Source organism: Sphingorhabdus sp. (assembly GCF_046154385.1).
Classification (GTDB): Bacteria; Pseudomonadota; Alphaproteobacteria; order Sphingomonadales; family Sphingomonadaceae; genus Sphingorhabdus_B.
Map to the genome: position 1 here is coordinate 1 of NZ_JBJXFW010000046.1, position 55,648 is coordinate 55,648.

The 55,648-nt window shown below is 54.5% G+C and carries 58 protein-coding genes and 1 tRNA gene; 15 read left to right on the forward strand and 44 right to left on the reverse strand.

The window, feature by feature from the left end; all coding sequences use genetic code 11:
• Positions 1–306: 306 nt before the first annotated feature.
• The 7 genes from ACKVOS_RS09590 to ACKVOS_RS09620 all read right to left on the reverse strand — a co-directional run bounded on the left by ACKVOS_RS09590 (position 307) and on the right by ACKVOS_RS09620 (position 3,954).
• A complete protein-coding gene (locus ACKVOS_RS09590) occupies positions 307–642 on the reverse strand; it encodes a hypothetical protein (RefSeq protein ID WP_409211790.1) in 336 nt (111 codons plus the stop codon).
• 163 nt (positions 643–805) lie between these two features.
• Positions 806–1,000, reverse strand: a complete 195-nt coding sequence (locus tag ACKVOS_RS09595) for a hypothetical protein (protein WP_409211791.1) — start codon at positions 998–1,000, stop codon at positions 806–808.
• A 640-nt stretch (positions 1,001–1,640) separates the two neighbouring features.
• Entirely contained in the window at positions 1,641–2,012 is a 372-nt protein-coding gene (locus tag ACKVOS_RS09600; protein ID WP_409211792.1) for a hypothetical protein, read from the reverse strand.
• 282 nt (positions 2,013–2,294) lie between these two features.
• Positions 2,295–2,371 (reverse strand) — tRNA-Arg (locus ACKVOS_RS09605).
• Positions 2,372–2,406: 35 nt separating this feature from the next.
• Positions 2,407–2,895: a DUF1178 family protein gene (locus tag ACKVOS_RS09610; RefSeq protein WP_409211793.1), complete on the reverse strand. Its 489-nt coding sequence runs from the start codon at positions 2,893–2,895 to the stop codon at positions 2,407–2,409.
• Positions 2,895–3,164, reverse strand: coding sequence for a glutaredoxin 3 (gene grxC, locus ACKVOS_RS09615; RefSeq protein WP_409211794.1), 270 nt, complete (start codon positions 3,162–3,164; stop codon positions 2,895–2,897). The genes ACKVOS_RS09610 and grxC overlap by 1 nt, the downstream gene beginning before the upstream one ends.
• Before the next feature lie 31 nt (positions 3,165–3,195).
• Positions 3,196–3,954, reverse strand: coding sequence for a ComF family protein (locus tag ACKVOS_RS09620; RefSeq protein ID WP_409211795.1), 759 nt, complete (start codon positions 3,952–3,954; stop codon positions 3,196–3,198).
• Between the two features lie 51 nt (positions 3,955–4,005).
• Here ACKVOS_RS09620 and ACKVOS_RS09625 point away from each other — a divergent pair, with 51 nt between their 5' ends.
• Complete coding sequence (locus ACKVOS_RS09625; RefSeq protein WP_409211796.1) at positions 4,006–4,863, forward strand: class I SAM-dependent methyltransferase; 858 nt, start codon at positions 4,006–4,008, stop codon at positions 4,861–4,863.
• Here the strand turns inward: ACKVOS_RS09625 and ACKVOS_RS09630 are convergent.
• Positions 4,860–5,252, reverse strand: coding sequence for a (deoxy)nucleoside triphosphate pyrophosphohydrolase (locus ACKVOS_RS09630; RefSeq protein ID WP_409211797.1), 393 nt, complete (start codon positions 5,250–5,252; stop codon positions 4,860–4,862). The two genes, ACKVOS_RS09625 and ACKVOS_RS09630, sit on opposite strands and share 4 nt — an antisense overlap.
• Positions 5,253–5,354: 102 nt before the next feature.
• On the opposite strand from ACKVOS_RS09630, the gene ACKVOS_RS09635 reads away from it, so the two are divergent.
• Together ACKVOS_RS09635 and ACKVOS_RS09640 are read left to right on the forward strand one after the other, a co-directional pair.
• Complete coding sequence (locus tag ACKVOS_RS09635) at positions 5,355–5,528, forward strand: Flp family type IVb pilin (protein WP_158899786.1); 174 nt, start codon at positions 5,355–5,357, stop codon at positions 5,526–5,528.
• A gap of 113 nt (positions 5,529–5,641) precedes the next feature.
• Entirely contained in the window at positions 5,642–5,800 is a 159-nt protein-coding gene (locus ACKVOS_RS09640) for a Flp family type IVb pilin (protein ID WP_143774979.1), read from the forward strand.
• Positions 5,801–5,881: 81 nt separating this feature from the next.
• Here the strand turns inward: ACKVOS_RS09640 and ACKVOS_RS09645 are convergent, their stop codons facing one another.
• The 4 genes from ACKVOS_RS09645 to ACKVOS_RS09660 form a co-directional block, all read right to left on the reverse strand.
• Positions 5,882–7,378: a M48 family metalloprotease gene (locus tag ACKVOS_RS09645; RefSeq protein ID WP_409211798.1), complete on the reverse strand. Its 1,497-nt coding sequence runs from the start codon at positions 7,376–7,378 to the stop codon at positions 5,882–5,884.
• A 90-nt stretch (positions 7,379–7,468) separates the two neighbouring features.
• Complete coding sequence (locus ACKVOS_RS09650) at positions 7,469–8,413, reverse strand: acetyl-CoA carboxylase carboxyltransferase subunit alpha (RefSeq protein WP_409211799.1); 945 nt, start codon at positions 8,411–8,413, stop codon at positions 7,469–7,471.
• Complete coding sequence (locus ACKVOS_RS09655) at positions 8,410–9,336, reverse strand: tyrosine recombinase (protein WP_409211800.1); 927 nt, start codon at positions 9,334–9,336, stop codon at positions 8,410–8,412. The genes ACKVOS_RS09650 and ACKVOS_RS09655 overlap by 4 nt, the downstream gene beginning before the upstream one ends.
• Positions 9,337–9,347: 11 nt before the next feature.
• A complete protein-coding gene (locus ACKVOS_RS09660; protein WP_409211801.1) occupies positions 9,348–10,967 on the reverse strand; it encodes a hypothetical protein in 1,620 nt (539 codons plus the stop codon).
• A gap of 357 nt (positions 10,968–11,324) precedes the next feature.
• Here ACKVOS_RS09660 and ACKVOS_RS09665 point away from each other — a divergent pair, with 357 nt between their 5' ends.
• Both ACKVOS_RS09665 and aroB read left to right on the forward strand, forming a co-directional pair.
• Positions 11,325–11,849 carry a shikimate kinase gene (locus ACKVOS_RS09665; RefSeq protein WP_409211843.1) on the forward strand — a complete coding sequence of 175 codons (525 nt, stop codon included), beginning with the start codon at positions 11,325–11,327 and terminating at the stop codon, positions 11,847–11,849.
• Positions 11,846–12,964, forward strand: coding sequence for a 3-dehydroquinate synthase (gene aroB / locus ACKVOS_RS09670; RefSeq protein WP_409211802.1), 1,119 nt, complete (start codon positions 11,846–11,848; stop codon positions 12,962–12,964). Before ACKVOS_RS09665 ends, aroB begins: the two co-directional genes overlap by 4 nt.
• On the opposite strand, the gene ACKVOS_RS09675 is transcribed toward aroB, so the two are convergent.
• From ACKVOS_RS09675 to radA, 4 genes are all read right to left on the reverse strand, one after another.
• Positions 12,961–14,742, reverse strand: coding sequence for a cation:proton antiporter (locus tag ACKVOS_RS09675; RefSeq protein WP_409211803.1), 1,782 nt, complete (start codon positions 14,740–14,742; stop codon positions 12,961–12,963). The two genes, aroB and ACKVOS_RS09675, sit on opposite strands and share 4 nt — an antisense overlap.
• Positions 14,742–15,176 (reverse strand): iron-sulfur cluster assembly scaffold protein, encoded by a 435-nt coding sequence (locus ACKVOS_RS09680; protein WP_409211804.1) that lies wholly within the window; start codon positions 15,174–15,176, stop codon positions 14,742–14,744. Before ACKVOS_RS09680 ends, ACKVOS_RS09675 begins: the two co-directional genes overlap by 1 nt.
• Positions 15,173–15,691 (reverse strand): CvpA family protein, encoded by a 519-nt coding sequence (locus tag ACKVOS_RS09685; RefSeq protein WP_409211805.1) that lies wholly within the window; start codon positions 15,689–15,691, stop codon positions 15,173–15,175. The genes ACKVOS_RS09680 and ACKVOS_RS09685 overlap by 4 nt, the downstream gene beginning before the upstream one ends.
• A 120-nt stretch (positions 15,692–15,811) precedes the next feature.
• On the reverse strand, positions 15,812–17,176 hold the full coding sequence (gene radA, locus ACKVOS_RS09690) for a DNA repair protein RadA (protein WP_409211806.1): 1,365 nt from the start codon (positions 17,174–17,176) through the stop codon (positions 15,812–15,814).
• Positions 17,177–17,269: 93 nt separating this feature from the next.
• Between radA and ACKVOS_RS09695 the strand changes: the two genes are divergently transcribed.
• Positions 17,270–19,627: a patatin-like protein gene (locus ACKVOS_RS09695; RefSeq protein ID WP_409211844.1), complete on the forward strand. Its 2,358-nt coding sequence runs from the start codon at positions 17,270–17,272 to the stop codon at positions 19,625–19,627.
• Between the two features lie 31 nt (positions 19,628–19,658).
• On the opposite strand, the gene ACKVOS_RS09700 is transcribed toward ACKVOS_RS09695, so the two are convergent.
• The 3 genes from ACKVOS_RS09700 to dnaK all read right to left on the reverse strand — a co-directional run bounded on the left by ACKVOS_RS09700 (position 19,659) and on the right by dnaK (position 23,733).
• Positions 19,659–20,549, reverse strand: a complete 891-nt coding sequence (locus ACKVOS_RS09700) for an MBL fold metallo-hydrolase (protein WP_409211807.1) — start codon at positions 20,547–20,549, stop codon at positions 19,659–19,661.
• An 87-nt stretch (positions 20,550–20,636) separates the two neighbouring features.
• Positions 20,637–21,755, reverse strand: coding sequence for a molecular chaperone DnaJ (gene dnaJ, locus ACKVOS_RS09705; protein ID WP_409211808.1), 1,119 nt, complete (start codon positions 21,753–21,755; stop codon positions 20,637–20,639).
• Between the two features lie 67 nt (positions 21,756–21,822).
• A complete protein-coding gene (gene dnaK, locus ACKVOS_RS09710; protein WP_409211809.1) occupies positions 21,823–23,733 on the reverse strand; it encodes a molecular chaperone DnaK in 1,911 nt (636 codons plus the stop codon).
• Positions 23,734–23,948: 215 nt separating this feature from the next.
• Here dnaK and ACKVOS_RS09715 point away from each other — a divergent pair, with 215 nt between their 5' ends.
• Complete coding sequence (locus ACKVOS_RS09715) at positions 23,949–24,419, forward strand: copper chaperone PCu(A)C (RefSeq protein WP_409211810.1); 471 nt, start codon at positions 23,949–23,951, stop codon at positions 24,417–24,419.
• A 4-nt stretch (positions 24,420–24,423) separates the two neighbouring features.
• On the forward strand, positions 24,424–24,888 hold the full coding sequence (locus ACKVOS_RS09720; protein ID WP_409211811.1) for a vgr related protein: 465 nt from the start codon (positions 24,424–24,426) through the stop codon (positions 24,886–24,888).
• Here ACKVOS_RS09720 and ACKVOS_RS09725 read toward each other — a convergent pair.
• From ACKVOS_RS09725 to rph, 5 genes are all read right to left on the reverse strand, one after another.
• The gene (locus ACKVOS_RS09725; RefSeq protein WP_409211812.1) at positions 24,877–26,274 is read right to left on the reverse strand and encodes an MATE family efflux transporter; all 1,398 of its coding nucleotides are present in this window, start codon (positions 26,272–26,274) and stop codon (positions 24,877–24,879) included. The two genes, ACKVOS_RS09720 and ACKVOS_RS09725, sit on opposite strands and share 12 nt — an antisense overlap.
• 74 nt (positions 26,275–26,348) lie before the next feature.
• Positions 26,349–27,242, reverse strand: coding sequence for a tyrosine recombinase XerC (locus ACKVOS_RS09730; RefSeq protein ID WP_409211813.1), 894 nt, complete (start codon positions 27,240–27,242; stop codon positions 26,349–26,351).
• Positions 27,243–27,256: 14 nt separating this feature from the next.
• Positions 27,257–28,459, reverse strand: a complete 1,203-nt coding sequence (gene hemW, locus ACKVOS_RS09735) for a radical SAM family heme chaperone HemW (RefSeq protein ID WP_409211845.1) — start codon at positions 28,457–28,459, stop codon at positions 27,257–27,259.
• 43 nt (positions 28,460–28,502) lie between these two features.
• A complete protein-coding gene (rdgB, locus tag ACKVOS_RS09740; protein ID WP_409211814.1) occupies positions 28,503–29,126 on the reverse strand; it encodes an RdgB/HAM1 family non-canonical purine NTP pyrophosphatase in 624 nt (207 codons plus the stop codon).
• Entirely contained in the window at positions 29,123–29,836 is a 714-nt protein-coding gene (gene rph / locus ACKVOS_RS09745) for a ribonuclease PH (protein WP_409211815.1), read from the reverse strand. The genes rdgB and rph overlap by 4 nt, the downstream gene beginning before the upstream one ends.
• An 81-nt stretch (positions 29,837–29,917) precedes the next feature.
• Here rph and hrcA point away from each other — a divergent pair, with 81 nt between their 5' ends.
• A complete protein-coding gene (gene hrcA / locus ACKVOS_RS09750; protein WP_409211816.1) occupies positions 29,918–30,961 on the forward strand; it encodes a heat-inducible transcriptional repressor HrcA in 1,044 nt (347 codons plus the stop codon).
• Positions 30,962–31,075: 114 nt separating this feature from the next.
• Complete coding sequence (gene grpE, locus ACKVOS_RS09755; RefSeq protein WP_409211817.1) at positions 31,076–31,654, forward strand: nucleotide exchange factor GrpE; 579 nt, start codon at positions 31,076–31,078, stop codon at positions 31,652–31,654.
• Between the two features lie 70 nt (positions 31,655–31,724).
• Here grpE and ACKVOS_RS09760 read toward each other — a convergent pair whose 3' ends face one another.
• From ACKVOS_RS09760 to rsmI, 4 genes are read right to left on the reverse strand one after another with little or no spacing between them, the layout of a single operon-like run.
• Positions 31,725–32,321 (reverse strand): DedA family protein, encoded by a 597-nt coding sequence (locus tag ACKVOS_RS09760; RefSeq protein WP_409211818.1) that lies wholly within the window; start codon positions 32,319–32,321, stop codon positions 31,725–31,727.
• Positions 32,322–32,328: 7 nt separating this feature from the next.
• Positions 32,329–33,282, reverse strand: a complete 954-nt coding sequence (gshB, locus tag ACKVOS_RS09765; RefSeq protein WP_409211819.1) for a glutathione synthase — start codon at positions 33,280–33,282, stop codon at positions 32,329–32,331.
• Between the two features lie 10 nt (positions 33,283–33,292).
• The gene (locus tag ACKVOS_RS09770; RefSeq protein ID WP_409211820.1) at positions 33,293–33,643 is read right to left on the reverse strand and encodes a YraN family protein; all 351 of its coding nucleotides are present in this window, start codon (positions 33,641–33,643) and stop codon (positions 33,293–33,295) included.
• Positions 33,640–34,473, reverse strand: a complete 834-nt coding sequence (gene rsmI / locus ACKVOS_RS09775; RefSeq protein WP_409211821.1) for a 16S rRNA (cytidine(1402)-2'-O)-methyltransferase — start codon at positions 34,471–34,473, stop codon at positions 33,640–33,642. Before rsmI ends, ACKVOS_RS09770 begins: the two co-directional genes overlap by 4 nt.
• Positions 34,474–34,503: 30 nt before the next feature.
• Between rsmI and ACKVOS_RS09780 the strand changes: the two genes are divergently transcribed.
• Positions 34,504–35,673, forward strand: a complete 1,170-nt coding sequence (locus ACKVOS_RS09780) for a penicillin-binding protein activator (RefSeq protein WP_409211822.1) — start codon at positions 34,504–34,506, stop codon at positions 35,671–35,673.
• A 47-nt stretch (positions 35,674–35,720) separates the two neighbouring features.
• Here ACKVOS_RS09780 and def read toward each other — a convergent pair whose 3' ends face one another.
• Positions 35,721–36,275 carry a peptide deformylase gene (gene def, locus ACKVOS_RS09785; protein WP_409211823.1) on the reverse strand — a complete coding sequence of 185 codons (555 nt, stop codon included), beginning with the start codon at positions 36,273–36,275 and terminating at the stop codon, positions 35,721–35,723.
• 31 nt (positions 36,276–36,306) lie between these two features.
• Complete coding sequence (gene recR, locus ACKVOS_RS09790; protein ID WP_409211824.1) at positions 36,307–36,903, reverse strand: recombination mediator RecR; 597 nt, start codon at positions 36,901–36,903, stop codon at positions 36,307–36,309.
• A gap of 42 nt (positions 36,904–36,945) precedes the next feature.
• On the opposite strand from recR, the gene fmt reads away from it, so the two are divergent.
• Together fmt and truA are read left to right on the forward strand one after the other, a co-directional pair.
• Positions 36,946–37,854, forward strand: a complete 909-nt coding sequence (gene fmt / locus ACKVOS_RS09795; RefSeq protein WP_409211825.1) for a methionyl-tRNA formyltransferase — start codon at positions 36,946–36,948, stop codon at positions 37,852–37,854.
• The gene (truA, locus tag ACKVOS_RS09800; protein ID WP_409211826.1) at positions 37,851–38,603 is read left to right on the forward strand and encodes a tRNA pseudouridine(38-40) synthase TruA; all 753 of its coding nucleotides are present in this window, start codon (positions 37,851–37,853) and stop codon (positions 38,601–38,603) included. The genes fmt and truA overlap by 4 nt, the downstream gene beginning before the upstream one ends.
• A 464-nt stretch (positions 38,604–39,067) precedes the next feature.
• Here the strand turns inward: truA and ACKVOS_RS09805 are convergent, their stop codons facing one another.
• The 13 genes from ACKVOS_RS09805 to ACKVOS_RS09865 form a co-directional block, all read right to left on the reverse strand.
• The gene (locus ACKVOS_RS09805; RefSeq protein ID WP_409211827.1) at positions 39,068–40,960 is read right to left on the reverse strand and encodes an XrtA/PEP-CTERM system amidotransferase; all 1,893 of its coding nucleotides are present in this window, start codon (positions 40,958–40,960) and stop codon (positions 39,068–39,070) included.
• 11 nt (positions 40,961–40,971) lie between these two features.
• Positions 40,972–42,468 carry an exosortase A gene (gene xrtA / locus ACKVOS_RS09810; protein WP_409211828.1) on the reverse strand — a complete coding sequence of 499 codons (1,497 nt, stop codon included), beginning with the start codon at positions 42,466–42,468 and terminating at the stop codon, positions 40,972–40,974.
• A gap of 29 nt (positions 42,469–42,497) precedes the next feature.
• On the reverse strand, positions 42,498–43,709 hold the full coding sequence (locus tag ACKVOS_RS09815; RefSeq protein WP_409211846.1) for a TIGR03087 family PEP-CTERM/XrtA system glycosyltransferase: 1,212 nt from the start codon (positions 43,707–43,709) through the stop codon (positions 42,498–42,500).
• A complete protein-coding gene (locus tag ACKVOS_RS09820; RefSeq protein ID WP_409211829.1) occupies positions 43,706–44,776 on the reverse strand; it encodes a FemAB family XrtA/PEP-CTERM system-associated protein in 1,071 nt (356 codons plus the stop codon). The genes ACKVOS_RS09815 and ACKVOS_RS09820 overlap by 4 nt, the downstream gene beginning before the upstream one ends.
• Complete coding sequence (locus tag ACKVOS_RS09825; protein WP_409211830.1) at positions 44,773–45,621, reverse strand: XrtA system polysaccharide deacetylase; 849 nt, start codon at positions 45,619–45,621, stop codon at positions 44,773–44,775. The genes ACKVOS_RS09820 and ACKVOS_RS09825 overlap by 4 nt, the downstream gene beginning before the upstream one ends.
• 40 nt (positions 45,622–45,661) lie before the next feature.
• The gene (locus tag ACKVOS_RS09830) at positions 45,662–46,813 is read right to left on the reverse strand and encodes an XrtA/PEP-CTERM system-associated ATPase (protein WP_409211831.1); all 1,152 of its coding nucleotides are present in this window, start codon (positions 46,811–46,813) and stop codon (positions 45,662–45,664) included.
• Between the two features lie 10 nt (positions 46,814–46,823).
• A complete protein-coding gene (locus tag ACKVOS_RS09835; RefSeq protein WP_409211832.1) occupies positions 46,824–48,533 on the reverse strand; it encodes a hypothetical protein in 1,710 nt (569 codons plus the stop codon).
• Entirely contained in the window at positions 48,533–49,468 is a 936-nt protein-coding gene (locus tag ACKVOS_RS09840; protein ID WP_409211833.1) for an AAA family ATPase, read from the reverse strand. The genes ACKVOS_RS09835 and ACKVOS_RS09840 overlap by 1 nt, the downstream gene beginning before the upstream one ends.
• Positions 49,469–49,481: 13 nt before the next feature.
• Positions 49,482–50,981 (reverse strand): XrtA system polysaccharide chain length determinant, encoded by a 1,500-nt coding sequence (locus tag ACKVOS_RS09845; protein WP_409211834.1) that lies wholly within the window; start codon positions 50,979–50,981, stop codon positions 49,482–49,484.
• Between the two features lie 3 nt (positions 50,982–50,984).
• A complete protein-coding gene (locus ACKVOS_RS09850) occupies positions 50,985–51,599 on the reverse strand; it encodes an XrtA/PEP-CTERM system exopolysaccharide export protein (protein WP_409211847.1) in 615 nt (204 codons plus the stop codon).
• A 206-nt stretch (positions 51,600–51,805) separates the two neighbouring features.
• Positions 51,806–52,555, reverse strand: coding sequence for an isocitrate lyase/phosphoenolpyruvate mutase family protein (locus ACKVOS_RS09855; protein ID WP_409211835.1), 750 nt, complete (start codon positions 52,553–52,555; stop codon positions 51,806–51,808).
• Entirely contained in the window at positions 52,552–53,589 is a 1,038-nt protein-coding gene (gene ada / locus ACKVOS_RS09860; RefSeq protein WP_409211836.1) for a bifunctional DNA-binding transcriptional regulator/O6-methylguanine-DNA methyltransferase Ada, read from the reverse strand. Before ada ends, ACKVOS_RS09855 begins: the two co-directional genes overlap by 4 nt.
• Before the next feature lie 54 nt (positions 53,590–53,643).
• The gene (locus tag ACKVOS_RS09865) at positions 53,644–54,111 is read right to left on the reverse strand and encodes a DUF1203 domain-containing protein (protein ID WP_409211837.1); all 468 of its coding nucleotides are present in this window, start codon (positions 54,109–54,111) and stop codon (positions 53,644–53,646) included.
• 117 nt (positions 54,112–54,228) lie between these two features.
• Between ACKVOS_RS09865 and ACKVOS_RS09870 the strand changes: the two genes are divergently transcribed.
• Both ACKVOS_RS09870 and ACKVOS_RS09875 read left to right on the forward strand, forming a co-directional pair.
• Positions 54,229–54,495 (forward strand): type II toxin-antitoxin system Phd/YefM family antitoxin, encoded by a 267-nt coding sequence (locus ACKVOS_RS09870; protein WP_409211838.1) that lies wholly within the window; start codon positions 54,229–54,231, stop codon positions 54,493–54,495.
• Positions 54,482–54,769, forward strand: coding sequence for a type II toxin-antitoxin system RelE family toxin (locus ACKVOS_RS09875; RefSeq protein ID WP_409211839.1), 288 nt, complete (start codon positions 54,482–54,484; stop codon positions 54,767–54,769). Before ACKVOS_RS09870 ends, ACKVOS_RS09875 begins: the two co-directional genes overlap by 14 nt.
• A 15-nt stretch (positions 54,770–54,784) precedes the next feature.
• Here ACKVOS_RS09875 and ACKVOS_RS09880 read toward each other — a convergent pair whose 3' ends face one another.
• Positions 54,785–55,453: a dienelactone hydrolase family protein gene (locus ACKVOS_RS09880; protein WP_409211840.1), complete on the reverse strand. Its 669-nt coding sequence runs from the start codon at positions 55,451–55,453 to the stop codon at positions 54,785–54,787.
• Positions 55,454–55,648: the final 195 nt, after the last annotated feature.

Here is a 55,648-nt window from a genome sequence, read left to right on the forward strand (position 1 = left end):
CACGCTGTGCAAATATCCGGTTCGGTTTCATTGTGATTTGCGTCAGTTTGACGTCGTTGAGGCATCTCGGAAACGGTTACACAGTTGCTTTGCAACAAGGGCGCAGAAATTTGCGGGTCCTACCCCAGACATATAAAAATGTAGAGCGAGGGCGACGCGCATTTTTGGCATCTGCCACCAAATTTGAGCAATGTGATTGTTTGAGGTTCGCATAACGCGCTTTGCGCTTAGATTATGAACGAAGGGCAAGAATTGATGGCCTAAACCTGTCGTCCAAACAACCGGAAAGTTGTGGGAAGTGGACGCTTATCGGTGCGAGCGGAAGAGGCGGCGTTGATATTCATTTATCGCACTCTCGTCCCAATCGACCTCCCGCAGCGTGAGCGGGATAAACTCCTTCCGATCATCCCACTGCTCAAAGAGCGTGCCATGAACGCCTTGAGCGTCCCTCTTCAGGATGGGCCGACTCCACAGCCTGTCGAGTATCAGCGCGGCTTGATGCTCGCCAACCCTTTGGATAAAGACTTCGAAAAATCCAATGTCCCGTCCTTCTGGGAAGATGACCTCGAAGTCCTCGTCTGAAACTTGGAAAATGCTGAAGGTGGCATTTAGGGCGGGATCGATCATCTGGATGTTCTTCATTGGCCCAGCTTAGTGTCAAAACCGATGTCCGCAATGTTGTCGTTCACTGCCCATCCGCTATGGCAGATTTGTTGTGGATTACTGACAGTCTGGTTTGGGGATGCAATCTTCTTGTTCTGCCGTATATTCAAATCTGAGAACGAACTGGAAGAATGATGAGCAGTCAATTTCGTGCTTTGAACGCCGCCCTGCGAGCGATAGTTTCCGCCGTTGGCTTGACGGCGCTCGTAGGCTGCGGTTCACTCGATTCTTCGGACAGGACACGGTCAATAGAAACAGGCCCAAGACTTGAAGAAGTGATTTCAAGCAATTCGACCGATATGAGCTGCAGCTGCCTGAACGACGGTAGCTGTGCCATGCTTTCCGACGCGGTGCATGGTCGCTTTGAGGGGCGAACTTTGCTTTGTCGGCAAAACAATAATGACACTTCTTTCGAATGCGTTCTAGACGAACGCTTTATTACTATCTTGGAAGACAAGGAGTCAGCCGGTCCCTGGACTTCTGTAACCAGAAGACTGGTTCGGTCTCCAAAGGGCGGCTGGTGCGTGATGTAATGCGAACCGAGTTGTCCGCTTTGGATTGACTAGAGCTAACCTCTCTATGTCCGCAATGTTGTGAGAACCGGACATTTAACGAGGCCCCGGAAGTAGCCCTACCGTAGGCATATGATTACGGTGGAGGAGATGTCAGTGCTTTTGGGCATTAAGTAGGCCTCGGTAGAGTAGGCAATTTGTTATTATTCAACCAATCCCATACATGTTGATCTTGGGAGCCTCCCATGGACGATGGGAATACTTCACTCAAAAAAAACGGCATGTGATTGAAGAGTTCGCGAAAGGACGGCGCCAGCACGGTTAACTCACTTTCAGATTTGAAAATACACGTGCCGGTGAACGGAAAATACCATTGAGCCACAAAGCGGTTATTTCGCACTATTGCTTGAATTTGAACAGACGTGATGCTTGGTTCAAATGGGTTATGAGAGAGTACGAAAGTTTTCATGCCGCATCTCCCGTCGAAGATTGTGGGTTATCAATAAGAACTGGCCTCGAGGGGATTTCGATTTCATAAGACCCGGATTCTGATTTCTCTCCAATTCTTCCTACTATCTGACGCTCTATAAGATAACGTTCTGATTGCAATCGATCTGGATCACTCTTCATCCAAAATTCGTATGCCCTGATGCCGTAAAAAATAGGCAAACACGCCATCCCAAAAAACAGGTAGCTGATGGGTTCAGCAGAATAAGCGGCGGCAACTATGGAGAACGGTGTTGTTAGACCACAAATCCAAAGCATCGGATTCATGGCACTTTTCGTCGCCACTTGTCTGGTTGTATCTGATACTTCTTTCAATGAAGGCCACTGCATCGTTCTATCCCATCATCCCCGCCAATTTCTCGAAAAGTTTCATTAACAGCTCTCTGCCGCAATCTCCGAACGTCCGCAATGTTGTCGAGTCCGGACTGTCCGCTTTTGGCACCATCAATTTGTTGACGGCAACAGTTGAGGAAGCATGTTGTAATATCAAATGGCTGAAGTGTTAGCGATATTACACCTGCCAAGAAACGCAACATCGTGCTTACACAGTGCTTACATGGCGACCTGCGGCATGCCACGCTATAAATATGACGGATTAAGTAGTTGAAATAATGGTGCACCCAACTGGATTCGAACCAGTGGCCCCCAGATTAGGAATCTGATGCTCTATCCTGCTGAGCTATGGGTGCGCCGTTGCTGTCCATAGCTGCGTGTGATTAGCGGGTCAATTTTTTGCCGTGGGGGGAATCACCGGAAACGGGAGCGGCGCAACCGCAATACCTTCTTCGGCCAGGGACACCGCTTCATCAAAACTTGTTTCGCCGTGGATCAAGCGATCCGTTTCCTCGCCGTAATGGATGGCGCGCGCCGTTTCCGCAAATTCACCACCGACCCATTGCGATTCTTTCAACATCTCGCTTTGCGCCGTCGCCAGTTTTTGCATCATTTCAGCCATCTTCGGTGGCAACGTCGGCGCATTCATGACTTCGCCGGTTGCCGCCTCCACTGGCGCAGAAACAATTTTTGCGGCCGGTTGCACCTGATTGCCTTTGCGACCGACATTCGGGACGGATAATGCTTTATGCACGATGGCATCGTTACACATCGGGCACGCTATCAAGCCGCCTGAACGCTGCGCTTCAAAGTCGGCGGATGAAGCAAACCAGCCTTCAAAGCTGTGACCGCCGCTGCAACTCAAATCAAAAGCGATCATCAGTCGCCCGTTTCGGACAGCATACTGCTGAGTTTTCCTTCGGATTCCAAGGCGCGCAATTCATCGCTACCGCCAATAGCGACATTATTGATGAAAATCTGGGGCACCGTGCGCGCGCCTGGGGCACGCGCCAGCATCTCTTCGCGCGTTGCACCGCCCATCGTCACATCATATTCTTGATAGGCAGCGCCCTTGGTATCGAGCAAATGCTTTGCCCGAACGCAAAAAGGGCATCCGAATTTGGTGTAGATTTCAATTGTAGCTGTCATGAATATGAAATGGTGCACCATCCATCCCGAGTCAAGTGGGGAGCGTATCGGTAATTGTCTCCGACACTGTCTCACCCCGCACCACACGGGCCCAACAGAATAATTGCACCCACGATGCACCCGATTTTTTCAACGCCTTGATACACCCGTTGCTCGTGGCCCCGGTGGTTAGCACATCATCGACAAGCAAAATGCGCGCGCCGGCAATTTGCGGCATGTGTTTGGGGTTTGCTATGAACGCCGAACCAACCACCTTACGCCGTTCTTTGGAGGACAAGCCACGCATACTGGGCGTCCGCCTGGTGCGCTTTAACAGATCGGCGCAATATTCCATATCCCCCAGCCTCGCCAATTCCCGACCGATCAACGCAGATTGATTAAAGCTGCGGGACCACAGCCGTGTCCAGTGCAAGGGAACGGGCGTTACGATAATATCGCTGCGTTCATGGGGCAGATGGCGAACCAAATGCCGCGCGATCAATTTGGCCAGGCCAATCTTTCCGCCATATTTCAAGCGAAGGGCAATTTGGCGCGAAGTCGTGTCGTAAGCAACTGCTGCTCTTATGCCATCATGCTGCGGTGGGGTAGATAAACAATCCGCACATAATACCCCTTGCGCCTGTTCATATTCAAACGGCGAAGCGCAACCTGTACACCAGGGCGGATTCAAAAACCGGATTTTTGGCCAACACATCGCACAAAAATTGTTACCGTCCGACGAAATATCGCCACAAGCAGGACAGCGTTCGGGTAACGCAAAATCCAAAATTGTTTCGGCTATTTTCGTCATCAACAGCATCGCCCCCTTGTCGGATAACTCTGCAATCTCCACAAGGTACAAATGCAGGAAGAGTTTGAACCACCGGAAATTTTCGACCGCAATCGCAGGCAAGCCAAGCGCGAACGGGCCGCCCGAAAATCGGGCACTGCATTTTTGTGGACATATATCGCGCAAGAAATTGAAGAACGACTTTCTCTTGTTTCCCGCGAGTTTTCCCACGCCTTATTCATTGGGCCCATGGCGTATCATGCCGAAAAAATTCTTGGCAATCGCACTTCGGAGACTAAATTTTCGACGGTCGAAAAATCATCCGGGCTGGAAGCGACCTCCGCTCAAGAAGACAGATTGCCATTTGATCCGCATAGTTTCGACCTGATTATTGCAGCAGGTACATTGGACAGCGTGAATGATTTGCCCGGCGCATTGGTCCAGATCCGCCACATTCTGAAACCGGACGGACTATTTTTGGGGCATATGTTCGGGGCAGGTTCACTTGCATCCTTAAAGTCGGTGATGCTGGCGGCGGAAGGGCCGGTGAACGCACCGCACATCCATCCGCAAATTGATCTCCGCAGTGCAGCGGACCTTTTGTCCCGTGCCAGATTTACCTTGCCAGTGGCCGATGCCGATACCCTACGGATAGCTTACGCACATTGGCGTACCCTTGTCGACGATTTGCGTAATGCCGGAATAGGCAATGCGTTATGCGGACAGCGACGTTATCTGGGCAAAAGCTTTCTTGAAAATCTCGATCGTGAATGGACAGCGCGGGCAGATCACACTGGCCGTGTCGAAGAAGCATTCGTGCATTTGTTTTTAAGCGGTTGGTCACCATCGGATAATCAACCCAAGCCGGCACGACGGGGCAGCGCAGATGTGTCATTGGCATCGGTCTTGCGGCCCGCGGCAAAAATCTAACCGTATTTCTGTAAAAATTCGACCAATGGAACGTCCGCGGGCGGCATAGGCAATGCATCCATGTCCACCGGAAGCAGCCATTTCAGCTCCGGGCTGTCCAGCGCAGCCGGTTCACCCCTCCATTGCGTACAGCGAAAAAGAAGCAAAACCATGTTGCGGTCGCCATTTCGGGCACTCGCAAATGTCAGCGGGACTAGATTAAACGGGTCTACATCAACCCCCAATTCTTCTTTCAATTCCCTCACCAATGCTGATTCGGGTGATTCGCCCGGTTCAACCTTGCCACCGGGGAACTCCCACAGCCCCCCCATTTGACGCCCTTCGGGTCGCTTTTGCAGCAATATTTCACCCACTTCGTTGGTTAACGCGGCAGCAACCACGAATAGCATTGTCGGATTTTTTTCCATCTTCTCATCACTTTGCAAGTTTTTGTTAACTCTTGTGTGGGAAATCACAGGTGCTCGCAACCAGGGAAAGAAGTGGGGCCAAATATGTTGGATCTAATTCGTCGTATCACGCGATGCGAACAGGGGGCGACGGCTGTGGAGTATGGTTTGATTGTTTCACTGATTGTTATCGCAATCGTGGCATCGCTTGGTGAATTCGGTGAAGGTTCCACAAGTATGTGGAACAGCGTGTCGAATAAAATAATTAATGCAAGCTAAGTGGCGTTAACGATTTGGTATAGATTTAGGAATAATCAGGCCAAAGTCGGATATTTTTATAAGTAACGAAAATATCCACTCGGGTGAATTGAACAAGCAACAGGAGACCTAAAATGAAAGTTATCAAGAAACTCTTCAAGAACGAAGACGGCGCGACTGCAATTGAATACGGCCTGATCGCCGCTCTTATCGCAGTTGCAGCAATCACTGCAATGGGCAGCCTCGGCAACAACCTGTCGAACACCTTTACTGAAGTCAGCAACAGCCTCTAATAGAAGCTTAGCTGATCGGGTATCTAATACCTGACAGAATTAAATGGCGGTAACTTCGGTTACCGCCCTTTTTATTTGACTTTAATAAGTTACAATCTTCACTTTTTGACCCAGTGTCACATTTTGGTTGGCACTGAAGCCATTGAGCGCACGGAACCTTTCGGTCTGCAAAGATGTATAGGCCATGCGCGATGCAAGTGACGAAACGCTATCTCCTTTTGCCACCGTTACCACACGCAATTTCCGTGGCTTGATCGCCGCAACCTGACTGTCGTTCAGCCGGGCCAAGCTGTTGAACATCCCGTTGAACGGGTTGCTGTTGGCTGCTGTGATAGTGATGAAATGATAGGCAATGCCACCACCCCATTCATACGCAAAAACTGTTACCTCTCGGGCTCCCTGCTGCGTATTGACGACGGTCGATGAATAAAAGGCGGATATTCCATTCACGGTCGTTTGTCGGATATCACCAACGGGAATCGCCATATTTTGTCCGGCCACCGATTTGAACGCAGCCGCGACATAAGCTTGTCGATCGCCATTGAATGCGCCCTGCCGAAATATCGCTTTGCCACTATTGCCGTTGATTGAAACGGCATCGGTACCATTTTGAATGCCGAATCCGGTCGGCGCGCTGAACTTCATCCGAATATCCGGGTGTAAAAATTCCTGCCCCTCTACAACACCTTGTGAAGGGTCGTCACCGTAAAGCATCCCGTTTATTGCCGTAAGATGCGAATCCGGCCTGCGCGTCGAATTTGCGGGAAAAGCCTTGGCACCTGCGGCGGCCCGCACCACGCGCTTCGCCGGATCAGGGTGGGTGCTGGCCCATTCGGGCACGGCATTTTCGCCCATTCCGGACACCCGGGCATCAACCGCAGTTTGCATGGCTAATGAATTCAGCATCGCGGACAGGGCCGTCGGGTCATATCCCGCTTTGCTTAAGTAGCGAATACCGAGATCATCCGCCTCTTCTTCTTGACGGCGTGAGTAGCGCAAGCTCAACAATTGAGCTGCAGCGCCCGAATATTGCTTCAATCCGCCGCCAATAACACCCAGCAGCCCCCCATTATCGCCAAGCACTGATCCCAGAATCGCACCACCGACGCCAAAGATATTGGCAATATTGGTGCTCTTTTGGCGTTTCTGGCTATGCCGAGCCGCGGTGTGACCAACTTCATGGCCCAGAACACCGGCCATTTCCGCCTCGCTATTACATAGCGCGACAAGCTGGCGGGTAATGTAGACATATCCACCAGGAATTGCGAAGGCGTTGTTCACAGGCGAGTTCAGCAGAGTCACCGTAAAATCGCTCTCGGCATTTCCAAGGCCCGACTGTACCGCAATCGATTTACCGACACGAACAACATAGGCGGTTTGCGGGCTTTGTATTGCACCGCCAAATTCCTTCATGATCTCAGGATGATATTTCGCCCCGTCCGATTTTTCCTGCGCGGAAAATGGTTTTGGAACTGAAGCCGACTGTTTCTTTTGCGCGGCCACTGGCACGGCCGTGTTTAACGCAGCAAAAGATAGTGTTGCCCCGCCTAAAACAAGTAATTTTTTGCTAATACGCATGCGCGCTCTCCTCGGATTATCCCGGTTCGCATACCATAATTCCTTCTTGGCACGCGTAAAATCTACAATCGCGGCGCCATGCTTTCGATGCTATGCCCCCATTGAGAGGAACTTATTCCGACGCTGCTGCAGCAATTCTTTACGGCCAAATCCTCCGAGAGCGTCGATTTCTTCGCCAATGGCTGCGCCCAACGACGCGGCGGCGAGTGCGTGATCGCGGTGTGCGCCGCCCATTGGCTCTTTGACAATGCGGTCGATCACACCCAGTGACTTCAAATCTTCGGCTGTAACTTTCATCGCCTGGGCCGCATCGGCCGCCTTGTCTCCCGTGCGCCACAAAATCGAAGCACATCCTTCTGGAGAAATGACGGAGTATACAGCGTGTTCGAACATTAAAATGCGGTCGGCCGCTGCCAAAGCAACAGCGCCGCCGGAACCACCCTCGCCCACTATACACGCGATCATCGGCACGCCCAGTTGCAGACATTTTTCTGTCGACCGGGCGATGGCTTCTGCCTGCCCGCGCTCTTCGGCTTGAATACCGGGAAAGGCACCGGACGTATCGACCAGGCTGACGACAGGTAAACCAAAACGGTCAGCCAATTCCATCAGGCGGATGGCTTTTCGATAACCTTCGGGTTTTCCCATCCCAAAATTGTGATGCAGGCGGCTTTGCGTATCATCACCCTTTTCATGACCAATCACCATGATTTTCCGGTCATTAAGCCGCGCCAGACCGCCCAATATTGCCTGATCGTCGGCAAATGCGCGATCACCGGCCAATGGAATGAAGTCTTCAAACATTGTCGCCATGAAATGTTTGAAATGCGGGCGCTCCGGATGCCTCGCAACTTGCGTTTTCTGCCAGGCTGTCAACTTGCTGTAGGTATCCTTTAGTTGCTTGTCGGCCTTGTCGCGCAGTTTGCCAATTTCCGCATCCACATCAACTTCGCTCTCATCTGCAGCCTCCTGCAATTCGATAATGCGGGCTTCCAATGCAGCGATCGGTTTTTCAAAATCCAGATAAACAGTCATAGCAGCGGGTTAGAACCTGAAGGCTTGCGGGTCAACGTGCGGTTTGCCAGCGGATGCCGCTTGTTCACAAGTTCCACGAGGCGACTGGCATCAACATGGGTATAAATTTGTGTAGTCGCGATATCGGCGTGCCCCAACATCGCCTGCAGCGCACGCAAATTGGCACCGCCTGCCAACAAATGCGTGGCAAATGCATGGCGCAGGACATGGGGACTAAGCTTTTCGGGGTCCAGTCCGGACTTTACCGCCAATTTTTTGATGATCTGATATAATCGGATCCTGCTGATATGACCCCCGCGCGACGGGAACAGAAATCGCGCCTCTTTTGGAACAAAATCGAGCCATTTGCCAACCGCATGGCGCGCTTTATCCGAAATCGGAACAAGCCGTTCCTTGTCACCTTTTCCGGTCAAGATAATGAAAGGGCGATCACCGACAATCGCGGATCTTGGCAATGATACCAATTCAGTCGCGCGCAAGCCTGATCCATATAGCAGCTCCACCAGCGCCGAAAGCCGGAACGCCGATGCGGAAGGCCGCGCAACAAGAAGATCGGCTTCCACGGATTGAAACAAAAGGTCGACTTGATCCTCATCCAGAATTTTCGGCAGCCCCCTTGCCCTTGCCGGTTTGGGAAGTCCGGATGATGGGTTATCTCCGCGCATACCTTCGTCGTGCAAGAAAGCGAAAAAGCGCCGTAACGCAGAGACTTTACGCGCAACCGAACTGCTCGCAAGCGTGTGCCATTGATCCGCCAAATGCGTCAGCGTTTCTCCATCCGCGTCGGCAAGCTTGCCACCTGTTAATTGCGATGCGGAAACCAGATCGCTTTGGTAGGCCAGAATAGTATTCCGAGCGACCCCTCGCTCTGCGGCCATCATTTCAAGAAAACGGTCAATCAAGCTTAGGTCGGTTGTGGTCATGCCTACGCGTTTTAGCTGAATGTAACGGCTTCTGCCGCTATCATGCGTGCTTCTGCCTCAAGGCCGACTTGCCGAAGAGACCGCACAATATAATATAAATGGTTTGCCGGTACGACCGACCAGCTGGGTGCCTGCAGTCCGGTGATCGCCAATAACGCGACGGTGCCTTGTTCTCCCCTTTGTGCCGCCGATCCAATTGCGCGGGTCCATTTCGTTTCGCGGGCAACATTTACGTTCAACTCGCCTTCAAAATCGGACCGTGTGTCAGTGTCAATCCGGCCAAGCCCGGCCAGGCCTGCCAAAAGCAAAGCAGATCTTTGCCCTTTGTCGCTGTCATCATTTCCATAAAAATCATCCAGCGGACCATATTCCACAGGCGGGATGTTACCCGGAGCACCCAAAGCGATCAACGCCCATCCAAGCGAACCGCTGTCGACAATGTTCGCCCATGCCGCGGCATTACGATCGAGACCGGCGGTCAACATAGATGCTATCAGGCCATCCGCTGACGCTGAATGCGCGGTATCAGGCGCGATCAATGCCGCCGCGCGCGCGGTCATAATCAGCTTGCCATGATAGTCGGCACCTTGTGTCGCACCGCTCCAAATAGTCGACATCGCCGTCACACGCGCAGCGTCACCTGTTGCAATATAGGCTTGCTGCAACGCTTCGGCGTTGTTTCGCACATTGTCGGGTGCTTCGGTATCGTCAAGCACCTGACCGAATAAATCAACGATATCCCGATTGGAATACACGCCCAGCGCTGCTGCTTTCGAAGCATATTTTGCCCGGATCGCGGCAGGATACATGGGAAGCTGGACTTGCCAGCCGGCCAGTTGCCGACCGCTTTTTTCGAACAGTTTTTCAGGCGGCTCCATACCCGTTGCCGCCGAAAGGCCAAACCGCCACGGATTCATGCCTTCGACATCATCCCATTCGATCTTGACCGACCGCCTGCCATTCACGCCAGCACCGACGGCTTTTTCAGCAAGTCGGTAATCAACACCTCTTACCCAACCCTGATACCGCCCCTGATTGATAAAGGCGGTCGCGCTTCCTTGTTCACCTGCGAGCGACGCGCAGATCGCACGCGTCATTTTCCAGCGTCCGTCGTTGACCAGGCTGACACCGCTTTCCACCAAAGGACACAGTCCCGACAGATCACCGTTTGCCAAAAGGACTTGCAACGCCACCTCGTGCATTCTTTTGGTGTAATTCCCGGCGTCAACTTCCTGCACCAACTGCCGTGCAACAACAGAATCGCCCATTCGCAGTAAAAGCCAGGCCCGTTCGGCGGTCCAATCCGCTCCATTTATGCCCGCGGGCGTATTTGTGCGACTGGCCAGCAAACGCCGGCCCAATATGGTTCCCCACCGTGATGCCAATGGCCCCGTCGTCCGGTTCACGACCTGCTTCAGTAAATTCCCGTCGGTTGTTCCAAACGCGTCGGCGGCAAAACCGCCAGACGCAGCGGAAATAATACCAACGGCCGACAGCGAGCGCCGTGCAGCGGGTGGAACATCATAGCGAATAATCAGCTCTTCTTCGCTTTCCTCTTCTTCCTCTTCTTCGGCCTTTTCTTCGGTATCCGTTGTTGCAGCGGCATCAGTCGTTTGATCACCTGTCGTCACCGGACGAGAGGCAGGAGGCGCTCCGGTTTGGGCAGGGCCCGTCGTCGAGGGTCTATTGCTCGCCGGCGGAGGAGGCGGAACGCCGAAACCTTCGGGTAGTAAAGACTCGGGTCCTTGTTGCCCCAAGGCGGGCAGAGCGAATACCAGCGCCAAAACGCTTGCTGATATCAATATTCTTTTTGGTGTAGAATTGGTCAATTGGGCAGATCCGCTTTTGTTTCCGGCACATACACCGGGATCTCGATATTTTGCTACTTCAAATATGCTATGGCAAATAGCTTTCCGGCAGAGCCTAGCCGATATATAGGACCGGTCGCAATGGGCACAAATCATCATTTGGACAACCAACCGCCCGATATGGCGGAACAGCCGTCGCTGAGCCGATCTATCGTACTTGTCGGAATGATGGGTGTCGGGAAAACGAGCATCGGGAAACGTCTGGCTGCTCGGCTGGGTTGCGACTTCGTCGATGCGGACGAAGAAATCGAACACGCCGCCGGCATGCCAATTCCCGAAATATTCGCGAAGTTCGGTGAGCCCTATTTCCGTGATGGTGAACGCCGCGTCGTCGCCAGATTGATTGAAGGCAAAGCCAAAGTCATCGCAACGGGCGGCGGTGCTTTTATCAATGATAGCACGCGCGCCTTGATATTGGCGCATGCCGTGTCGATTTGGCTTGATGCGGACATCACAATTCTGGCGGAACGGGTGGCGCGCAGAAACAACAGGCCGCTTTTGAAAGGCAAGAACCCGGTCGAAGTTCTCACCGAACTTGGCAAGGTTCGCAACCCGTTATATGCGGAAGCCAATATTCATATTCGCAGCGACGCATCCCCCCATGCCCGTACCGTCGAAAATATCCTGAAAGCAATTTCCCAATGAGCGTTGTTACCGTCGATTTGGCAGATCATCCCTATGACATCCATATCGAAGCAGGATTACTGGCAAATATCGCCACTTATTTAGCGCGATATGCGCGTTCGGGACGATTTCTGGTAATTAGCGATGAAAATGTGGCGCATCATATTTGGCCAGGCATTAGAACACGGTTTTCGCAATCGGATATTTCCGCTGAATTATTCATCCTACCGGCGGGCGAAAGTGGAAAAAGTTGGGCAGAGCTTGAAAAACTGACCGATTGGCTGCTGGAGCATCACGTCGAACGCAGCGACCATATCATCGCGCTGGGCGGTGGCGTCGTTGGAGATATCACTGGCTTTGCCGCACATATTGTAAAGCGAGGCTGTTCGTTCATCCAGATTCCAACGACCTTGCTGGCGCAGGTAGATAGCAGCGTCGGTGGAAAGACCGCGATCAACAGTAAGTCAGGCAAAAATCTTGTTGGGGCGTTTCACCAGCCATCAATCGTGCTGATCGACCCTGATGTGCTGGAAAGCTTGCCACGACGTCAGCTGGCCGCAGGCTTTGCCGAAGTGGTCAAATATGGCCTGATTGATGATCCGGATTTTTTTGACTGGTGTGAAACCAATCTTGACGCCTTTTTCGCCGGTGATGCATCGGCCCGCCATTATGCCATCGAGCATTCCGTTGCGGCCAAGGCGCGCAATGTCGCGGCTGATGAAAAAGAGCTCAGCGGAACACGGGCGCTGCTTAATCTTGGCCACACATTCGGTCATGCGTTGGAGGCGGATACCGGTTTTTCGGACAGGCTGTTCCACGGCGAAGCGGTTGCGGCGGGTATGGTATTGGCATTTCGCTATTCATCGCAAATCGGGCTATGCGATGAAGGCGATGCGAACCGAGCAGCAAATTTGCTGCACAAAGCCGGATTGCCGGTGACACTGGCAGATGCCGGGATATCCGCCGACGGCAAAGCACTCGTCGATTATATGATGCACGACAAGAAAATGGCGGGCGGAAAATTGCCGTTTCTGTTGGCACGCGGCATCGGAAAGACTTTTCTGTCTAAAGACGTTGATTTGGCAGATGTCGCAGCATTTCTGGATGCCCAGCATTCCGCCGAGTTCGCGGTCTAATCAAACAGGAAATCGTCGGAGTCGTCGCCGCCAAAGCTGTGTCTTTGACCTGCGTGCATATCCCCGCTTTCGAATTGCGCCGTCAGCCGGTTCCGGTCACGCGCACGAAATTCACGGACAATCGTCTGGATCTGTGGTTTGGCAAGCCCAAGCGCCTTTAGCCCCTCAACCGCCAATTTAACCGATGATTCAAAAACTTCACGCACAATGCTAATGTCCGAATCTTGCATCAACTTTAAGGCTTGCCGCCGGTCATAGGCGCGCGCAAATATCTTTGCTTTCGGAAATGCCTGCCGGACAGGAGTCAATGTTTCGGCGTCCAGTTCGCGGTCGTTTATACAGAAGAAAATGGCACAGCTTTTGTCAGCCCCAGCTCTTTGCAAAAGGTCGATGCGGGTACCATCCCCGTAAAACACTTTCCGCCCAAATTCGCCGCTCAGGTCTATTGTTTCAGGATTTATATCAATAAGTGTTACGCTGCGCCCGGCAGCGATCATGATTTGCGACACTTGCTGGCCAAATCTGCCGTGCCCCACAACGATAACATTTGCCTGCTCCGCCAATTCAGGATCATCAAGCTGTGTCTCGCTTGTGTGTTTGCGGGACGCGAGTTTACCCGCCAATATTATCAAAAACGGCGTTGATGCCATCGACAGAGTGACGACGGCGCCAAACAGACTCGCCGCAGCCGGTTCAATCAACAAGGCCCCTTGCGCGGCGGCGAATAACACAAAGCCGAATTCACCGCCCTGACTCAAAAGCAGGGCCGCGATAATCGACGCACTGCTGCTGAGCCCGAAAAAACGCGCGAGTAGAAATATCACGCCGGTCTTTACGCAGATCAGTGCGACCGCAAGGCCCAATACCACCAAAGGCTGCGCTGTAATGACATCAAGATCGAGCAACATGCCAACGGCCAGAAAAAACAGCCCGAGCAAGATGGAGCGGAACGGATCGATATCTGCCTCCAACTCGTGCCGATAGGGGGATTCGGCAAGCATGACACCGGCGACAAAAGCGCCCAATGCCGCCGAAACACCGATCATTTGCATCACAGCAGAACTGGCGCATACGGTGAAAAGTCCCGTGACGATAAACAATTCCCGTTCCGAAATTTTTCCGACCAGTTTCAGCAGCGGGGAAAGCAAGAAACGGCCAGCCAGAACAAGGCCGATGATTGCAAGCAAAGCGTAAATGACCAGCAACCATCCACCAACTGCGCCTTCTTGCGCGGGCGCGCGAGATAATGCGGCGACGATTGTCAACAACGGGACAATCGACAAATCCTGAAATAACAGGATCGAAAAGCTTTTTTCACCGTAATCGGTTTTCAGTCGGCCCCGGGATTGCAACAGCGGCAGGACTTGCGCGGTTGATGAAAGTGCCAACGGCAGGCCGAGAACTAACGCCGCTTCCCAACTAAAGTTGGGCATTACCAATTGGATAACGCCAAACATCGCCAAACCGCACAAGATCACTTGCAGCGGCCCAAAGAGCAAAATATCGCGGCGCATTAACCACAGCCGCCGCGGAGATAATTCCAGGCCGACGAGAAAAAGTAGCAAAATTATACCAATTTCCGAATAAGCGAGAATGGTTTCTGCTTCTCCGATCAATCCCAAACCATCTGGACCGATTGCAATACCTGCAACAAGATAACCAAGAACAGCACCTAAACCGAGACGACGGAAAATTAACACTGAAACAAGAGCAGCACCCAACAGCACAACCCCGCCCAGCATGACATCGGCCACCAGATTATGTGCGCTATCCTCCATCAGCTTATGGGTATGATTTTATCAGCAGCGGCCAGCAACGCATCATATGGCAACAAAATAGCGGCATGGCGTGACGGATAATTGCGCGCCGGGGTCAGGACAACAAGGTCGTGCCAATTCTGCGGCATATCCCCATTTTTCTTAAGCGCCATTTCGATTTTATCGCGCATATCCGAAATGACTGCCAGATCGGCGCCGACAGCGTTTGAACGCAAGATTGCTGCTGACGCCTGTCCGAGCGCACACGCATTGGCGCGTATTGCAATTTCGGCGATTGCGCCATCATCCGCCAAATTGAGGTCCGCTTCTATACGGCTGCCGCAGACAGGGGATCGGCATTCCGCTGTTCCGTCCGGATTCTGAAGGCGATCGCCCGCCTCCAATGCTGTGGCAAGTCGCAAAATATCCCGGCTATAAAGGGTCGAATCCATCATTCCACGGTGTCAGATTCAAGAGTGGCGCGCTGTTCGCGCACGAATTCCGACATTGCATTTCCGCTGGCGTTCAACAGCGGATAGGTCCGTGATTTGACCATCCAGTCGGGGCGAGGTTCCTCCAAACCAAATAATGTTTCGTAACCCATTGCCAGCAACAGGAATGCAAGCGTGGCCAAAATTAGTCCTTTTATCATTCCAAAACCAAAACCCAGCACCCGGTCAATTGGACCAAGCAAGGATTTTCTGGATTTTTTCCCGATTGATTTGGAAATCCATTTACCAAGCGCGTATGTCACAATGACAATCGCAAGAAATGCCAAAACCGCGGCGCCGGCATCGGTGCCGATTGGCTCGCTTAACGCCGCGGAAGCGGGGGCGTGAAACACCCGCACTGCAGCGATAATCAATAGCCACGCGATCAGGGACAAAGCTTCTTGCACAAAGCCGCGCAAAAACCCGAATACAGCGCCACTGCCAATTAAAAACAGGACAATAACATCGAGTGCAGTCATAAGGCAGTTGCTAAGGGCGCAAGGTCATAAAGACAAGGGAGAGATTGAAAATCAAACTTATCGAAACACGTAAAATTCTGATAAAAAGCGTTTTTTTGGTCAAAAATTCGTAACCTTGAATCAACCGCGCTCGAGCATATAGCTGACCAGATTAGCAAGAGTTCGGAACTCCTGGGTGGAAATTCCCGCCTGCCCTTTCACCGACGGTGGCACCATCGCGCGTCCAAATCCGAGCTTTGCGGATTCCTTCAACCGCAATGCGCCATGCGCCACCGGACGGATTTCGCCCGAAAGCGCAACCTCACCAAATAACACCGCGTCCGATGGCAATGGCCGCTCGGACAGCGCAGACACCAAAGCCGCCGCCACCGCAAGATCGGCCGCCGGGTCGGAAATCCGGTAGCCGCCCGCAATGTTCAGATACACTTCGGCGGTCGAAAAGCTGAGGCCGCAGCGCGCTTCCAACACGGCCAATATCATGGCGAGCCGTCCGCTATCCCATCCTACAACCGCGCGCCGCGGTGTAGCACCACTTGAAAGCCGCACAACCAGCGCCTGAATTTCCACCAGAACAGGCCGTGTTCCTTCAAGGGCCGGAAATACAGTGGCACCCGTCACTTGCTCGGCCCTATCGGTCAGGAACAACGCACTCGGGTTACCAACTTCGGCAAGGCCTTCTTCCTGCATGGCGAACACCCCGATTTCATCGGTGCCGCCAAAGCGGTTTTTGGAAGCGCGCAAAATCCGGTACTGGTGGCTTCGCTCGCCTTCGAACGCCAGCACGGTATCCACCATATGTTCCAGCACGCGGGGGCCGGCAATACTACCGTCCTTGGTGACATGCCCGACCAACATCAATGCTGACCCGCGTTCCTTTGCAAAGCGGATCAGTTCCTGTGCCGATGCCCGCACCTGACTGACTGTCCCTGGCGCGCCTTCAATCAGGTCGCTGTGCATGGTCTGGATGGAATCGATCACCAGCAAAGCAGGGGGCGCGCCCTTGCCTAGCGTCGTCAAGATATCACGCACCGAAGTTGCCGCAGCCAACTGCACTGGCGCATCGCCAAGCCCAAGCCGACGCGCGCGCAACCGCACCTGATCGACCGCTTCTTCGCCGGAAATATAGGCAACGGATAGCCCCCGCCGCGCGAGATTGGCAGCGGCCTGCAACAGCAAAGTCGATTTCCCAATCCCTGGATCACCCCCCAACAACGTTGCCGATCCGGGCACGAGTCCCCCGCCTAATGCCCGGTCAAATTCCGCAATTCCGGTCGATGCCCGCTCAGGCAGCTTGATATCACTGTCAAGGCCAGACAGTTCGACCGAACGTCCACCTGACCGCAAATGATGCTTCATTTCGAAAACGGTGGCACCTGCTTCTTCGGCGAGCGTATTCCACTCCCCGCAATCATCACATTGCCCCTGCCAACGGTTCGCCTCGGACCCGCAGGCCTGACACACATATCTGCGTTTCGCTTTTGCCATATCGGGTTAATAACAGAACATATCATGAACTCAAGTAACAAACTGGTCGCTTCTTGGCTTGCGCGATATAATAAGCAGTGTCACATCATTCCAATGCGGGAAAAGGAACTCAGACTGGCGCTTATCTGCTACGGCGGTGTAAGTCTGGCGATCTATATGCACGGTGTGACCCGAGAAATCTGGCACCTGATCCGCGCCAGCCGCGCCTATCATGACGGTGATGAGACACCGGGCGGAAGCGAAGCTGTTTATTTCGACCTGTTGGCAAAAATTGAAGCCGTTACTGGCACAAAATTGCGGGTGTTCACCGACATCATCGCAGGTTCAAGTGCAGGAGGAATCAACGGCGTATTCCTTTCGCAAGCCATCGTAACCGGCCAGTCACTTGCGCCGCTTACCGATCTCTGGCTTGAAAAGGCCGATGTCGAAATTTTGCTCGACCCAGATGCACGACCGCTCTCCCGCTTTTCAAAATTCTGGGCGATACCGATTGCGTGGATGATATTGCGGCGCAAGGGCGGTGCCATCGACCGCATGGTCGCCGATGAAGCCAAGGACGAAGTCGCCACCAAATTATCGCGATTTGTCAGGGCAAGATGGTTTGCCCCGCCCTTTGGAGGGCAGGTCTTTTCCGGACTGCTGCTAGATGCATTTGATGCGATGGCCAAGGGTATGACGGGCAAGGCATTATTGCCGCAACATCAGCCACTTGACCTGTTTGTGACTGTTACTGACTTTGCCGGTCATGACCAGATTCTTATGTTGAATAGTCCCTCGATGGTCGTTGAATCAGAACATCGCATCACCATCAGTTTTTCAACGCGTGGGCGCGGCGGAATGGATATCGCAGCCATTCCCGAACTGGTTTTCGCAGCACGCGCCACCGCCAGCTTTCCCGGCGCTTTTCCTCCATTTTCGGCCCATGAGCTTGATGCCCAAATCAAGGCACGGGGCATCAAATGGGACAGTCGCGACATGTTTTTGCAGCGCATTTTGCCGCAACAATTTGCCGCAGGTGTTGCGGCTGATACCATGTTGATTGACGGTTCCGTTCTCGCCAATGCTCCGTTCAACCAAGCGATTGAAGCCTTGCGTAATCGGCCCGCACGGCGCGAAGTTGACCGGCGCTTTGTCTATATCGATCCCAAGCCTGGTCGCCCCAGCTTCCGGTTTGGAAAACGGGGTGGAACCAATGCGGAAGGCGGCACCCGCATGAAACCGCCCGGCTTTTTCTCAACCATATTTGGTGCCACTTCCAACATTCCACGCGAACAACCGATCCGCGACAGTCTTGAAAAACTGGAAGGCCGAACCGAGCGCGTGGAACGTATGCGGCAGATAACCGAAAGTTTGCGGTTTGAAGTTGAAGGCACGATTGAAAAGCTGCTCGGCAAAACATGGTTTCTGTCACAACCGACGCCGGAGCGGCTTAACAAATGGCGCTCCACCGCCAACGAAAAAGGCGCACAAGCGGCTGGTTACAGTTACCCTGCTTATGGTCATTTGAAAATGGCAGGCGTCGTCGACGATATTATAGCGATTGCACGCCGAAGCTATCCGGAAGGCGATGCCCTGCATTTCAGGAATTTGCGCAGCGCAATCTGGAGTGAAATTCGCGCACGCGGCCTGGACGCGATGGCCCATTACAAAGGCGTTGGCGCGACCAAAGAATCTATCCAGTTTTTCAAAGAACATGATATCCGGTTCCGCATCCGTCGCTTGCGCTTCCTCGCCCGCCGATTGGCCCATGAAATCGAGGCAGACTATGGCCGGGAAGATGTCGGCACAAAGTCGATGCATGATAATATTTATGCATGCTTGTCCCTGTTTTTAGAGCGTGAAACCTCTCAATTTTTAGGTGCCGGCTTTGGGAACTATGTTGCAAATGGTATAGCCGCGCCTGGTAAGTTGCTCGACACGCTTGCCGAGCGCCTCGATCTTGTAGAGGCTGACCGGCTGGCGGACAGCATATTGTGCGATGCGTTGCTGCAAATGCCGGAGGAAAGCCGTCGCATCATGCTGCTGGGCTATATTGGGTATCCACTTTACGATATCGCAACCTTGCCGCTTCTTCAGGGCGAAGGACTGGATGAGTTCGATCCGGTCAAGGTGGACCGTATTTCACCCGAAGATTGCAACAGCATCCGAACCGGCGGAGCGGCTGCGACATTGAAAGGCATAGAATTCAATAATTTCGGTGCTTTCTTTAGTCGTTCCTATCGGGAAAATGACTATCTGTGGGGTCGACTGCATGGTGCGGAGCGCTTGATCGATATCATTTTGTCCTCGCTACCAACTGGAACATCTTTAGATAACTCCGCCATTCAGGCTTTTAAACGAGAGGCGTTTGAAGCGATACTGGATCAGGAGGAGCCCCGACTGACCAAAATCAAACCGCTCATCGCGTCGCTGCGTACTGAAATCGAAAGCCTGGGCGGAACCGCGCCGTAAAATTGAATTGGCCGCTTAAGCCCCGTCCCGATCACCCCTTCAACTGTGCATAAACCGTTTCGACAAAACTGTCCGCAGAGATAAAGCCATCGGCCTTTACACCGAACCCGTCGGCTGGCCGCGAAGCCTTGATCTGGTCAAGCGTTTTGCCTGCTTTGATCGCGGCTTCGACCTTGGCTATGACCGTTGCAATCATGTTGCGGTGGTTTTGCAAATCCGCCTTGGTTGCAATCGCGCCGTGGCCGGGAATGATCTTCGTCTGATCATTTGCGATGGCCAGAACCTTGTCCGCCGCAGCGACAAAACCGCGCACATCCCCGCCGCTGCCTACATCGACAAAGGGGAAACTGATTTGCAACATGAACAGATCGCCCATGTGGATGACATTCGACTTTGTCCAATGGATGATCGAATCGCCATCGGTATGTCCGGCGGGCATATGGATCACCCGAACTTCTTCGCCATTCAAATGGAGCTTTAGACCCTCGGCATAGGTTATGACGGGCAAAGCGACCTTCGCCGCAGGTGGCACAACATTTCCGGCAACCGTCGCACCAGCCGCCATTCGCACGCGGACATTATCGTGTGCCATGATAATCGCACCGGCCTTGCCCAGATTTTCATTGCCGCCGCTATGGTCAAAATGCCAATGCGTGTTGATAAGGAACTTAACCGGTTGCGCGCCAAGTGAAGCAACCGCCGACTGGATTTTACCGGTCAACGGCGCAAACTGGTCATCAATCAAGACAGTGCCATCTTCTCCATAAGACACACCGATATTCCCGCCCGCGCCAAAAAGCACGGCAACACCCGGGGCCAATTCCTGCGCTTTGATTTCAACAGTGCTGAAATCATTTTGGGCCAAGGCTGACGCCGGAACAGCAACCGTAGCGAGCGCAAACAAGGTCGAAAGCATTTTCATTGGGATAGTCTCCAGAGCAAAATCGTAAGAATGCTAAGCTTCAAATTGACAAATGGCCAGTCCAATCACCGGCACAGCAAACACCCGCTATGTCAAATCATCCCATATGCCCTTGAGCCTATCAAAAAAACCGGAAGATTGGGGGCTTTCGGCACCCGTTTCCGTTTCCCGAAATTCGCGTAGCAGCTCTTTTTGCCGCGCGGTCAGTCGTGTCGGCGTTTCAACATCGATCTGGATAACCATGTCGCCGCGACCGCGCCCTTGCAACACAGGCATACCTGCGCCGCGTTGGCGCAATTGCTTGCCCGACTGTATGCCTTCGGGAACAAGGATGATATGTTCCGCGCCATCCAGCCCCGGAATGCGGATTTCTCCGCCCAATGAAGCGGTCGTAAAACTGACAGGTGCTCGGCAAAACAGCGTTGTGCCATCACGTTCAAAAACCTTGTGCCGCGCCAGATGGATGAAAATATACAGATCACCCGCCGCCGCCCCATAAGGTCCGGCCTCGCCTTTACCGGCAACACGAATGCGCGTGCCTTCATCAACGCCGGGCGGGATATTTACCGAGATTGTCTTGCGTTCGTCCACCCGGCCTTCGCCGCCGCAGACATTGCATGGGTCCTCGATAACTTCGCCACGGCCGTGACAGGTCGGGCATGTCCGTTCGACAACAAAGAAGCCCTGTTGCGCGCGAACTTTGCCATGACCGCCGCACAGATTGCAGCGGCGCTTGCCCGAACCGGGGGTAGCGCCCGTGCCTTCGCAGGTTCCACAGGCCGAAGCGACGTCGATGGTGATTTCGGCGTCTTTGCCGTGAAATGCTTCGTCGAGAGAGATTTCGAGATCGTAACGCAAATCGGCACCACGCGCCGGGCCACGTTGACGTCCGCCAAAGGCATCGCCGAAAAAGCTTTCGAAAATATCGGAAAAATCACCAAAGCCGGCGCCACCTTGACCGCCGCCCATACCACCATTTTCAAAGGCGGCCTTGCCTAAACGGTCATATGCCGCGCGCTTTTGCGGGTCTTTCAGAACGTCATAGGCTTCGCTGATGGCTTTGAACTTGGCTTCTGATTTGTCGCAACCCGGATTGCGGTCCGGATGGCATTCCATAGCGAGCCGTCGGTAAGACGACTTCAGCGTCTTTTCATCCGCTGACCGTTCGACTTCCAGCAATTCATAATAATCGATGTCGAGACTCATGATCGACTAACCCCTTGGTCCCGACCGTCGCTGCGTTTCGGTAAGCGACGGTCGGAAACTTCCATCTTTAGTCTTTCTTGTCGTCTTCGACTTCGGAGAACTCGGCATCGACGACATTTTCGTCGGCAGTCGGCTCATCATCATTGGCGTTTGTTGACTTGGCTGAAGCTTCCTGCTCCTCTTTATAGATCGCTTCGCCCAGCTTCATCGCAATTTGCGCCAGTGCCGTTGCCTTTTCCTTCATCGCTTCTGCATCACCGCTTTCGATGGCAGTTTTCGTTTCCGCGACAGCGGCTTCGATCTCGCTTTTCAGGCCGGCATCAACTTTGCTGCCATGCTCTTCAAGCTGCTTTTCGGTTGTATGGACAAGGCTTTCCGCGTTGTTCTTGGCTTCGGCTGCTTCGCGGCGCTTCTTGTCTTCTTCGGCAAAAGCTTCGGCGTCGCGGACCATTTGATCAATGTCGGCATCGGACAAACCGCCTGAGGCTTGGATCTTGATCTGCTGTTCCTTGCCCGTGCCCTTGTCTTTAGCAGTTACGCTGACAAGACCATTGGCATCGATATCGAAGGTTACCTCAACCTGCGGCACGCCGCGCGGTGCAGGCGGAATTCCCACGAGGTCGAAATTGCCGAGCAACTTGTTATCGGCAGCCATTTCACGCTCGCCTTGGAAGACGCGGATGGTCACCGCATTCTGATTGTCTTCCGCAGTCGAATAGACCTGGCTCTTCTTGGTCGGGATCGTCGTGTTGCGATCGATCATGCGGGTGAACACGCCGCCCAGCGTTTCGATACCCAGCGAAAGCGGGGTAACGTCGAGCAACAGCACGTCCTTGACGTCGCCTTGCAAAACGCCAGCCTGAATAGCCGCGCCCATGGCAACGACTTCATCAGGGTTCACGCCGGTGTGCGGTTCCTTGCCGAAGAAGCTTTTCACGACTTCGCGCACCTTGGGCATGCGGGTCATACCGCCAACCATCACAACTTCGTCAATTGCGTCAGCCTTGATACCCGCGTCGGCAATCGCCTTCTTGCAAGGCTCCAGCGTGCGCTTGATCAGGTCGTCGACCAGCTTTTCAAGGTCGGCACGGGTGATATTCTTCACCAAGTGCTTAGGGCCGTTTTGATCGGCGGTGATGAACGGCAAGTTGACTTCAGTCGTCTGGGTCGAAGACAATTCAATCTTCGCCTTTTCTGCCGCTTCCTTCAAACGTTGCAACGCAAGCTTGTCCTTAGTGAGGTCAATGCCTTCGGCCTTTTGAAAATCATCGGCCAAGAACTGGACGAGCTTGCTGTCGAAATCTTCACCGCCCAGGAACGTGTCGCCGTTGGTCGACTTCACTTCGAACACGCCGTCACCGACTTCGAGGATCGAAATGTCGAACGTACCACCACCAAGGTCATAAACCGCGATGGTCTTGTTTTCGTCCTTGTCGAGGCCGTAGGCCAATGCAGCGGCTGTCGGCTCGTTGATGATTCGCAGCACTTCAAGGCCGGCAATCTGACCAGCATCCTTGGTTGCCTGACGCTGAGCGTCGTTGAAATAGGCTGGAACGGTGATGACCGCTTGCGTCACGGTTTCGCCCAAATAGGCTTCCGCTGTTTCTTTCATCTTTTGCAGGATGAACGCCGAGATCTGCGAAGGCGAATAATCGTCGCCGCCTGCCTTGACCCATGCGTCGCCATTCTTGCCCTTTACGATGCTGTAGGGAACAAGCTCGGTATCTTTCTTGGTGATGGGATCTTCAAACCGGCGACCAATAAGGCGCTTCACCGCAAAAACCGTGCTTTCAGGATTGGTGACGGCCTGACGCTTTGCAGGCTGACCAATCAGACGCTCGCCATCCTTGGCGAAGGCGACAATAGATGGCGTTGTACGCGCACCTTCTGCATTCTCAATGACCTTGGGCTTGCCACCGTCCATAACCGCAACGCAGCTGTTTGTCGTGCCCAAGTCGATACCGATAACTTTAGCCATAAAAACTTACCCCGAAATTCTAGAATTGAACTTGATTATGCCAATTTCCGGACCGGCCCTATCAGGCACCGGTGTTTTCCAACAAAATGACATTGTAGCGGCGATATAGGTGCCAATTTGCTTGGCACAAGGCTTGGGCGCACCTAGATAAGCAAAAAGTGACTGTCCGCCCCGCTTTTGGACAGTTTTGACGCAGCAGTTAATGGAGCAGGCAAATGAACCGGCGAATTTTTACCATCAGCACCGCCGCTATGGCTTTATTGCTTGGATCATGTGGGCCAACCCCGCAATTGAAGGTGAAGGAAGCGGTTCTGACGCTTTCGCCGGTGGACCAAAATCCGTCCGCTTTCCATTTCAACGTCTATGGCGGACCAAAGGACGTCTATCTTTTGCGCGTCAGCACGCCTTCGGCCATCCGAACCGAAATGCACGATGTCGGGGTCGACCCCAAGACCGGCGCAGTTACGATGTCTCCTTTGAACCGCGTACTGATTCCAGCGGACAAAAAAGTCGAGTTCAAAAAAGGTGGAAAGCATGTGATGATGTGGGGCGTAAACCTGATCCCGCGACGCCTTGGTGAAATTGAAGTTGAATTTCTTTTTTCGAACAATCAGCGGATTTTGGTCGAAGCGCGGGTTCAGGAAATCGACGGTAGCGATCCTGACGAGAAAAAGGCGTTGAACTAGAGGGATGTTCGGTCCACATAAATCCGGCCGACCTTTAACCGCGCGAGAGTGCGCGCTCGCAAAATCCATTTTTGGCAGTGCACTGGATTATGCCAAAATCCGCATCCACAATAGAAAATTTTGGTGGTTCCAACCCCGTCGTATTACCATGGCGCCGGACGGGCATCTATGGTTCCACCCGAAAAACACCCTGTTTTGCGAAGATTTTTGCGACAGGGATATCGCCTTGCAAGGATTGTTCATCCACGAGCTTGTCCACGTTTGGCAGCATCAGCAGGGTATTTTTTTGCCGCTAAAACGGCACCCCTTTTGCCGCTATGACTACAGCCTGAAACCGGGTTGGACACTGGATCGCTATGGCATCGAACAGCAGGCCGAGATTGTCCGCCACATCTTCTTGCTTCGTAACGGTGTAAAAGTGGCCGGAGCTCCGGCTTTGTCGCAATATGATGGAATATTAGTGTTTTAGCGGCAATAGACCAAGGCGGTCGCGCATCAACCATCGCGCCAACACCAGACCGGCGACGATGCCCAACCCGACCGCAAGGCCAACCCAGATTCCGACCCCGTCCCAGTCCCGATAAAAGGCAAGCCAGCAGCCAAAGCCAATTCCGATCACCCAATAACCGAGTGCTGCAAACAACATCGGCCAGGTTGTGTCCTGAATTCCGCGCAGCATTCCGGTGCCCACAACTTGTGCGCCATCGACAATCTGAAACACGGCGGCAACCAGCAGGAAAGAAACCGCCAGTCGCAGGACTTCTTCATTTCCGGCCAGCGCTGGGTCGAGGAAAAACCCTGCAAGAGTTGCCGGAAACAGCCAGATCACCATCGCCATCGCGGTCATGAAACCTACGCCCAGCGCATAGGCTGTCCAGCCCGCGCGGCGTATTGCGTCACCGTCACCTTTGCCGAAACCAAGGCCGACACGCACGGTTGCAGCTTGCCCCAGACCCATCGGCACCATGAATGTCATGGATGCAATTTGGATGGCAACGGCATGTGCCGCGACAGATGCGGTACTTATATAGCCCATCAGGAACACCGCAGCGGCAAACACCATGGCTTCAAATCCCATGTGCAATCCGATGGGAAAGCCGAGCCGCCATATCGTGAAAAAGCGCGGCCAATCAGCGCGCCACCAGCGGCCAAACAAGTGATATCGGCGGAATTTCCTGTGCCGCTTGACGACAGCGGCCAGAAAAAGAAACTGGAACAAAGCGACCAACGAGCTGCCGATCCCTGCGCCGACCAATTCGAGCCTCGGCAGCCCGAAATGTCCGAAAATCAGGCCATAATTCACCACAGCATTAACGATTACCGCGGCAATCCCAGCCGCCATCGCCCAGTTCGGTTTTTCGAGTGCGGCCATGAATGACCGTAAAACAACGACGCCCAAGGTAGGCAAAATCATCCACTGCAACGCACGCACAAACAGGCCTGTGTCCTGTGCCAACTGGGCTGGTTGCCCTGCCCAAACCAGAAATGGTCCGGTAAACCACAATATCGCCCACAGCGGGATGCACACTGCGAAGGATGCCCAAAATGCTTGCCGCACAGTGCGCCTGACATCGCGCACCGAATGCGCCTTGCGTCCGATTTCCGCCGCGATAAGCGGTGATGCGGCGGTGATTACACCGATGCCTATCAGCAGGACGGCAATAACGATGCCGGACCCCAATGCCGAAGCGGCCAAAGCATCGGGACTAAGCCGTGCGAGCAGAAAAACGTCGGTGGAATTGATGAGAACCATCGTCACATTTGTAAGAATGAGCGGCCAGGCCAAGGCCAGCGTTGCACGAAACTCGTCTCGCCAAGGAGACTGCACGTCAAAGGAGGGAGAGATCGCTGTCATCGGATGAGCGCGTTAGCGGAATGCGTCACCTGCGACTAGGGGGTGTTTGGCTATTGGTTTTCAGGAAGATCCCGTTAACCTGTCGCCCGCGGGTGGGCGTTGAAATATTCGTCAAGCAGCATGGCGGTATCGACCGCTGTATAAACCTGCGTCGATGACAGGCTGGCATGGCCCAACAATTCTTGCAAGCTCCGCAAATCCGCCCCACCGGCCAGCAAATGGGTTGCAAAACTATGGCGCAAGGCATGCGGCGTTGTTCGTTCGGACAGACCCAGTCGACCGCGTGCACCTTGCATCGCACGCCGGATCAGCGCCGGTGATAACGGCCCGCCGCGCGATCCGCGAAACAGGGGTGCATCCCGTGTTGGTGGATATGGGCACAGTGCGACATAGTCTTCGATTGCCGCCTTAACCTGTTCCAATACAGGAACAATCCGGGTCTTGTTACGCTTGCCGGTAACGCGCAGGGTTGCGCCCAAGGGCAGTATATCGCCCATCAACCCTGTCGCCTCGCTCACGCGCAAGCCGCTGCCATAGAGCAACAGAAGCACCGCCCAGTCGCGTGCGCCGACCCACGTGTCGCGCGCCGAACCGGCGGCATCTTCGGCCAGCGCGACCACATCGTCAGGATTGACCGGACGTGGCAGGCTTCGCGGCACCCGAGGGCCTTTCAATGCCGGCAAGCTTGCGTCATCGCCCAACGCAAATCGGAGAAAATGCCGGACAGCGGACAGTTCGCGCGCCGTCGACCGGTTGGTCAAACCGACGCCGCGCCGGTCGGCAAGAAAAGCGCGCATATCGGCCGCACCGATTTTTGCAAGCGTAACGCGGTCCACCTGTTCACCCCAATGTAGCTCCAGAAAGCTACTCAAGCGTTCCGCCGTGGCGTGATATGCGCGCACGCTATGCGGCGACATTCGGCGGTTGTTGGTCAGGAACGACATATATTCGGCGATCAGGGAAGCCATCGCGCTCAACTCTATCAGGCCGGTGCGTTTGCCTCAACCGCTACTATCTGCGGCAAGATCGCGTCCAGCAGGGGCATACCCTTGGGCGTAACAGTCACTTTGTTGCCATCGCAGCGGATCAGACCGAGCTTTGCGATATGATCGAGCGCACCGGTATCCAGCAGGGCATCCGCCGCAATTCCGGTTTTTTGCGACAGGCGATCAAGGCAGATCCCTTCGCTAAGGCGCAAACCCATCAGCAAGGCTTCGGTAGCACGGGAGGCTGGATCGAGCGCATCCTCGCTGGCGATAGCATGCGCATTCCGGTCGATTGCAGCCACAAAATTTTCTGGTTTTTTATGGCGTTGGGTTGCAATGTTCAGTCGCCGTCCATGCGCGCCAGGCCCGATGCCGATATAGTCATCATAGCGCCAATAGGACAGATTGTGGCGGCTTTCGGACCCATGCCGCGCATGATTGCTGATCTCATAAGCCGGCAAACCTGCTGCCGCCGTGATGGATTGAGTCATATCGTAAAGCGTTGCCGCCTCGTCATTGTCCGCCGGAATAAACTGGCCGGTGCGGACCATGGTTTCAAAACGGGTACCGGGCTCAATAGTCAACTGATAAAGCGACATATGGTCCGTGCCAAAGGACAAAGCTTGGCGCAATTCCGTTTCCCACTGGTCCGCCGTCTGGTCGGGGCGCGCGTAGATCAGATCGATATTGACGCGGCCGAAATGCTGCTGCGCGATTGCCAGTGCATCGTGGCTTTCGGCAACGCTGTGTGCGCGGCCCAAAAATGCCAGCGCGGCGTCGTCGAGTGATTGAAGTCCCAGCGACACCCGGTTCACTCCGGCTTGCGCGAGGTCGGCGAAGCGGGCCGCTTCAACCGAGGAGGGATTGGCCTCAAGCGTTATTTCGATATTGTCAGCAAAGCCCCAATGCGCCTGTGCAGCATCGATCAAAGCTGACACGGTAGCAGGCGACATCAATGATGGCGTACCGCCGCCGAAGAAAATGGAGGTGAGCGGACGACCCTTGGTCAGCCCGGCTTCATGCGCCATATCCTTCAACAGAGCGGTTCGCCATGCGTCTTGATCGACGCTTTCGCGGACATGGCTGTTAAAATCGCAATAGGGGCATTTGGAAATGCAGAAGGGCCAGTGGATATAGAGGGCGAGGGGCGTCGGCACCTTCGCGAAGGCGGAGACCTCTAGCAGATTTAACCCAGGCATTGCCGAAGTCCTGTCTTTGCAGGGAATACGAAATTCAGCTTCGTCAAAATTCAGCTTCGACCAGCTTGCGGAACGCATCAGCTCGATGATCGACAAGCTTCTTTTCTTCCCAGTCGATTTCGCCAAAAGTCATTAAATGTCCGTTGGGCACGAACACCGGATCATATCCAAAACCTTTGGAACCGCGCGGTGGCCATATAAGGTGGCCATTTACCCGACCTTGGTAAATGGCAACTTCTCCGTTTGGCCATGCAAGCGCCAGCGTGCTGTTAAACCAGCATGTTCTGTCCACATCTGGCCCAATCGCTGCCAACATCCCTTCCACCTTGCCCATCGCCATGTACCAGTCGCGACCTTTTTCGCCTTCAAACTTCTGTCGTTCGGCCCAGTCTGCGGTGAACACCCCAGGTCGTCCGCCTAGCGCATTTACGCACAGGCCTGAGTCGTCGGCTAGTGCCGGTAGATTTGCTTCTGTTGCCGCCGCCCGGGCTTTTATCAGCGCATTTTCTTCAAACGTCGTCCCTGTTTCTTCCGGCTCTGGCAGTCCAAGTTCTCCGGCCGACACGCAGTCCTTGCCATAGGGTTGCAGCAAAAGGCGCATTTCCCTCAGTTTTCCGGCATTGTGCGTGGCCACGACTATTTGGCCCGAATAGTCGCCCAGCTTCATTTTACCGCGTCTGCCTGTACCGCGAATATCCGGTCGGTGCCCATGCGTGCAAGGCGAAGCAGACGAAGGAGGCTTTCTTCGTCATAGGCTGCACCTTCGGCAGTTGCTTGCACCTCGGCAATCTGGCCGCCTTCGATCAGCACGAAATTGGCATCGGCATCCGCGCTCGAATCTTCGATATAATCGAGGTCGAGGACGGGAGTGCCGTTGTAGATGCCGCAACTGATTGCCGCGACGCGGCCGCTGATCGGGTCTTCCTTGATTGCGCCCGAGTTCATCAAACCATCAACGGCCAATCGCAAGGCCACCCATGCGCCAGAGATCGCCGCCGTGCGCGTGCCGCCATCGGCTTGCAATACATCGCAATCGAGCGTGATTTGATGCTCGCCTAATTTCTTGAGATCAACCACGGCGCGTAAAGAGCGTCCGATAAGGCGTTGAATTTCCTGTGTCCGGCCAGATTGCTTGCCTTTGGCGGCTTCACGCTGGCTGCGCGTATGGGTTGCGCGGGGAAGCATGGAATATTCCGCCGTTACCCAGCCCTCGCCTTTTCCGCGCAACCATGGTGGCAAGCGGTCTTCGACACTCGCGGTAACGAGGACGCGTGTGTCGCCAAATCCGATCAGGCAGCTTCCCTCGGCGTGCTTGGTGAAGTGGGTTTCGATTGAAATGGGGCGCATTTCGTCGGGCGCACGACCTGATGGACGCATGATAATCTCCTGATAATGGGTTCAGCGCCGCAATAGCCTCCTTCGCTTGCTTTGCAAGCGTGCTGCGCTACATCGGTCGCTGTGAGTCAAACCCCGATAAACGAATTGAGCGATCGCACCCGCACCATCTTCCGGATGGTGGTGGAAAGTTACCTGGATAATGGTGCACCCGTCGGATCGCGGACCATTTCGAAATTTGCGGGCCTAAACCTATCACCTGCCTCCATTCGCAATGTGATGCAGGATCTGGAAGAAGCCGGATTATTGGCCGCCCCGCATACCAGCGCCGGTCGAATGCCAACCGAAAGCGGCTTGCGCCTGTTCGTTGACGGCATGATGCAAGCGGCAGAGCCTTCAGCAGAAGAACGCCGCGCAATCGAATCTCAGATAACTAGCGATGGGCCTATTGAGGTCGCTCTTGCGGCTGCGACATCGGTCTTGTCCGGCTTGTCGGCATGTGCAGGTGTGGTGTTGGTGCCGAAGCGCGACTCGGTCCTAAAAACCTTTAGCTTTGCGCGGTTATCCGCGACACAGGCGCTTGCCATCATGGTCGGCACTGACAATAATATCGAAAATCGCGTCGTCGCCATCGACCCGATGGTAAGTGACAGCGTGTTGATAGAGGCATCAAATTATATTTCGGCGCGTTTGGCCGGTTTGACATTATCCGAAGCACTCGCGCATCTCGACAGCGAAATTCGTGCCGAAAAGGCCGAGTTGGATGTCGCAAGCGAAAAACTGGTGCGCGATGGCCTTGTTATCTGGTCACTGGATGCCAATGACCGCCCGGTGTTGATCGTTCGCGGCCAATCCAACCTGATTGACGAAGCGGCTGCCGCCGACCTTGACCGGGTTCGCCAATTGCTGGACGAATTGGAGAGCAAAGAAGAAATCGCGCGGCTCGTCGACAGCGCACGCGAAGCCCAATCGACGCGAATATTCATCGGATCCGAAAACAACCTGTTTTCGCTGTCCGGTTCATCCGTGATCGCCGCCCCGTATCGCGAGGTCGGTGGAAAGGTTGTCGGCGTTGTGGGTGTCATTGGCCCAACCCGGCTTAACTATGCGCGTGTCGTTCCGATGGTGGACTTCACGGCAAAGGCGCTAAGCCGGTTGATGAAGTGATGCAATTTCCAAGGATAAACGTCAGCACCGCTTGATGATTCCATCCGATTGCCTATATGCGCATCGCAAAGATGCGGCGGGAACCACTGCCCCAAGAATAGATAGAAGCAGGCTATGACACAAAAGAAAAACGAAGCTGACGACAACGCAGCCGCAAGAGAAATGGACGGAGTACCGGAACATCTGCGCGAAGGCGGCGATGAACCTGAAGCGAACGCAGATGCGGAACGCATATCAATGCTTGAAGACCAATTGGCTGCGGCCAAACAAGATGTGTTATATGCTCAGGCCGATACGCAAAATGTGCGTCGCCGGATGGAAAAGGAAGCCGCCGATGCGCGTGCCTATGCCGCCACCAACTTTGCACGTGATATTCTTTCGGTATCCGACAATTTGACACGCGCGCTGGATGCTATTCCGGCCGAATTGCGCGAAGATGAAAAGATGAAGCCGCTGGTCACCGGACTTGAGGCGACAGGGCGCGAACTCGATTCAGTATTTGCCAAAAATGGCATCGCCCGGATCGCGGCAATGGGTATGCCGCTCGACCCTAATCTGCATCAGGCGATGGTCGAGATTCCCAGCGCGGATGCTGAAGCGGGTACTATCGTTGCAGAAATGCAGGCGGGATATATGATAAAAGATCGCCTGTTACGGCCCGCGCTGGTTGGGGTCGCCAAATCTGCGGACTGAGATGTTTTGGGTCACTCAAACACGGGAAAAGTGAGGATGGGAGCAATAGCCCCCTCCTCTATTTAGGCCCCTATTCAGGTTTCCAACGCACCAGCCGCCAGAAATAGCCGAATATGATCAGCAGGATTATTGCTGTCGACAGTGGCCCCAATATCTTTTCCACATCCGCAAATTGTGATCCGAGCGCATAGCCAGCCCCAGCGAGCGCGGCACTCCATCCGGCCGTTCCTATGGCCGAAAACACCAAAAACCGGCGGTGCGACATGCCGAATATGCCTGCTGGAATCGAAATCAGTGAACGCAGGGTCGGCAGCATTCGGGCTATCAGCACGATGACCGAGCCATGTTTTTGAAAAAGCTCTTGCCCGCGCTCGATCTCTTTCCAGCTCAGCGTGAGCCAGCGACCATGAAGGTCCGCAAATCGGTGCAGCCGGTCTGACCCAAATTTGATAGCAAGCCAGAACCAGAGGTAATTGCCCAACATGGCACCAGCGGTCCCTGCCCCGATCACACCGGCTAAGTTCATAGTCCCGCGTGACGCCGAAACGCCCGCTACGGTCATAATGACCTCCGACGGCACCGGCGGAAAAACGGTTTCCAGAAACATGAGGAGGGCAACCCCCCAATAGCCGCCTTGGTCGACAAGACGGATTATCCAGTCATCCATGTTGCGATTATCCCAGACGGGTCTCGATAGCGTCCCAAATCATCCCGGCCGTATCCGTGCCGTTGAAGCGGTCGATCGCGACAATTCCCGTTGGCGATGTCACGTTGATTTCGGTCAGCCATTCGCCACCAATGACATCGATGCCCACGAAAATCAGGCCCAGTTCCTTCAACCGCGGACCCATGGCGGCACAGATTTCCTGTTCGCGGGGCGTAAGCTCTGTGGCTTCGGCGCTGCCACCCACGGCAAGGTTGGAACGGAACTCACCCTCACTCGGCCGTCGGTTTATGGCTCCGGCAACGACACCATCAATCAAAACGATGCGTTTGTCGCCCTTGGCCACGTCGGGCAGGAACGGCTGCACCATATGCGGTTCGGGCCAGGTGCCGTTGAACACTTCCAACAATGCCCCAAGATTGTCACCCTCGGCCGGAACGCGGAAAATCGCCTTTCCGCCATTGCCATGCAGCGGCTTGACAACGACCGCGCCATGTATTTTCTGGAAATCCCGTATTTCATCGGTCGACCGCGTAATCAACGTGGGTGGCATGAACCTGCGATAATCAAGCACCATCACTTTTTCAGGCGCGTTGCGGACACTGGCCGGATTGTTGACCACTAAAGTTTCGCTTTCGATCCGCTCCAGAAGATGCGTCGCTGTGATGTAACCGACATGGAAAGGCGGGTCCTGCCGCATCAGGACAACATCGATGTCGGAACCCAGATCGATCCGCTTTGGAGCACCAAAGCGGAAATGCGCGCCTTCGACCCGCTGTACATCGTGAACAGGGTGCGCCCATGCAGACAGCCTGTTGTTGCTGTCCAAATTCAATGTTCCGACATCATAATGCCAGATCGCATGCCCCCGTGCTTGCGCCGAAAGCATCAACGCAAAACTGGAATCGCCGTGAATGTTGATACCGTCCATGGGGTCCATCTGGACCGCGATTTTGATAGTCATTATGGGGTCCCTAACCGTGCCAGACGTTTCGCAGATGGTGTGGCCATCGCCAAGGTGCAACCAATATTACGTCTATTTGCATATTTTCCGTGCCTTTGCCATATTTTGGCAAAAGAATCTCCGCCGCAGCAGCAACCCGGCGAAGGCGATAGGCGTCAATGGCAGACGCAAGATCGAGCGCCTTGCTCCGCATTTTGACTTCGACAAAAGCCACCGTCTTGCCGCGTCGCGCAATCAGATCCACTTCGCCGCGTGGCGTTTTCACGCGTTCGCCAACAATCCGCCATCCCTGAATACGCAAAAACCAAGCGGCCATCATTTCGCCCTGACGCCCTCGTTTTTCCGCAACGGCACGGTTCATTGCCCCTTGATCTCCGTGGCGCGTGCATAAAGATTGGCCCGTTCCAATCCAAATCTTTTGGCAATCGCCCCAGCCGCCTTTGCAGCAGACATGCTTTGCAGCGCCTCGCGCAAGGCCGCATCGACATCCCCCTGATCCACAATGGCATCTTCTTGTGGCGGTCCGATGATCAGGACAATTTCACCCTTGGGTTCATGCGCGGCATAGCGAGCAGACAGTTCAGCTGCGGTCCCCGTTACGACTTCTTCGAATTTCTTGGTCAATTCTCGTGCAACGGCAATTTCGCGGTCGCCATAAAGTTCGGCTATGGTAGCAAGCGAAGCGGCGAGACGCGGGCCGCTTTCATAGAACACAAGCGTCGCCTTGATACTCGCCAGTTCCAAGAGCGCATCCGCCCGCGCTTTTGCCTTGCTGGGTAAAAATCCCGAAAAGAGAAAGCGGTCCGTCGGCAGGCCGCATATCGACAACGCCGCGATCACGGCGCTCGCTCCTGGAACCGTATAGACTGGCACGCCCGCCTCGCGCGCCGCGCGGACCAATTTATAGCCGGGATCGGAAATGAGCGGGGTGCCGGCATCGGACACCAAAGCAACCACGCCGTCCCGTGCGGCAGCGATCAAGCTGTCGCGATCGCCAACGCTGCTATGGTCATTGTAACGGCGCATTTTCTTTTTGAGACTGAGATGATGCAACAATTTGCCAGTAACGCGGCTATCCTCTACAGCGACGATCTCGGCCGCTTCCAACACGGATATGGCCCGTTGTGACATATCTGCAAGGTTGCCGATGGGGGTCGCAACGACATATAAGCCCGACTCGAACAACATCATAAATACAAGCTATTCGCTGAGGACCCAATCATGAGCGCAACCATTGCAGCAACCGGCGCGCAGCCGCAAGCCATAGTAAGCGGATTAAGACGCCTATTGGCGTTGGCCATGCTCGCCCTTCTGGCCGCGTGCGCCGCCGTGCCACGTGGCGCCGAAGGTCCGCCGCCCGTGGTAACAGCTGATCCGCTGGACAGTTTGCACCGTGTCGCGTTGCTTTTGCCGATGACCGGACCCGATGGGGATGTCGGCCAGTCCATCGCCAATGCAACTGCGCTGGCCCTTGCCGATACCAAGGCGACCAACATCCGCCTGATAACATATGACACCGCGCAGGGCGTCGCCGCCGCGACAAAGCGCGCTGTTGCCGACGGTAACAAGTTGATACTGGGACCATTACGCGGTGAAAATGTAACCGAGGCTGCCGCCATTGCCCGCCCTGCAGGTATTCCGATCATCAGCTTTTCCAACGATATCGGGATCGCCGGCCAGAATGTATTTCTTCTCGGACATTTGCCAAACCAGTCGATTGACCGCGTTGTGCGCCATGCAAAGGCGAAGGGATTCAACCGCTTTGCCGCTGTGGTTTCGACCAGCGTTTATGGCCAGCGGGCGCAAGCAAATCTGGTAAATTCGGTTCGCAGTGCCGGCGGCATCCTCGTCGGTGTTCAAGAATCCGATGGCAGCCCGGCCGCCGCAGATGCCGCCGCCCGCCGCCTTGCCCAAATGGGGCAGATTGATGCGATTTTAATCGCCGATAGCGGTCGTGCCGCAGTCGTTGCGGTCCCCGCATTGCGCCGCAACGGATTGCGGAATGCCAAGATTTTGGGCACGGATTTGTGGAATATCGACGGTTCGCTGGCAAGCAGTTCGCCCATTTATGGCGCTTGGTTTGCGAGTGTTTCAGACACTCTATACAATCAATATGCGACCAAATACCGCGCCCGATACAGCAAAGCCCCGCTGCGTTTGTCCAGCCTTGGCTATGATTCGGTATTGCTCGTCGTCCGCGTCGCCCGCGACTGGCGTCCGGGCAGTAAATTTCCTGTAACCCAGCTTATCGACCCGCAAGGCTTTATCGGTGTAGACGGCGCGTTCCGCTTCATGAGCAACGGCCTGACCGAACGCATGCTGGAGGTTCAGGAAATCCAGGCAGGCAAATTCGTCACCGTCGACCCTGCCCCTACCTCGTTTGCGAAATGAGGAGGCGGGGAGAGGAATTCGAGTTAACGTCAGACCGTCACCCAACCTCAATGGTTGCAATGTTCCCCATGCACATGGCCGCCGCCCAGTTTCCGGGCCTTTTCAATTTTCTTCAGCACCATTTGCCGTTTCAATCGCGACAGATGGTCGATGAATAATATGCCCTCTAGATGGTCCATCTCGTGCTGCAGACAGGTGGCCATCAAATCGTCCATGGTTTCTTCATGAACCTTTCCGTCCAGATCCTGCCAGCGCGCGCGGATTTTGGCGGGGCGTTCTACTTCGGCATATTGGTCAGGCACCGACAGGCAGCCTTCATTATATGCCGAATGTTCTTCCGATGGATCAAGAATTTCAGGGTTCACAAATACCCTCGGGTTACGCACGCTTTCGCCGTCTTGCCCTTCATCCTGAAGATCGATCACCAGCAGGCGCTTGGGCACGCCCACCTGTATCGCCGCCAAACCGATACCGGGCGCGGCGTACATGGTTTCGAACATATCATCGACAAGCTTTTTCAAATCCGCATCAAAGCTTTCCACAGGCGTGGAGATGGTTTTCAGCCGCGGGTCGGGCACTTCAAGAATAGGTAATATGGCCATGGATCGCAGATAAGCATGGCCGCCGAATAAATCAACCAACCGGTCGCCGCGCCCGCAAAGCCTGAGCCAATGTCCCGTCATCGAGATAATCAAGTTCCCCGCCCACAGGCACGCCATGCGCCAATTGCGTCAGACGGATGGGGTAATGTTCAAGCCGTTCGGCCAGATAATGGGCCGTTGTCTGACCTTCAAGCGTTGCGTTCATCGCCAACACAACCTCATCCACGCCGCCCGCTGCCACGCGGGTAATCAGGCCGTCAATATTCAGATCTTCCGGCCGCACACCATCGAGCGCGGAAAGTTTGCCGCCCAAGATATGATATTTCCCGGGAAACAACCGCGACCGGTCCAGCGCCCACAAATCGGGCACATCCTCCACTACACAAATCGACCGCGTGTCGCGGCGCGGATCAACGCAGATGCCGCACGGGTTCCCGGTATCGATATTTCCGCAAATGTCGCACACGACAAGCCGCTGCTCGACCTGTTCCAAAGCGCGCAGTAGCGGTTGCAAAACGGTTTCTCGCTTTTTCATCAGGTGCAGCACAACACGCCGGGCCGAGCGCGGCCCCAGGCCGGGGAGTTTGGACAAGGCTTGCGCCAATGCGTCTATTTCTTGCGATGCCATGCACCACGTCTTAGGGGGCTTTCAAACAAAGGAAAAGTCACGATGCGCCTTGCCTTCATGGGTACGCCGGAATTTGCGGTTCCAAGCCTCGACGCTCTTGTCGCAGCAGGGCATGAGGTTGTGGCCGTCTATACCCAGCCGCCGCGTCCCGCCAACCGCGGAAAAAAGCTGACACCGTCGGCTGTGCAGACACGGGCGGAGGAACTTGGCCTGCCAGTGCATAGTCCTCTGACGCTTCGCAGCGCCGAAGCACAGGCAGAATTTGCCGCGCTCAAGCTCGATGTTGCTATCGTCGCGGCTTATGGCCTCATCCTGCCGCAAGCCATTCTGGACGCACCGACGCATGGCTGCCTAAACGTCCATGGCTCCCTGCTCCCTCGCTGGCGCGGGGCGGCGCCGGTGCAACGGGCGATTTTGGCGGGGGACCGAACCACAGGCGTTATGGTCATGCAAATGGAGGCCGGTTTGGATACAGGCCCGGTGCGCGCAACGACCGAGGTTGAAATTGGCACCAAAACAACAGGTGAACTCACGGCCGAACTCGCCGAACTCGGGGCGGAATTGATGGTGATCGTGTTGCAGGACATGGCCGCGCATCCGGCAGTGGCGCAACCTGAAGAAGGTGTGACCTATGCAGCCAAAATCGACAAGGCCGAAACCCGCATAGATTTTGCGGTATCCGCCCAAATCATCGAACGGCAAATCCGTGCTTTCAATCCTGCACCGGGCGCTTGGTTCGAATATGAAGACGAGCGCTATCGCATATTGGAAGCGCAGGTCATCCCCGCACAGCCCCAAATTTGCAGCAAGGTTTTGGATGATCTTCTCACCATAGCGTGCGGCACGGATTCGATCCGCCCGACGTTAATTCAACGCGCCGGAAAGCCTGCCATGCCAACCACTGATCTGTTGCGCGGCAAAGCCATACCGCAAGGCACCATCCTCTTATGACCCGTTTTGCACTGACCATCGAATTTGACGGCGGACCCTTTATGGGCTGGCAGTGGCAAGACCACGGCCCATCGGTTCAGGGCACCATTGAAGAAGCCATTTTCAAAACAACCGGCGAAAAAACGCTCGTCTATAGTGCGGGTCGGACCGATGCCGGTGTCCATGCCTTGGGTATGCGGGCTCATGTCGATGTGGAAAAGCCCTTGGCTGCCTTTCGACTGATGGAAGCAATAAACGCACATCTGCGGCCTCATCCCGTTGCGATTTTGGCCTGCGAGGAAGTCGCGGCCGACTGGCACGCGCGCTATTCATGCATCGGCCGCGCCTATGAATACCGAATCTGCAACCGGCGTGCATCGCTCACTTTGGAAAAAGGTCGGGTTTGGCGGGTCGGACCGGAACTGGATGCCGCCGCAATGCATGAAGCGGCGCAACTGCTCGTCGGCTTACATGATTTCACCACATTCAGGTCAACCGCCTGCCAATCTGCCAGCCCTGTAAAAACACTCGACCGTCTGACTGTTCGGCGCAAAGGCGACCATATCATTGTTGAAACGGCCGCTCTTTCATTCCTGCACCATCAGGTCCGGTCCATGGTCGGATGTCTGGCTGCGGTAGGGCTGGGCCGTTGGACGGCAAATGACTTGCTCGCCGCGCTCGAAGCCCGGAACCGAAGTGCCCTCGCCGAAAACGCTCCGCCCGAAGGGCTGTATTTCGTAAGGGCCGTTTATCCGGAATTCACGGCTTGAAATTCGCCAAGCGTAGCTCCTCACTCACCTACAGGAGCGGATTGGTCGGCAAATCCCCACTCCGCCACCCTGGAACCGAAGGCGTGCAGAGCACAATTTAGTTCAGGGTGACGGGTGTGGTCGAATGTAGAGTTAGCTTTCGCTGAGGGAAGGTTTCACGCAAAGGCGCGAAGGTTTTTAAGAGGTCGGATGCTCCTCAATACGTCACAAATGCATTGGCGTGGGTGACTTCAATATGCTTTGCTGCCCTCTTAAAAACCTTAGCGCCTTTGCGTGAAATATTTGGCATTTCTTCAAACCCTATACGGGATTTCAACAAACATCCTCCACTACGCAGCCACCCGAACGTACCGAACCGTCACCCTGGAACCGAAGGCGTGCAGCGCACAATTTGGTTCAAGGTGACGGGGTTTGGGAATGTAATTTTCGTGAGGATAAGCCAAGTCGAGTCTCAGGCAAAGCGTTCAACCAAAAAGTCCCGCCAGCGACTTTTCCAGCATCACCAACTGCCACAAAAGCCTCCCGTTATTGACCCGCCCGGCGATGTGATCTTCGGCAGCTTTAGCAACGACCTTGTTATCAAAAAGGTCCATTTTTGAAAAAGTCCGGCTGGTTGATAGCGCCCGCGCTTCAGCAGCCAAGGGCCCGCGAAACCATTGGTCGATCGGCGTCACAAAACCCATTTTTGGCCGGTACAAAATATCGTGTGGAAGGTGGCCTTCCATCGTTTTTTTCATCAGCCATTTACCCTGCCCGCCGCGAACGCGCATTCGTTCCGGCAGGCTGGCCGCAAATTCAAGCAGGCGATGGTCCAATAAAGGTTCGCGCGCTTCAAGGCCAACGGCCATGCTGGTGCGGTCCACTTTGGTCAGGATATCGCCCGGCAACCACAATTTCATATCCGCATATTGGGCTTGATCCAGACCGCTTTGAGCCGGTGCACCTCCCATCAGCTTTTCCATATGGGTTTCGGCGCGATACCCACCCAATGCGCCATGCATCTTGTGCGAATACAAATCGTGCCGCAGGTACTGATTGGTAACGCACACGGCGTCGGTATATCCTTCGGGTCCGGTTTGGGCGAGGGACAGCAAAGTTGTTTTCGCGCGCAACGGACGTGGTGCCCAATCGGCCTTCGGGTAGAATTTACCCAGCGCACCGAACAGCGGACCGCGCACATTTTGCGGCAGAAGACCGCGCAATTGCTCTTCCTTGTGGTGGAACACGTGCCGCCGATAGCCGGCAAGCGCCTCGTCCGCGCCATCGCCCGACAATGCGACGGTTACCTGCTCGCGTGCCAGTTCGCATACCCGATAAGTGGGCAATGCGGATGCATCTGCAAAGGGTTCGTCAAAATGATGGGCCAGTTTGTCAATCAGGCCGAAATCATCGGCGGCGACTTTGCGGCTGCGGTGGTCGGTTGCAAAGCGGCGGGCAATGGTTTCGGCATATTCGCTTTCATCAAGCGCGCCGACGTCGAAGCCGATGGAGCAGGTCTTGATTGGCTGGCGCGACGCTTCCGCCATTAACGCGACGACGCTGCTGCTGTCGACACCGCCAGATAGAAATGCCCCCAGCGGCACGTCCGCGACCATGCGTGAAGTGACACCCTGCCGCATCAGACGTAGCAATTCTTCCGATAACTCGCCCTGACTGCCGCGAACCCGCTTGCTAAAATCCAGATCCCAATATTGTGTCGGCGACGGGACAGGTTGGCCGAGTTGGAGCAGCAGATAATGCCCGGCAGCGAGCTTTTTGACGCCGCGCACGATACAAGCATGGTCAGGCACATAACCGAAGGCGAGATAGTCATCTATGGCGGAAAGATCGATTTCGCGGCGCAATGCGGGATGGGCTGTCAGCGCCTTGAGCTCCGACCCGAACAGGATGCTGCCGTCGGGAATGGCCGCATAAAAGAGCGGTTTTACCCCGAGACGATCCCGGGCCAGAAAGAGCTGCTTGGTGCGGGCATCGTGGATCGCGAAGACAAACATGCCGTGGAAATGCGAAACACAGGCCGGCCCCCAGTGGCGCCAACCATGCAGAATGACTTCACTGTCGCTTTGGGTGGCAAAGCTATAACCGGCAGCTTCCAGTTCTTTCCGCAATTCCCGGAAATTATATATCTCACCATTGAACGTCAGGGACAGCGCCCCATCGTCCGAATGCATCGGCTGCGCCCCGCCCTCCAGATCGATGATCGACAGCCGCCGATGGCCCAGCCCGACCCCCGGCGCGGTCCATACACCCGCACCATCCGGGCCCCGATGCGCGATCGCATCGGTCATGCGCTTCACCCGCTCCGGATCAACCGGTTTGGCCGTTTCGATATGAAAAATACCCGCTATGCCGCACATGAAGGCAGTCCCTATCGCAATCCGGCGAAGTGGTCAGCCACTTTATCAATATTACCCAAGGATTTGACAAAGGCATCGATGGCGGGGCGGGGCGACTGATCTCCCTTTTGCTCGGAAGAAATCAGAATTGCCACGGCCTGCTGTTCGCCCGCCAACAGGCGCGCTTGCAAGGTCGCCAACTTGATGCGCGCCGCAGATCCGCTCGTGACACCGTTTACGCGGTAAAAACTGATAACTTCACGCGCCGCACCTTTTGTTTTTATACGTTCCGACTTTCCATTTGGAGGTGCAGGGGTGTCTGCAGTCCACGACCAGAAGCCGTCCGGGTCAATCGCTCCTTGTCCAAATCCGACCAGTTCGCGTCCCTCATTCTGCCGGTCATACACAACCACGAACATGTCCACATCCTGCCCCACCGCATTGCGGTACCGGCCAGACAGATAATGGCTGCCACCGATGAAGCGGGGCGTCCAATGGACTTTGGGCTTGTAAGGCACCACCGCCCAGCCTTCGACCCTTGGCAGTGCTATCCGGTCGGGCGTTGGAGAGGTTTTGGTTGCGCTGTAGGTTGACCAGCCAAAGGGAAGCGCAGCGGCCAAAAGAATAGCGGTGACCGCTTTGACATTCGTAGTCGAATGGCGGACGGGAACCTGAAGATTCGCCGGATCAAAAGCGGGAGCATCCGCCCGCTTGTCGAAAAATGGCCAACCGGACGCCATGACAAGTCCGATCACTAGGCCGAAAAAAATCCAGCCATAGAACACATGGTCAAAACCGGCTGCAAAGTCATTGCTGCTGTGATGGGCAATATAGATGGTGCCGAATGCACGCAGGCCATTGGCAAGGATTGGCACAACGACGCACGCCGCCAAAAAAGCTAACCGACGCGGCCAGCGGTTGAAACACAGATTCGCGACCAAGGTGCCATAAGCGACCATCGCGATAAGGAATTTGACCCCCGAACACGCTTCGGCGACCCTGAAATAGCCTGTGGGAGTGGTGATGAATATTCCGTCGATATGCGCCGGGATTCCGGCCCAACCCAGCAAAGTCATGCACATTGTTGCGGTCAATGTTTGCAACGCCGGAACAATCTCTTCGCCGATGGGAACAAGGAAAAACATATAAAATAGGGGGAACAGTAAACCCTTGGTCACATTCGGTCCAAGCAGGGCGGACACGCTTGCCTGCATCATCATGACCAGACCCAATTGCCGTGCCACCGCCAATCCCGCCGCATCGCCCAGCAACCACCCGCATGCACCGGCCGCAGCATATAACAACGCTGGTAACCAGGGTTCCGGCTTAAGTTGGGCCAGCAATTCCTTGCGCTGCATCACCAACCAAACCAGGATCGGTACGATCAAAAGACAATGGTTGAACGTCGAACTGTTCCACCAAATGGCAACCATGTCCGCCGCATCGCGCCAGAATAACAACAATAATCCTGCCCATGCAGCAGCGAGATATTGCAGCGGCTTTTGCCAACCCCGATCAGATACTGGCATATGTATTGGAAGCGGAGAGTCTGTCTCGTTCATCGCAACACTTCGCATGTCGCGTCCATTATTGGGTCGAGCGGTGCAAGCTGGCTATGCCAACCATAATGCGCGATGACGTGTTCACGCGCCGCCCTTCCAATGACAATACCCGAACTGGCTTCATCGAGAAGCGAGCACACCCTTGCCGCTTCGGCGACGACATCGGGTTCTACATAAAAATGTTGCTCGTGCGCCGCAATGATACCTTCTGCAGCCGCAGGCGAAACAACAACAGGGCGCGCCATTGCCATCGCCTCAAGCACCTTGTTCTGGATACCGCGTGCGATCCGCAACGGCGCCACAACAACATCGGCCGCCGCCAGCCAGGTCCGCACATCTTCAACCGCGCCGGTCACCTGAACGCCGGGCAACATCGACAAATCTGACACCGCTTGCGTCGGGTTTCGCCCGACAATTGCAAAGCTTGTCTCCGGATGGCGCGCGCGAATGATCGGCATGGCATGCCGGGCAAAATCGGCCACGGCTTCAATATTGGGCCGGTAGTCCATCTGTCCGGTGAATAAAATCAACGGGTCGGGAAATGGAGGATGTACCTTTTTATACCGTGCGGCGGGATCATAATATTGTGTATCGATACCATTCCCGAGTGCCGTCACATTGACCGCCGATGTCCGGCGTCGAAATAGCGCAGCTTCATTTTCACTGACCAAAAGACTGGCGTCCGCGCGGGCTGCCACATCGGATTCAAATCGTTGCAACAGGCGGCCTTCGCGCCGGTTGATCCAACGCATCGCTATGCTGCCTTGGTCGGCGTAGCTTTCGAATTTGGCACTATCGACATCAACAAAGTCCATGACGAAACGGCCGTCAAACTCGGCGGGAACATATTGTGCCATTTGCCCGGAAAAACAAAAGATGTGGCTAATGCGTCCCGTTGCCAGTTTAGAATCCACCCAGTTTCGCATTGCGGAGCTGGCAAAGCTTCGAACCGAAACAGGTTGGCCTGTGGCTAAGGATTCGAGGCCTGCTTGCCATTGGGAATTGCGACGGAGTTCGATATGATGCGAAGCAACCAAATCGTCCATCGCAGTTGCAAATCCCATATCGCGACTATCATCAGCAAAGGCACCGACGTGCACCGGTGCCATCTTGCAAAGATATTTCAAAATATGATGCGAACGGATTTTATCGCCCCGGTCGGCCGGCCACGGAATCCGGTGAGCAAGAAAAAGGATTTCGCGCATCAGCCCAAACCTTTGCCGATCCATGGCCCCAATCGGTTGGCGACAGACAATGGCAGTTTTTGCCATAATCCGATTTTGGCTTTGTATTTCGGGCTATTGGGATTGATATCACGCGGCTCCTGGCCATCGGCGGTGTGGATGGCATAGGCCATCGGCTCGGGTTCAAAACCCCAGTTTTTCTTGAAAAAATAGGCACCGGACTCGGTCTTCGACCGGCCGAAATCAAAATGGGTACAACCCTGCTGGCGCGCGTGGTTCATCAAGGCATAATACATCACATCATTTGCACGAAGCCGTCGTGCATCCCACACGCCACCTCCCCAATATGGCATGACGACACCCTTGTGATACAGGCTAAAAACGCTGGCAACTGGCAATCCCTGATGCAGAACCGTCAAGATATCGGCGTCTTCGCCAAAGGCATGCAACACCGAAGCCATCAAGGCTTTGGGAAATACCGGAGTACCCAGATTATGCACGCTTTCTGCAAATATTGCATAATGCCGATCCAGATTGGCCGTATCCCGTCCTGTTTCAACGGTGAGGTCATTTTCCAGACCTTTGCGCACTTCTGCGCGCTGTTTCCGCGGAATCGCAAGCAGCTCGGCCTCATTGTCGGCGTGCAATGGCTTCAAAAAATTCGCGTGTGAATCGCGCTTTTCAATCCAGCCTTTTCCCGGCATTGAGCCGCCGCGCAATTCGACCGTCGGACAACTCCAGCTTTCGGCCAAGTCGCAAATTTCCTGCGCCAACCGACGGGTTGTTGCTGTAGTCGTCGACAAAATGCCGCCGCCTACAGCAAATGCAGAGGAAACCAGAGCCCTGCCAAATAACGCAGAATGCACCACGTGAAATGGCAATAGGCCCACGATGCTTCCCCCGCGTTCGGCAACAAGGCAATGGGCGACCTGACCTGTACCTGCTTCAATCGCGAGCAACCATTTGGGTCGGTGAAATGGCAGGCCATTTTCCTGGTCCATTACCCACGCATCAAGTCGTGCCACCTCATTGGCGTCAGCCAAATCGGCCAAGCGCAGGCGCAATCGAGTACGGAGCATCGGCGCGTTCATGCAACCAGCTTCGCTTTTTCACGCGCCACGACGCTATCAAGACGCTCCCACTGGAAATCTTGCTGCAGACGCCGGAGTTTGTCGGCCATCACCCCCAATTTCGTATAGTGCCGAATTTTTGATTTGATCGGTGCGTTTGCAACGCGGGGTTGATCGGGGTCAATTTCCCATGGGTGAAAATATATCACGGCCGGGCGGCGATCACGATGATTCACTTGACGGATTGCCCAGCGGGAAAATGCGTAAGGCAATAGCCGGAAAAAACCTCCGCCACCTGCCGCTAGGCGCTTGGATCCAAGCTGCGCTGTGGTAACCGGAATTTCAAGGAAATCGCTACCCGCAACAGGGCGAAAGGCAAATCGTGGAGCTTCTGCCCACCCATAATGATCATGCTTTATGGGGGCAACGCTGGACGAATAGGCATAGCCCTGCTCTGCCAATATCTCATGCGCCCAAGGGGTACGTTGGTCTATGGAAAAACTTGGCGCACGATAACCTGTGACCGCAACACCCGCCGCATCTTCAATCAGCTTGCGCGATCTTATAAGATCGCTTGCAAATTGTTCGGGCGTAAACGTGAATACCCGGTCATGGCCATAACCGTGGCTGGCAATTTCATGGCCCGCAGCAACGATACGGCGGATCAATTCAGGATAGCGTTCCGCGACCCAGCCAAGCGTGAAGAATGTGCCTTTTACATTGGATTCATCAAATAACGCCAGCACGTTGTCGGTGTTCTTTTCGACCCTGCACTCCCGTAAATCCCAGCTGTCCCGGTCTATTACGGTTTCAAACGCCCCGACCTGAAACCAGTCTTCAACATCAACAGATAGGGCGTTTTGCACCGGGTTGTGACTCCTTCAACACCCAAAATTTCTGTCCGTTTTATGCGGCGCGGCTATTCTGGATAAATCGGGATTCAAGGCTGCTTTCCCGATCCATCCATTCGATCATCATGGAAAGAACGCGACGCAAGGCAGCCTCTTGTTCCGATACCCTCTGCTCCAGCGAAGCAACACGAGCGGCCAAAGCTTGTATTTCCGCGTTGGTAACGGGCGCAATACCGGCATCTTGAATGGGCTTCCCCGCAACATCCTCAACGCGATTTTCTGGTGTTTCAACTGCGGCAGCCACGACTGCCTCGGGCATTTTTTCCTGTTCGACCGGCTTGAGGAATTTTTCCTCCAATGGTGCAACCGTTGACATGGACGCTTCATATTCAAATGATTTGCCGGCCATATCAGCGATAACTGCAGCAACCATTTCGCCATCAAGCTTATCAACTTGTTCAACTGCGCCCATCAACATAACTCGATTCATCAGCGTGTTGAGTTTGCGAGGGACGCCGCCTGTTTCCGAATAGAGCGCGGTATATGCATCTGCTGTTATCTCGGGACGACCGTTCCAGCCCGCGCAGTTTAGGCGATGAACAATATAAGGTTCAACTTCATTGGCATCCATCGCTTCCAAATGATGTGTCGCGATCACGCGTTGACGCAGTTGCTCCAATTCCGGTGCATCGCGAACAAGATCACGAAATTCAGGTTGGCCAAGCAGGAAAACTTGCAACAATGCCGATGATCCAAGCTGAAAATTCGACAGCATACGCAGTTCTTCGAGTGCATCTATCGACAGATTCTGCGCTTCATCCACGACGAGCAAGCAACGGCGTCCTGCCCTTGCCTCGGCATGAAGAAAGTTCTCGATGCTTTTCAGCGTCGATGCTTTGTCGAGGCCGCGTGTGTCGATGCCGAATGACTCCGCCGTCATGCGAACCATGTCGAGACCATCAAGCTGGCTGGTCACGATGTTCGCGGCCGTCAGCCGGAATTTGTCAACACTTTGCATCAAATGGCTGACCAATGTCGACTTGCCGGCACCAACTTCACCCGTAATCACGATAAAGCCTTCACCTTGCGCCAGGCCATATCCAAGATAGGACAAAGCTTTGCGATGCGTCGCGCTTTCAAAGTAAAATTGGGGATCGGGTGTAAGTTGAAATGGCCGTCCGGTCAGGTTGTAAAAATGATCGTACATGACTTGCCCCTTAAAAACTGTACCGTAACCCAAGCAACGCCGACGCCGTCAGTTCGCTATCGAAGTTTTCTTGGCGGAAACTATCCAGTCCGACCGCGGCGCTTGCCGACAGACCTTGAATGATCTGACGATAAAGCGCGGCGTTGGCGCCAGTTTGCAAAACATCTTCGGCACTTGCAAATCCTGAATCAAAATAGCTCGCATAAATATTTGATTCAAAGCGGGTCCGTCGGTCAAGCGCCGTCCCCAAAAAGGCGACCGCGTAATAATTTTCATCCGTTACGCCATCAATCTGTGCTTGCGCACCCAAAGAGGATGCGATGAATTTACGACGGTTATACCCCACCGCAAAGCCTGAATCCCAGCCCCCTGCTTTTCCACTGAACGATGCTGTAATGCCCCGCTGACGAAACGCGGCGGATGATGCATTTTCCAAAGCATCGTTGAAGCAAAGGCCACCGGTCTGCCCGAAGGCACAACCAGTCAGATCACCCGATAGCGGATTGCGCGCGCTCAAAAACTGTGTCGGCAAAGCGGCAAGATTGTCATTAAGCAGTCCGCCAAAGCCGGAAATCGTATCGTAAATCGACACGTTCACCGCCCGATTACGCCCGGGTTTATAGCTCAGGCTTCCCAGAAATATATCCGATCCATATCGACGCCCGTAACGCGCCTCTACTGAAGTGCGCGGGCTAGGACGCCACAACACGCCAACATCCCAGATAAGTCCGTCCTGTCTGTAGGCGATCAGACGAGGCGCGTTGACGTTTTTGACCAGCCGTCCGTCACTGCCGACAATCGGAACTCCGCCAGCGTCGCGAAGCGCGTCACGTTCGGAAATTTCGATATCTTCATAGCCGACACCGCCCACCACCGCGAGCGTAGGTGACACCGGCAAAGTCACGTCGGCACGGACATATTTGCCGTCAAAACGGTTATCCAATTGCCCTGCGTCCTCGCGTTCCCAACTGGCGCTGATAGCCCAACCGACGGGCAATATGCCGGGTTGCATGCCGACCGAAGCCGTTGCGACCTGACTGATGCTGTCGTCAAATTGGTCGAATCGTTGTTGGCCTGATGGCAGGGCCACGAATTCTTCGCTCTCGACTTTTGTATACCCCGCCCGATAGGCCGCATTGATGCTTAAGTCGCCAGCCTGTGTCGCCAGTGTTGGACCACCGTAAACCGAATAAACCTGCGTTACATTGTCGGGATTGCCAACCAGATTAGTCGGCGCAGCACCACGGCCATCGACACGCGTCCGGGCTGCAATACCGCCTGCCTCCAGGCTCAATTCGCGGGTTAATGCGAGCGATCCACGCGCCAGACCGGTGACGGTATCCTGATCGTCCACGCCATTGTCATACCCGAACAGACGCTCGTACCGCAGGCTGATCTGACCTTGGGCTTGCCGGGTTGCGACCGAGGCATCCACTCCGGCAGCCAAGGTCGAGTAGGTCAATACTTCTCCGCCACTTTTAAGATCGGCAACAAGCACTTGTTGCGCCTCGATATAAGGAACCACCTCTACTCTTGGTTCCGCACGCCTTTTGCTGCGCCCTGACGTTTCTGCCGCTTCTGTGCCATCAGCTGTGGCATCTGAACTTGTTTCCGAATCATCCATAGGCGACCATTCGGAACCAATTTGCTGGGCCAATACCGGGCATGGCAAACACGCCACACCCGCGATCAATGCCAGTTTAACAAGCGGGCTGTGCATTACGATGCTCCATAACCATAATAATTGCCGAACTTGCGTCCGGTGGGTGAGAATTTGGTGCGGTTCAGCAAAAGCTGAACATGTTCGCATCCGTTCAAAAGGCTGAGAGCATCGCGCAACGCGCTGTCGTTCGTCACATCGGCATGAACGACCATCAATGTCTGTCCGACAAGCAAGGCAAGCACTGATGCAGGTGACGCGGCTAAAGCAGGCGGGGAATCGAATAGGATGATCCGCGCAGGATCGTTACGGGTCAGTTGGTCGATAATTTCGGCTGTCCGCGACGCCGCCAGATATTCGGTATCCTGATTCGTCTGGCTGCCGGCGGGCAAAATCGAAAGCCCGTCAATATCGGTTTGCAAGACAAGCGACTCCGCATCGCAAGCGGGGTCAGCCAGTGCATCCATGAACCCGCGATGTTTCTCGATTCCCAATGTACACAGCACACTTGGTTTGGCGAAATCCGCATCCACCAAAAGGACTCTATTGTCTTTCTCGCTGGCCATCGAAATCGCGAGATTGATGGCGCAAAAAGTTTTGCCTTCATCGGGATTTGCCGAACAAACAAGTATGCGTTCCCCGTGCGGCAATGCTTCTATGCCCTTACCGCCACGTGCCGCCAACAAAAGCTGGCGTTTCACGATCCGGAACTCTTCTGAAAGTCCCGTGACCGGGCCATCGGGAACGATGAAATTCTGCGCGGCAAGTCGCTCGCGATTGATCGTAACCTTATTACCACCGACTATTGCGGCAGGCATTGATGGACGTATCGACGCTGAAACCGCCTCTTGCTTTGGCGCATCTTCGGTAAGGGGAGCTGACGCGGCCGCAACGGGCACATTCGCTCCGCCACGCAAAGCCGCCCCGAAATCATACAGTTCCGATGCACGTTCCAAAAGCGAACCGGCAGATTTGATCGAGCTGTGCTTGTTCATATCATCCGCCCTTTCAAGCCGTCAGTCCGCGTTGGACAAATTCAGCGACCAGCAGCAATGCGAACACACATACCAAGCCACCCGAAGCGCCAAAAAAGAGCTTCATTTTCTGTTTGCGCTGCTCGCGTTCTTCAGCGTTCAGCATCTGGGATATCGATCCGATCACCGGCAGTCCGCTGGCACGTTCCAATTTGGCAGCCGTAGGAAAACTGGTCTGCACATGGCCGAGCGCAAATGCGGCGCCCACTCCGGCACCAATTCCCGCTATCAGCACAGCGGCGAGCAAGAGCGGGCGATTAGGGGCGGCAGGTACATTGGACAGGGATGGTTCTTTTACGACCCTAAATTGCACGGCATCAGTCTGGGTTTCGACCTGACCACGCAACCTGATCTGGTCACGTTCAGTGACCAGCTTGTCATATTGCACCTTCAAAACTTCATAGTCCCGGTTGATCCGCTGATATTCCGCGGCGACGCCGGGTTCGGCCGTTTGCTTTGACGCAAGCTGCGCCATGTCGGATTGCAGCGCGCTTTTACGGGCTTGCAGTGCAGATACTGCGGCTTCCCGCTCGGCACGCATTGATTGGAGCGAGCTATATGCGGGGTTTGGAGTTCGATATCCACCACCGGCTGCACCACCGCCTTGTGACCGCAAATTCGCAATTTGGTTCCGGATCGCAACAACATCCGGGTGGCTATCGGTAAATCCGCGCGCGCGCATCGACGCCAGTTCACCCTGCGCCTGCCCCAGAGCCGTTGGAGAACCTCCGCCAATAGACGATGCATTTAATGTCGCCGGTGTACCGGCCAGTTGACCATTTAGCGCAGCGAGAGCGCTTCGTGCCTGAATGAGTTGCGAATCTATCTGATTCAATTCAGCGCGCGATGCCTCTATCCGCTGCGAAACCGAACCTACGCCAGGCAACAAACCGAGATTTTGGGTTTCATATGCAACCCGCTTGGCTTCCGCCGCTGCAAGTTCTTTTTGGCGCGCCTCGATTTGCGAATCCAGAAAGCGCAACGTCTGACTGGTTGTTTTCCGATCACCAGCAATATTGTCTTCTTCGGCAACATCGATCAGTTTTTGCACCACATCACGCGCCAATTTCCCGCTCGGCAATTTCGCACTGATGGCAAAGAAGTCGTCTTGTTCAGCCTTTACTTCAATATGCGCCCGAAGCCCTTCGACTTTTCCGGCCAGCTCCTGATCCGTGGCAATTGAAGCGCCGAGATCTGTTCCACGAACAACTTTCGCCAGATTATCGGAAGACGTCAGCGTTTGTTCCAACTGTTGGATATTCCGGCGCTGGTCCTGCTGCGTGATTCCGACTTGATCTGACAATATAGATTGGGTGCGGACCTGAATTTGTGCCTTGGATTCATAGGAATTTGGGATCATTGCGACGACAAGCCAGCCGACAAGGCAAACGCCCCAAGCAACCGCCAGAGCAAGCCACCGGCGATTCCACACGCTGTGAACGGCAATCCGGAATTCATCGTAGAGTGAGTTCATTGCTTAGAACATGCTTTCAGGAATGATAATGACGTCGCCGGGCTCGAGCAGCACATTCGCTTTGCTGTCGCCGCGCTTCAACAAGTCACCAAGGCGCAACAGATATTCTTTTTGGGCACCCGTGCCTTTGTTATGGCGGATCAGCCGCGCCTTGTTTCCCGCTGCATATTCCGACAGGCCGCCGACGGCGATCATAGCATCCAATACAGTCATATTGGCTCGGTAGGGAATTGATGCGGGCTTTTCTGTCGCGCCCACAATACGGACCTGCTGCGATGTTGTACCGGCAAATTCATTTACGATCACCGAAACAATCGGGTCGTTGATATATTGCGATAGCTGAAGCTTTATGTCCTGTGCGAGCATCGTGGGCGTTTTGCCAACTGCGGGCATATCGGTAATCAGCGGCGTTGTTATGCGGCCATCAGGGCGGACCTGCACCTTTGCGCCGAGCTCCGGGTTTCTCCACACAAAAACGGTTAACTGGTCGAGCGGACCAATAAGATAGTCTTCACCCGGACCTTCGCGGGCCGACACCGTTGGCGCCTGCGGTAATTCCGAACCACCCGCTACCGAGCTACATCCCGTCAGCGCCGCGGTCATGAGGCCCAGCAACATGACCATGATGTTTTTCAACGCGTTATTCATCGCCCAGTCCTTCTGACCCTGCGACGAATCAAACGGCCGCGCCCCCATTGGCCGACCTAGAACTGTCGCAGTTTGGACTTTGCTATGGACGAAAAGGGTGAACAGACCGTTAGGATTAACCAGTTTCCATATGTAAAATCAGACGCAAGCTTTAAACGTTGTCCCGCATATTAACCTCAATCTGGCGTAGCCATCGCCAATTTGGCTGCGTTTGTTAGATCCTGCATGGCCCTTGCCCAAGGTCCATGGCCGTGGCTGATCCGCGCAACGCCCAGACTGGCCAGCGTCTTGATATCGGGAATACCATCGCCCACCAGGATGTTCACCGGCAAAGGCGATTTTGAGCACAAATGGCTGATTAAGGATGCATCGGCGATGAAAGGAACAAAAAGGCTGTTCGCTCCTGAATCTACAAAGGCTTTCGCCCGTTCGAGCACTTTTTCAACCAAGGCCAGATCGTGATGCTCCTTGGGTGTGACGATGAATAAATCGGCCCGGGCATTGATCCATATGCCAGAGGCCGCGGCAGCCTCTATCCTCGCGCAGGCTGTTTCGATTTCAAAAAGCTCCCTTGTCACAGGATCCTTATCTTCGATGTTGATCCCGGCGGCACCAGCCTTTGCGACTTTCTCAACCATTTGCCCGACCTGCGCTGCATCCGCGCCATATCCGGCTTCAAAATCGAGCGTAACGGGCAAATCAGTCACATTAAGAATCTGCGCGAGATTAGCGAAAACCAGATCGACGGGAAAAGTCTCACCATCCTTATAGCCATGAGCACAGGCGACACCCCAACTGCCCGTCGCAATCGCGCTGGCACCGGCGTCAGCAACGGCCTTGGCACTGCCCGCATCCCAGATATTATACAATATCAGTGGATTGCCTGCGACATGAAGATCGCCAAAAATTTTTACTTTGTCCGTCATCCTGCATTCCTTTCTGCCTGAAGCAATTTTTCTTTCCGTTCCAGGCCATAAGCATAGCCACCCAAGGTGCCATCGGTACGGATGACGCGGTGGCACGGAATAAGCACAGCGACATTATTCGCGCCATTTGCACTTCCGGCCGCACGTACGGCTTTGGGTTTGCCCACGGCTGCGGCAATCTCGGCATAAGTCCGGGTTTCGCCGGGCGGAATGCGTTGCAATTCCTTCCACACGGCCTGCTGGAAAACTGTTCCCGCGATATCCAGCGGCAGTTCCGGCATATTTGCGGGATTTTCGACAGCAGCAACCGCACCGATTACAAGTTCGGCCAAAGCATCGCCGCCCTGTTCGATTATTGCGGCAGGAAAGCGCTTTTGAAGCTCTGCTTCGTCCTCATCAAAAGAGAGTCTGCAAATGCCTTTGTTGGTCGCCGCGACCAGCATGCTGCCTAACGATGTCTCGACGACTGCCCATCGGATTACTGCGCCTGCTCCGCCATTTTTCCATGCACTTGGCGTCATTCCCAATCGTCCTTTTGTCGCTGCATAAAAACGGCTCGGTCCGGAATATCCTGCATCATAAATCGCATCTGTCACCCGGTCATTTGCCGCAAGTGCTTCTTCCGCCCGCCCTGCACGTAACCCGCGCGCATATTCGGCAGGTGTAACACCCGTAGCGCGCTTGAACAGCCGGTGAAAATGATGAGGCGCATAACCGACAGCAGCCGCAAGCTGTTCTAAACCCATTGGCTGTTCCGCCGCCAAAAGTTTAAGCGCGCTTACAACTGCGACTTCGTCACGGGCAATATCGTCGGGGCGGCAGCGCAAGCATGCGCGATACCCCGCTGCCCTTGCCTCACCCGCCGTGGCATAAAAGCAAACATTCTCGCGTTTGGGATGCCGCACCGGACAGCTTGGCTTGCAATAAATCCCCGTTGTTTTGACAGCGCCGACAAACTTTCCGTCATAAGCGCGATCACGCGCAAGAAATGTTCTCCACGCAAAGTCAGGATCGATGGCCATGGCTTCAGACATGTCCCAAATGCGCCTTCATTGCACCCGGACCGGCAGTTAGGAAATGATCCATCTTCAAGCTCTCTCGATACGCGCGGAAAAGCAGCCATGCGCTGCGTTATGGGCGTGTATATAGGCAATTTCATCAAGAGCGAACAGTGCCCGGATTTTGTCATCCGCCTGCCCGTGCAGTGCAAGGGCGGCGTTGCGGAGCATGCCTTCGGCATCGAACGCCCGGAATGCCATCGGACGGCCTTCGAATACAGGAGGCGTTTCATCGACAAATTCCGCAGCCATGCTGGCGGCCTTGCGAACATATATCGCATAGGATGAGCGATAAGGCGTCGCCACATCATGGCTGAGATGGTTGAGCAAGATCAAATCCTCGCCTGCCTTGGCATCCTCCAGACTGATCCGGCAGGGCCAACCCTTGTCGGCAGCGGCGGTCACGCGCAATGCGCCTCTTTTAGCCAATTCCGTATCATTCATGTCGAACAATTCCGCGAAAGGCTCACGGTCCAATCCTATAATTCGATAGCTCATATTCCGGCTCCTTGTTTGTTGGATCACAGAATAGATGCTGCATCCGACGACGGCTTCCCGAAACTTGCTTTCAAAGCCGAATTTGACATGACCTAATAAACAACCTAATAAGCGGTCATGATACACGAAATTTTTGCTAATGCCGGCGTCAGCATTTCTGACCTTAAAAAAAACCCGTCAGCTATCATAGCTGCGGCGGAAGGTCAGCCAATCGCAATTCTCAACCGAAACACACCTGCTGCATATATCGTTCCGGCAAAAGCGTGGAAGGCCATTGTCGAACAGATTGAAGATATGGAACTGGCGCAGATAGTTCGGCAACGACAAAACCAATCAGGCATTCCTGTAAAAATAGAGGATTTGCTGAACCTTGAAGATATATAGCCTCGAATTTATTCCAGAGTCGCAGAAAGAATGGAACAAGTTAAATCCCGACCTCAGAAGTCAATTTGCCAAAAAGCTGCAACAGATCCTCGTAAACCCAATCATTCCAAAAGCCCGCCTGCGGGAGCTTCCCGATTGTTACAAGATCAAATTACGCGCTATTGGCTATCGGCTGGTATATAAAGTTGAAGAAGAGCGGGTCATCGTTCAAGTTATCGCTATTGGAAAACGAGATCGGAACGAAGCCTATAACAAGGCTTCTAATCGGCTCTAGGGTAGAGAACTAACTCTAACCGCCGCATGCCCTAAACAAGGCCAAAGTCCTCTCTCGCGCCAGTTCCGCACTTGGCTCGTGATAGTCCTTTCGCCGGTCGGAGTTAAAACCGTGGTTGGCGTCATAGACAAAAATCTGCGCGGTCGGATGGTCTTTGGTAATTAGGGCTTCGACCCCCTCCATCGGAATGCTCTGATCAAATTGTCCGAAATGAGCGATGGTTGCGCATTTCGGTACCTTATCAGCGTAAATGGTGGGAATGAGACTGCCATAATAGCACGACGCGGCTGCCAGATCCTCACTAATGCCTGCCATGGCCCACGCAACCGAGCCGCCATAGCAAAAACCGGTGATGAATACCGGACCTTTTTCTTTCAGAGCATGGATGCAGACCTTTGCATCGTTCAGGCTTTGCATAAAAGGGTGCAGTTCACGCGCCAGTTGGACAGCGCGTTCATAGTCAGGGCCGGTATATTCCGCTTCGAAGCCGGGATGTTCACGGTCGAATATCGATGGCGACAACACTTCATAGCCGACGGCGGCATATTCATCGCATAGCTCGCGAATATGGTCGGTGACGCCGAAAATCTCCTGCACCAGAACCAGACCGCCGCGGCGCGCGCCGACCGGCTCGGCATGGTAGACAGCGATTTCTGCGCCATCGGCCATTTTCATTTTAATCATTGAGCCCACTTTACCACCTCCGCCTTATCATTCCCGGCACCTCCGCTTTGTCATTCCCGCGAAGGCGGGAATCCATGGCTTGGAATATCGGCATAACGCAACGGCGGCGCAAAAGGAAACGCCCGGCCATGGATTCCCGCCTTCGCGGGAATGACAAATATACGCGAGGGAATGACAAATATAGGATTGATTGGC

Excerpts from the sequence above, each read along its gene's own strand:
- ACKVOS_RS09695 (WP_409211844.1), top strand. The coding sequence starts at position 17,270 with ATGCGGGAAAAGGAACTCAGACTGGCGCTTATCTGCTACGGCGGTGTA.
- ada (WP_409211836.1), bottom strand. The coding sequence starts at position 53,589 with ATGTCTGAAGCCATGGCCATCGATCCTGACTTTGCGTGGAGAACATTT.
- ACKVOS_RS09850 (WP_409211847.1), bottom strand. The coding sequence starts at position 51,599 with ATGTTGCTGGGCCTCATGACCGCGGCGCTGACGGGATGTAGCTCGGTA.
- ACKVOS_RS09845 (WP_409211834.1), bottom strand. The coding sequence starts at position 50,981 with ATGAACTCACTCTACGATGAATTCCGGATTGCCGTTCACAGCGTGTGG.
- ACKVOS_RS09650 (WP_409211799.1), bottom strand. The coding sequence starts at position 8,413 with ATGACTGTTTATCTGGATTTTGAAAAACCGATCGCTGCATTGGAAGCC.
- ACKVOS_RS09720 (WP_409211811.1), top strand. The coding sequence starts at position 24,424 with ATGTTCGGTCCACATAAATCCGGCCGACCTTTAACCGCGCGAGAGTGC.
- ACKVOS_RS09675 (WP_409211803.1), bottom strand. The coding sequence starts at position 14,742 with ATGGAGGATAGCGCACATAATCTGGTGGCCGATGTCATGCTGGGCGGG.
- radA (WP_409211806.1), bottom strand. The coding sequence starts at position 17,176 with ATGGCAAAAGCGAAACGCAGATATGTGTGTCAGGCCTGCGGGTCCGAG.
- ACKVOS_RS09770 (WP_409211820.1), bottom strand. The coding sequence starts at position 33,643 with ATGAACCGTGCCGTTGCGGAAAAACGAGGGCGTCAGGGCGAAATGATG.
- ACKVOS_RS09600 (WP_409211792.1), bottom strand. The coding sequence starts at position 2,012 with ATGCAGTGGCCTTCATTGAAAGAAGTATCAGATACAACCAGACAAGTG.
- ACKVOS_RS09625 (WP_409211796.1), top strand. The coding sequence starts at position 4,006 with ATGCAGGAAGAGTTTGAACCACCGGAAATTTTCGACCGCAATCGCAGG.
- ACKVOS_RS09610 (WP_409211793.1), bottom strand. The coding sequence starts at position 2,895 with ATGATCGCTTTTGATTTGAGTTGCAGCGGCGGTCACAGCTTTGAAGGC.
- ACKVOS_RS09645 (WP_409211798.1), bottom strand. The coding sequence starts at position 7,378 with ATGCGTATTAGCAAAAAATTACTTGTTTTAGGCGGGGCAACACTATCT.
- ACKVOS_RS09725 (WP_409211812.1), bottom strand. The coding sequence starts at position 26,274 with ATGACAGCGATCTCTCCCTCCTTTGACGTGCAGTCTCCTTGGCGAGAC.
- gshB (WP_409211819.1), bottom strand. The coding sequence starts at position 33,282 with ATGACTATCAAAATCGCGGTCCAGATGGACCCCATGGACGGTATCAAC.
- ACKVOS_RS09620 (WP_409211795.1), bottom strand. The coding sequence starts at position 3,954 with ATGACGAAAATAGCCGAAACAATTTTGGATTTTGCGTTACCCGAACGC.
- ACKVOS_RS09680 (WP_409211804.1), bottom strand. The coding sequence starts at position 15,176 with ATGATGGATTCGACCCTTTATAGCCGGGATATTTTGCGACTTGCCACA.
- ACKVOS_RS09715 (WP_409211810.1), top strand. The coding sequence starts at position 23,949 with ATGAACCGGCGAATTTTTACCATCAGCACCGCCGCTATGGCTTTATTG.
- ACKVOS_RS09805 (WP_409211827.1), bottom strand. The coding sequence starts at position 40,960 with ATGTGCGGCATAGCGGGTATTTTTCATATCGAAACGGCCAAACCGGTT.
- grxC (WP_409211794.1), bottom strand. The coding sequence starts at position 3,164 with ATGACAGCTACAATTGAAATCTACACCAAATTCGGATGCCCTTTTTGC.
- rsmI (WP_409211821.1), bottom strand. The coding sequence starts at position 34,473 with ATGATGTTGTTCGAGTCGGGCTTATATGTCGTTGCGACCCCCATCGGC.
- fmt (WP_409211825.1), top strand. The coding sequence starts at position 36,946 with ATGCGCCTTGCCTTCATGGGTACGCCGGAATTTGCGGTTCCAAGCCTC.
- ACKVOS_RS09655 (WP_409211800.1), bottom strand. The coding sequence starts at position 9,336 with ATGACCACAACCGACCTAAGCTTGATTGACCGTTTTCTTGAAATGATG.
- recR (WP_409211824.1), bottom strand. The coding sequence starts at position 36,903 with ATGGCATCGCAAGAAATAGACGCATTGGCGCAAGCCTTGTCCAAACTC.
- ACKVOS_RS09730 (WP_409211813.1), bottom strand. The coding sequence starts at position 27,242 with ATGGCTTCCCTGATCGCCGAATATATGTCGTTCCTGACCAACAACCGC.
- ACKVOS_RS09830 (WP_409211831.1), bottom strand. The coding sequence starts at position 46,813 with ATGTACGATCATTTTTACAACCTGACCGGACGGCCATTTCAACTTACA.
- xrtA (WP_409211828.1), bottom strand. The coding sequence starts at position 42,468 with ATGCCAGTATCTGATCGGGGTTGGCAAAAGCCGCTGCAATATCTCGCT.
- rdgB (WP_409211814.1), bottom strand. The coding sequence starts at position 29,126 with ATGAAGCTGGGCGACTATTCGGGCCAAATAGTCGTGGCCACGCACAAT.
- aroB (WP_409211802.1), top strand. The coding sequence starts at position 11,846 with ATGAGCGTTGTTACCGTCGATTTGGCAGATCATCCCTATGACATCCAT.
- ACKVOS_RS09840 (WP_409211833.1), bottom strand. The coding sequence starts at position 49,468 with ATGAACAAGCACAGCTCGATCAAATCTGCCGGTTCGCTTTTGGAACGT.
- dnaK (WP_409211809.1), bottom strand. The coding sequence starts at position 23,733 with ATGGCTAAAGTTATCGGTATCGACTTGGGCACGACAAACAGCTGCGTT.
- ACKVOS_RS09590 (WP_409211790.1), bottom strand. The coding sequence starts at position 642 with ATGAAGAACATCCAGATGATCGATCCCGCCCTAAATGCCACCTTCAGC.
- ACKVOS_RS09780 (WP_409211822.1), top strand. The coding sequence starts at position 34,504 with ATGAGCGCAACCATTGCAGCAACCGGCGCGCAGCCGCAAGCCATAGTA.
- ACKVOS_RS09700 (WP_409211807.1), bottom strand. The coding sequence starts at position 20,549 with ATGAAAATGCTTTCGACCTTGTTTGCGCTCGCTACGGTTGCTGTTCCG.
- ACKVOS_RS09820 (WP_409211829.1), bottom strand. The coding sequence starts at position 44,776 with ATGAACGCGCCGATGCTCCGTACTCGATTGCGCCTGCGCTTGGCCGAT.
- ACKVOS_RS09880 (WP_409211840.1), bottom strand. The coding sequence starts at position 55,453 with ATGATTAAAATGAAAATGGCCGATGGCGCAGAAATCGCTGTCTACCAT.
- dnaJ (WP_409211808.1), bottom strand. The coding sequence starts at position 21,755 with ATGAGTCTCGACATCGATTATTATGAATTGCTGGAAGTCGAACGGTCA.
- hemW (WP_409211845.1), bottom strand. The coding sequence starts at position 28,459 with ATGCCTGGGTTAAATCTGCTAGAGGTCTCCGCCTTCGCGAAGGTGCCG.
- ACKVOS_RS09835 (WP_409211832.1), bottom strand. The coding sequence starts at position 48,533 with ATGCACAGCCCGCTTGTTAAACTGGCATTGATCGCGGGTGTGGCGTGT.
- ACKVOS_RS09635 (WP_158899786.1), top strand. The coding sequence starts at position 5,355 with ATGTTGGATCTAATTCGTCGTATCACGCGATGCGAACAGGGGGCGACG.
- ACKVOS_RS09665 (WP_409211843.1), top strand. The coding sequence starts at position 11,325 with ATGGCGGAACAGCCGTCGCTGAGCCGATCTATCGTACTTGTCGGAATG.
- ACKVOS_RS09595 (WP_409211791.1), bottom strand. The coding sequence starts at position 1,000 with ATGGCACAGCTACCGTCGTTCAGGCAGCTGCAGCTCATATCGGTCGAA.
- ACKVOS_RS09760 (WP_409211818.1), bottom strand. The coding sequence starts at position 32,321 with ATGGATGACTGGATAATCCGTCTTGTCGACCAAGGCGGCTATTGGGGG.
- rph (WP_409211815.1), bottom strand. The coding sequence starts at position 29,836 with ATGCGTCCATCAGGTCGTGCGCCCGACGAAATGCGCCCCATTTCAATC.
- ACKVOS_RS09640 (WP_143774979.1), top strand. The coding sequence starts at position 5,642 with ATGAAAGTTATCAAGAAACTCTTCAAGAACGAAGACGGCGCGACTGCA.
- ACKVOS_RS09855 (WP_409211835.1), bottom strand. The coding sequence starts at position 52,555 with ATGACGGACAAAGTAAAAATTTTTGGCGATCTTCATGTCGCAGGCAAT.
- ACKVOS_RS09865 (WP_409211837.1), bottom strand. The coding sequence starts at position 54,111 with ATGAGCTATCGAATTATAGGATTGGACCGTGAGCCTTTCGCGGAATTG.
- truA (WP_409211826.1), top strand. The coding sequence starts at position 37,851 with ATGACCCGTTTTGCACTGACCATCGAATTTGACGGCGGACCCTTTATG.
- def (WP_409211823.1), bottom strand. The coding sequence starts at position 36,275 with ATGGCCATATTACCTATTCTTGAAGTGCCCGACCCGCGGCTGAAAACC.
- ACKVOS_RS09870 (WP_409211838.1), top strand. The coding sequence starts at position 54,229 with ATGATACACGAAATTTTTGCTAATGCCGGCGTCAGCATTTCTGACCTT.
- ACKVOS_RS09630 (WP_409211797.1), bottom strand. The coding sequence starts at position 5,252 with ATGCTATTCGTGGTTGCTGCCGCGTTAACCAACGAAGTGGGTGAAATA.
- grpE (WP_409211817.1), top strand. The coding sequence starts at position 31,076 with ATGACACAAAAGAAAAACGAAGCTGACGACAACGCAGCCGCAAGAGAA.
- ACKVOS_RS09685 (WP_409211805.1), bottom strand. The coding sequence starts at position 15,691 with ATGACTGCACTCGATGTTATTGTCCTGTTTTTAATTGGCAGTGGCGCT.